Genomic DNA, 55,305 nt, shown 5'->3' with positions numbered 1-55,305 from the left:
CAAGTCGCTGTCTAATCCACGTAAATCAGTTTATCGACGATGGGCCGCCAACCTCGCGCGAGTACCGTGGTTTTGGATGAAGCGGGTCACTAGTGGCGATTATTACAACTATCATTACTGGGTTTCCCAGCAGCTATCGCTAGAACAACTGCACTGGCTGCCACCTGCTGATCCGGGTGATGAGTCCTGGCTTGGCAAACTCAAGGCATCCTCGCGCCCCAGCATTTTCATTCCATTGCAGATGTTCCCGGAATGCACGGTGGACTATTGGTGTCAGGACGTGCGAGTCATCGACTACTACGCCGTTCTGGATAAACTCCTGGACAAGCTTTCGAGCCGCTTCAATGTGGTCATCAAGGAGCATCCTTCAGTAATGGGCAGTCGCCCTACTGGCTTCTACTCGCGCTTGGCCAAAGATCCAAGAGTGACGGTAGTGCCGACCTACACGCCCTCCAACCTGGTGTTGAAAGAGGCAGATGCAGTACTGGTCTGGACAGGTTCGGTGGGGTTTGAATCGATCCTGCGGGGCAAACCGGTATTCGGCCTGGCCAAGCCGTTTTACGCCTCTGGCGAGCGCTTCATGACCATCGACATGGAACCCGACCTGGACGCGATGGCCGAGCATATCGCCCATTGCCAGGCCAACCCCATCAGCGTCGATGAGCAGAACGCCATACTAGGCCACCTGGCCAGTCAGTTGCTTCGCGGCGACTTTATCAATTTTGGTGCGTGGACGGCTGATAACCCAGAGCATCGAGCCCAGATCGAGGGCGTTGTGGCTTCCTATTTAAGCGTTCGCCCCATCAGCGCCGGCTGACCCAGGCTTTTCAATTTCTTAAGCTGCGCACGGGCCACAGGCTGCGGGTGCGGTCTAAACAAGGTACGTAGGACAGAGCATATGAAAAAGGCATTGATTACCGGGGTAACTGGCCAGGACGGCTCCTATCTCGCCGAGTTCCTGTTGGGCAAGGGCTACGAGGTACATGGCATCAAGCGCCGGGCGTCGTCCTTCAATACCCAGCGTGTGGACCACATTTACCAGGACCCGCACGTCGACAACCGCAACTTTGTCCTGCACTACGGTGACCTCAGCGATTCCTCCAACCTCACGCGTATCATCCAGGAAGTGCAGCCCGACGAGGTCTACAACCTGGGTGCGCAGTCCCACGTTGCCGTGAGCTTCGAGTCGCCGGAATACACTGCCGACGTAGACGCCATGGGTACCTTGCGTATCCTCGAGGCCATCCGCTTGCTCGGGCTGGAGAAGAAATGCCGCTTCTATCAGGCCTCCACCTCCGAGTTGTACGGGCTGGTGCAGGAAACCCCGCAAAAGGAAACCACGCCGTTCTACCCGCGCTCGCCCTACGCCGTGGCCAAGCTTTACGCCTACTGGATCACCGTCAACTACCGCGAGGCGTACGGTATGTACGCCTGCAACGGCATCCTGTTCAACCACGAGTCGCCGCGCCGTGGCGAAACCTTCGTGACCCGCAAGATCACCCGCGGTCTGGCCAACATCGCCCAAGGCCTGGAGCCTTGCCTGTTCCTCGGCAACATGGACGCCCTGCGCGACTGGGGCCACGCCAAAGACTACGTGCGCATGCAGTGGATGATGCTGCAGCAGGACACTCCGGAAGACTACGTGATTGCCACCGGTGTGCAGTATTCGGTGCGCGAGTTTGTGCGCTGGTCGGCCGAGGAGCTGGGTATCACCCTGCGTTTCGAGGGCACCGGCGTTGAGGAGCGGGGTATCGTCGAGTCGATTCGCGGCGATGCCGCCCCGGCGCTCAAGGTGGGTGACGTGATCGTGCGCGTCGACTCGCGCTACTTCCGTCCTGCCGAAGTGGAAACCCTGTTGGGCGACCCGACCAAAGCCAAGGAACAACTTGGCTGGGTCCCGGAAATCACCGTGCAGCAGATGTGTGCCGAGATGGTCCGTGAAGACCTCAAGGTTGCTCAGCGCCACGCGCTGCTCAAGCAGCACGGGCACGATATTCCCGTTTCGCTGGAGAACTGAGCCATGGCGCGTAACCTCGACCAGCGTATTTTCGTTGCCGGGCACCGGGGTATGGTCGGGTCGGCGATCGTTCGCCGCCTGGTTGCTTTGGGCTACAGCAACATCGTCAGCGCCGGCCGCGAACAGCTCGACCTGCTGGACCAGCAGGCGGTGCGGACGTTCTTTGCCGAACAAGGTATCGACCAGGTGTATCTGGCCGCAGCCAAAGTTGGCGGCATCCATGCCAACAACACGCTGCCGGCCGAGTTCATCCACGAGAACCTGCTGATTCAGGCCAATATCATCGACGCCGCCCATCGTAACGGCGTGCAACGCCTGCTGTTCCTCGGCTCGTCGTGCATCTATCCGAAGCTTGCGGCCCAGCCAATGCGCGAGGAAACCCTGCTGACCGGCACGCTGGAACCTACCAACGAGCCCTACGCGATTGCCAAGATCGCCGGCATCAAACTGTGCGAAAGCTATAATCGCCAGTACGGTCGCGACTACCGCAGTGTCATGCCCACCAACCTCTATGGCCCTGGTGACAATTATCACCCCGAGAACAGCCACGTTATTCCGGCTTTGCTGCGACGCTTCCACGAAGCGGTCCAGCAGGGTACCGAGGAAGTGGTGATCTGGGGCAGCGGCAAGCCCATGCGCGAGTTCCTGCACGTTGACGATATGGCTGCCGCCAGCGTGCACGTGATGGAGCTGGATGATCAGGTTTACCAGGCCAATACCCAGCCGATGCTTTCCCACATCAACGTCGGCACCGGCGTCGATTGCACCATTCGCGAACTGGCCGAGGCGGTGGCACGGGTCACCGGCTTCCAGGGGCGACTGAGCTTCGATGCCAGCAAGCCGGACGGCGCGCCACGCAAGCTGATGGATGTATCGCGGCTCAAAGCGCTTGGCTGGCAGGCCAGTATCGAACTGGATGCCGGGCTGGCCGATGCCTACCGCTGGTTTGTCGAGCATCGTCTGCAGGCGCGTGGCTGATGCGCCTGGGCACTCATTAAGGAATTACAGATGTTCGTACCCGTCATCATGGCGGGGGGCTCCGGCACTCGCCTCTGGCCTCTCTCCCGGCAGCTGAGCCCCAAGCAGTTCCTGCCCTTGGTCGATGCTCAGGCCACGATGTTGCAGGCTACCCTCGCGCGGCTGCGGGGCCTGGACAGCGGCGAGGCCATTGTCATCTGCAACGAAGAACATCGCTTCCTCGCCGCCGAACAATTGCGGGTCAGTGGCCACGAACAGGCGAGTATCCTGCTGGAGCCGGTAGGGCGCAACACAGCACCCGCTATCGCCCTGGCCGCGTTGCAGGCCAGAGCCGGTGGCGATGACCCGATATTACTGGTGCTCGCTGCCGACCACCTGATTCCCGACGTTGAAGCGTTCCATGCCAGCATTCGTCAGGCTCAGCGCCTTGCCGAGGCCGGCCACTTGGTCACCTTCGGCATTGTGCCGACCCACGCGGAGACCGGCTACGGCTACCTGGAGCAAGGTGAAGTGCTCGCCGCGGGTGGCTTCAAGGTGCAGCGTTTCGTTGAAAAACCGGATGCCGAGAAGGCCCAGGAGTACCTCGACAGCGGGTGCTTCCTGTGGAACAGCGGTATGTTCATGTTCCGCGCCAGCCGCTACCTGGATGAGCTGGGGCGCCACGCCCCGGCCATTGCCCAAGCCTGCCAGGCAGCTTTTGCCAGCGCCGCCCACGACATGCATTTCACCCGGGTGGACGCGCAGTTGTTCGGGCGCTGCCCGGACGACTCCATCGATTACGCGGTGATGGAGCGGACCGATGGTGCTGTGCTGGTGCCTCTGGACGCTGGCTGGAGCGACATCGGCTCCTGGGCTGCCTTGTGGGATGCGAGCAGCAAAGACACCGAAGGCAACGTACAGCGGGGCGATGTGCTGTGCAGTGGCGTGCGCGACAGCTTTGTACAGTCGTCACATCGGTTGGTGGCGGCGGTCGGCGTCGAACATTTGGTGATTGTCGAGACCAAGGACGCCGTACTGGTGGCGCACAAGGACAATGTCCAGCAGGTAAAAGGCATTGTCGAACAGCTCAAGCAAGGCCAGCGCCCGGAGTTTTCGGTGCACCGCGAAGTTTATCGGCCTTGGGGCCGCTACGACTCTATCGACAGCGGGCCGCGTTACCAGGTCAAGCGCATTACGGTCGCTCCGGGGGCCAAGCTGTCCGTGCAGATGCATCACCACCGCGCCGAACACTGGATTGTGGTCAGCGGCGCGGCCAAAGTCACCCGCGGCGACAAGACCTACCTGGTGACTGAAAACGAGTCCACCTACATTCCGATCGGCCAGGTCCACGCCTTGGAAAACCCGGGCGTCATTGACCTTGAGTTGATCGAAGTACAGTCAGGCAGCTATCTGGGCGAGGACGACATCGTTCGTTTCGAAGACCGCTATGGCCGTGCCGAGGTAAGCGCAGAGTGAAGATTTCCCTGGTTACGGTCGCCTACAACAGCGCGGCGACCATTCGCGACACCATCGAGTCGGTACTGCGCCAGACCCACGACGACATCGAGTACATCATCATCGACGGTGCCTCGAAGGATGACACCATGGCCATCGTCAACGGCTACCGCGACCGGATTGCCACAGTTGTCAGCGAGCCGGACAAGGGCTTGTACGATGCGATGAACAAAGGCATCGCGTTGGCGACCGGTGATGTCATCGGCATTCTCAACTCCGACGACTTCCTCGAAACCGACGACGCCCTGGCCGCTGTCGCCCGGGCCTTCGCGGCCAACCCGCAGGCGCAGTTGGCGTACGGTGACATCGTCTTCGTCGAGCCGGACGACCTGGCCACGGTGACCCGCTATTACGATGCGGCAAACTTTCGGCCGTGGAAGCTGCGTTTCGGCTGGATGCCGCCGCACCCAGGTACCTACGTGCGCCGTGAGGCTTACGCCCAGGTCGGCGAGTATTCCACCCAGTACCGCATCTCCGCCGACTATGAAATGTTCGTACGCCTGTTGCTGGTAAAGAAATTGCCCTGGGCTCGCATCGACCAGGTGCTTGTGCGCATGCGCGCCGGCGGTGTCAGCACCTCCGGGTTGCGCAGCAGCATTCGGCTGAATGCCGAGATCGTCCAGGCTTGCCGACGCAACGGCGTCTATACCAACCTGCTGATGGTCCTGAGCAAGCTGCCGTTCAAGCTGATCGAGTACATCCGTCGGCCACGGGGGGCGGTGCGTTGACCCGCCTGCTACTAACCGGTGCCAGCGGTTTCGTTGGCACCGGGCTGCTTCGCTACGCCCATGGTCGAGACGACTTGCAGTGGGTAGCCGCAGTGCGCCGCCCGATGCCCCTGGCGCAGTGCGAGCGGGTACACGTGGTGCCGGCTCTTGATGCCGCTGCCGACTGGCGCGAGGCGCTGGCCGGGGTTGATGTGGTGGTACATGCGGCGGCCAGGGTGCACGTCATGCACGAAACCGCAGGTGACCCCTTGGCCGAGTTTCGCAAGGCCAATGTCGACGGCACCTTGGCCCTGGCCCGCCAGGCCGCCCAGGCTGGCGTGCGGCGCTTCGTGTTCATCAGCTCGATCAAGGTCAACGGCGAGGCCAGTGCGCCAGGCCAGCCTATCACTGCTGATGACCCGGCGTGCCCGGTCGATCCGTACGGGGTCTCCAAGCAGGAAGCCGAACAGGCTCTGCGTGAGTTGGCGCAGGCCACTGGCATGGAGGTGGTGGTCGTGCGCCCGGTGCTGGTATACGGGCCTGGGGTCAAGGCCAATTTCCAGCGCATGATGCGCTGGCTGTGTGCCGGCGTCCCGCTGCCGTTCGGCGCCATCGACAATCGCCGCAGCCTGGTCGCCCTGGACAACCTTGCCGACCTGATTCTTACCTGTGTCGAACACCCCGGCGCGGCCAACCAGACTTTCCTGGCCAGCGACGGGGAAGACCTTTCCACTGCACAATTGTTGCGCCGCCTGGGCGCAGCACTAGGCCGCCCGGCACGGCTGCTATCGGTGCCGTCGGCCTGCCTGCAACTGGTTGCAAGCTGCCTCGGCCGGCGTGCCATGGCTCAGCGTTTGTGCGGCTCGCTGCAGGTGGACATTGCCAAGAATCATCGGCTGCTGAACTGGACACCGGTGGTTTCGGTCGACCAGGCCTTCCACCATACCGCCCGGCATTACCTGGACGAACGCTGAACATGAATTCTCCTTGGATTGTGCAAATTTCCCTGGTTTCCCTGGCCGTGGGCCTGCTGGCTTTGGCCTTGACCTGGGTGCTGCGTCGCTATGCACTGGCTCGCAGTATTATCGACATCCCCAATGCCCGCAGCTCGCACAGCGTGCCGACGCCCCGCGGTGGCGGCGTCGCTATCGTAGTGGCATTTCTGGCTGCCTTGATTTGGTTGCACGGCACCGGTGCCATTGGCGCTGACGCCACCTGGGGCCTGTTTGGCGCCGGCGCGCTGACCGCAGTACTGGGCTTTCTCGATGACCACGGCCACATAGCCGCCCGCTGGCGGTTGCTGGGGCACTTCGCTGCTGCGGGCTGGGCGTTGTTCTGGCTCGGCGGCCTGGCGCCGCTGAGCGTATTCGGTACAGAGCTGCACATGGGCTGGTGGGGCCACGGGCTGGCGTTGTTCTACCTGGTTTGGCTGCTGAACCTGTACAACTTCATGGATGGCATTGATGGCATTGCCAGTGTCGAAGCAATCACCACCTGCCTGGGCGCGTGCGCGCTGTATGCGCTGACCGGCGCCGGGGCGCTGATCCCTGCGCCGCTGATTCTGGCTGCGGCAGTGGCGGGTTTTCTGTTCTGGAATTTCCCGCCTGCGCGCATTTTCATGGGCGACGCGGGCAGTGGTTTCCTAGGCATTGCCTTGGGCGTGCTGTCGCTGCAGGCGGCGTGGGTCTCGTCGGACCTGTTCTGTGCCTGGCTGGTGCTGCTGGGCGTGTTCATCGTCGATGCCACGGTAACCTTGCTGCGTCGCTTGCTGCGCGGCGACAAGGTCTACGAGGCACACCGCAGCCACGCCTATCAATATGCATCGCGCCGTTATGGCCGGCACTTGCCGGTGACCCTGGCTGTGTTACTGATCAACCTTTGTTGGCTGTGGCCTGTGGCTTATCTGATCGGCACCGGCAGGTTGGACGGCGGCGTTGGTGTGCTGCTGGCTTGGGCGCCTTTGTTGCTGTTGGCGTTGCGGTATCAGGCGGGGAAGGCTGAGTGTGGCTCCTGAAACGTTCAGGATCTCCGGGTGGCGAAACTGATTCTGTGATGTAGGTCAGTGAGTTTTATTAAACACCATGAACCTGCAGCAGGGTGCTGGTTCTCAATACTATAGAGGGTGGGGCCTTGTCTCGCATCAGTCCGGAAGTGTCGTCCCAATTGGATTCGATTCGTGCGCTTTCAGCACTGATTGTTGTCGTTGGCCATGCATATCAGATATTGCTGCTGCCCACGATCAAGCAAGGTTTGACAGTGGTGGGCTTCTTTACGCAGATGGCTGTCATGGTGTTTTTTGTACTCAGCGGATTCCTGATAGGGAAGTCTATTTGTAATAATTCGGCTAGGAACGCAGGTTTCAACATCAGTCAATATGGCCGTGACAGAGCGCTACGGCTTTACCCTCCGCTCTTTGCCGCTATCGTGCTTATGGTGGTTTTGGGCGCTTTGGCGCCTCTATTCTTCGCGTCCGGCAGTCATGCTTATCTGAGCATTCCAGGGGCGACTTTTGTGCGTGATGAGTATACGGTGGCTTTTAATGAGCTACTCGGGGCTCTCGCATTTCTGAACGGATTTACAACCCTGACGCCGCTTACCAATGGCCCGCTGTGGAGCCTTTCGATCGAAGCGTGGTATTACGTTTTAGCTGCTGCCATCGTGGTATGGCCGACCCGCCGCTTACTTTCTGTTGGGCTCGTGGTGCTGACTGTTCTAGTGACCCATAAGAGCCGAATATTTTTCATGCTGGCACCCGTCTGGTTCTGCGGTTTTGCACTGGCTTTCTATCATCAGCGCCGGCCCCAAATGAGAAACGCTTTTTTTGCGTGGGGTATCATTGCTTTGAGTATTCTAACGGCACTTATCGTATGGCGATCATTGTCCGGGGATGCTTGGGCCAAAGGCGGTATTGCAGATCCATTGAACCACTTCAGGTTGGTGTCCGGCGTATGGTTCGCTTGTTTTCTGGCGTTGCTGCTCGGCAACGCAGTCAGATTTCCAGTTTGGTTCTCGGGGCATGCAAGTTACTCTTACACGCTTTATGTTGTGCATTTTCCCATTCTATTGTTTGCGTTGGGCGTGGCGCAGGAAATGATTTACGGGTCGCTATGGCGCTCCCTGTTAGTCGCTAGTGTGGCAATCGCCGTCTCTCTGCTGCTGGCAAAAGGTATCGCTGTTTATGCCGAAAATAAAAGGTTGTTAAACGCATTTTTGCCATTTTCGAGCAAGTCCCACTCAGGCTAGTCGCCCGCTGCAAAGGGTGAGTGATACAGGTTGTATCATTCACCACGCGCAGGGTGTTTGGAGTCGCCAGGCAAGGCCCTCCTGGCGCAGTCATTCAAGGTTGCAGGTACAACCTGTTGATATAGCGGTCGTGTTGCGCATGTGAGGCTGCACGTTGTTGGGGTGTGTACCGGTAGGCCGTGATTGGATGCAAGGAATACTGAACTTGAAACGCCAGTCTCGGCTTTTGCGTTGGCATTCGGCCCTTGTGCAAGCCACAGGTATTCTCTAAGAATGAACTTCCTTTGGCGCCGGTTATGTAGTGAATACTGTCGCTGCCGAAATGCTGCGTCACTTCATCGTCTGAATGCCATTTCATTTTGCTGAAGGCCGAAGAGTTCTGGCTGCCCGGTATAAATGCATGGGGCCCTGCGGACTCATCTACGTCGGTCAAGTAGGCGAACAGTTCAATGAAGCGCAGTTCGACTACGTCACGGTGGAAAACCGTGCCTGGTGCTAAAGTTCGGCAGGCACTCTATGAGTATCAGGCTTCTGATGCTGCGCTAAGCGTGGGATATCAATTTGCCTGCTAGGTTGCTTGTCGCTTCAGGAAATATCCGTTTTCAGTGAGCTATATGATAAGTTGAGCAGTGCGAGGGTGCCATCTCCAGATAAATCGGTGTCGGTGCGTAGGCTGTCTGTAGAGTTCTATTCGCACTACATAAAATACTCTTTCTTACAATGGCTTGGGATACTGCTGTCAGCTGTTCCATTTGGAAATGATTTGCCCACTTCTCGTGCTTTCACATTGAGCTAGTGCTGGCTAGTCTTCAACTCGCAGCAATACCCATGCTGCGTAATGGAATGTCATCTACAAGGAGTTTCACCATGCGTAACACCCTGATCGCCAGCTTCCTTTTTCCGCTGATCGCCAGCTTCTCGCTGTCCGCCACTGCTGCACAAGCTGCTACTGCGTTACCTGTTGCCAGCATGCAGCAGCCAGCCATAACGGCTATGGCCGCCCAAGCCGAATTGATCCCTCTCAACCAGGCCGATGCGCAAACCTTGCAGGGCGGGCTCAATGGTATTGGCCATGCCAAGGCGCAGGCTATAGTCGCTTATCGCGAGGCCAATGGTCCATTCACATCGGTAGATGAGTTGCTTGAGGTCAAAGGAATCGGTAAGGCATTGCTTGATCGCAATCGCGACAGGCTTACCGTGGAGTAAGCCCGCGGTGGCGGGAGCCGGGCTCAGGCCGGCTCCCGGCAACCAAGGTTCAGCGATCCCGCGCTTCCTTGGCGTCCATTTCGGCATTGCGCTCATGGACTTTCTTCAACTGCTCCTCGGTCAGCGGCAGTTTTTTTGCGGTATCGCGCAACATCATCAACCCGCCGACAATCGAGCCGAGGGCAACTAACAGTATCAACCAGGCATACCAAGGCATCGTCGTTCTCCTGCAAAGCGTATAGGGCAACGCTTTCATGGCATTCGAGCCATGTCCGCCTGCGATGGTTCCATTATAGGAGCCGTGTGCGGTCGGGCCAATTCTGCTGACCCGCGGGCCCCAAAGCGTGCGCCACTTCGTTTACAATGCGCGCCGTTCAAGACTTGCCAAGAGACCGCTGCCCATGTCCGTCTGCCAGACGCCCCTGATCGTCGCCCTGGATTTCCCCACCCGTGACGCTGCCCTGAAGCTGGCTGACCAGCTCGACCCCGCCCTGTGCCGGGTCAAGGTTGGCAAGGAACTGTTCACCAGCAGTGCATCGGGTATTGTCGAAACCCTCTGCAGCAAGGGCTTCGAGGTGTTTCTCGACCTGAAATTTCATGACATCCCCAACACCACGGCGATGGCGGTCAAGGCCGCTGCCGAGATGGGTGTGTGGATGGTCAATGTGCACTGCTCCGGTGGCCTGCGCATGATGTCGGCGTGCCGTGAAGAGCTGGCCAAGCGCAGCGGCCCGCAGCCGCTGCTGATCGGCGTTACGGTGCTGACCAGCATGGAGCGTGAAGACCTGGCCGGTATCGGCCTGGATATCGAGCCGCAGGAGCAGGTGCTGCGCCTGGCAGCGCTGGCGCAGAAGGCGGGTATGGATGGCCTGGTGTGCTCGGCGCTCGAAGCGCCGGCGCTCAAGGCTGCCCACCCGTCGCTGCAACTGGTGACGCCGGGCATTCGCCCTGCGGGTAGTGCCCAGGATGACCAGCGCCGTATCCTTACCCCGCGCCAGGCGCTGGATGCAGGCTCCGATTATCTGGTCATTGGCCGCCCGATCAGCCAGGCCGCAAACCCGGCCCAGGCGCTGGCTGCCGTGGTAGCCGAAATTCGCGGTTAAGCTCAAGGCCCTATCGCAGGCTGGCGCCAGCTCCCACAGAGATTGAGTCTTACATCGATATAGAGGCCTGGCGCGGTCTCTGTGGGAGCTGGCGATAGCCTGCGATGAGGCCAGTACAGGTTTGCGCAAAACCGTGGAATCTCCCACAGGGACCACGCGCTGCCGCTATAGGGTTGCAGCCCGCAACGGGGTTGCAACCTGTTTGAAGGCCTATCCCGCCCTCAGACCTTCAGCACCAGCTTGCCGAAGTTTTCCCCGCTGAACAGTTTGAGCAGCGTTTCCGGGAACGTCTCCAGCCCTTCCACCACATCTTCCTTGCTCTTGACCTTGCCGCTGGCCAGCCAGCCGGCGATTTCTTGCGCGGCCTTGCCGTATTCCTTGGCGTGGTCCATGACCACGAAGCCTTCCATGCGCGCACGGTTGACCAGCAGCGACAGGTAATTGGCCGGGCCTTTTACCGCTTCCTTGTTGTTGTACTGGCTGATGGCGCCGCAAATCACTACGCGGGCCTTGAAATTCAGGCGTGACAGCACGGCATCGAGGATGTCGCCGCCCACGTTGTCGAAGTACACGTCCACACCTTTGGGGCATTCGCGCTTGAGCCCGGCCACCACGTCTTCGGCCTTGTAGTCGATGACGCCGTCAAAGCCAAGTTCATCGACCAGGTATTGGCACTTCTGCGCGCCACCGGCAATGCCGACCACGCGGCAGCCTTTGATTTTGGCAATCTGCCCGGCAATGCTGCCCACGGCACCGGCTGCGCCGGAAATTACCACGGTGTCACCGGCTTTGGGCTGGCCAACGTCCAGCAGCGCGAAGTAGGCGGTCATGCCGGTCATGCCCAGTGCCGACAGGTAGCGCGGCAGCGGCGCAAGGCTCGGGTCGATCTTGTGCAGGCCTTGCGCGTCACCGGTGTAGTAGTCCTGCACGCCCAAGGCGCCGCCCACGTGGTCGCCTGGCTTGAAGTCGGGGTGGTTGGAGGCAACCACCTCGCCGACACCCAGCGCACGCATCACCTGGCCGAGCCCGACTGGCGGAATGTACGATTTGCCTTCGTTCATCCAGCCGCGCATGGCCGGGTCCAGCGATAGGTAAAGGTTCTTCACCAGCACCTGGCCCTCGCCCGGCTCGGTGGCGGGAACCTGCTCGTAACTGAAGTCATCGCGCCGCACGGCACCCACTGGGCGTTTGGCGAGCAGGAAGCGGCGGTTGGTATGGGGCATGACGAATTCTCCTGGACGAGGCTTTGAAAGATGCATGATCGACCCCGATGATGGGCCGCGTCACGCATGATCACCGCGAACGATAGTAGTACAACCGTGCCCCTGATGATGCTTCCTCGCTTCAAGGCTGATAAGCAGGCTGGCGCAGACTGCCAGGCAGCCCAGCAGCAAGGCGGCGCCGAACAGTTCCAATGCCATGCGCGTGCCTAGCCAGTCACTCACTAAGCCGGTGAAGATCACCGGCAGGCTGAAGCCCAGATACGCCAGCAGGAAAAAACCGGCACTGGCGCGCACTTTATCGCTGCCGGCCAGGTGGTTGACCGCAGCCAGCCCGCCCAGGTAGATGAAGCCATAACAGGCACTGCTGGCGGCAAACGAGCCCAGCAGCACCCAGGCCAGGCTGCCACGGTCTGCGCCCCAGGCCAGCAGCGCATAGCTGCACGGCAGAATCAGCAAGCCCAGCATGACCGATTTGGCGCTGGGCAGGCGCCGGGCCAAGGGCTGGAACAGCAAGCCGCAACTGATCACGCAAAAGGTCGAAAAGCCGGACCAGGCACTCAGGCCATGCTGGTGCAGAATGCCTGGAAGCAGGGCTATCACCAGCCCGCTACAGGCCCAGGCCAAGAGCATTGCCAAGCCGTAAGCCAGGCTGCCGGCGGGGTAGCTGGGCAGGCGCAGCATCGGGGTGCGGACTTTGGAGCGCAGGTCCGGCAGGTTCCAGACGAGCAAAAGGGCGAGTGTGGCGAGCACCAGTTGCAGATAAAAGCTGCCCGGTGTGAGTGTCGGCCCGTTTAGCAGGAACAGGCTGGTGAGTGCTGCCCCCAGGCCGAACCCCAGCGACGTACTGGCGGTGAACCAATTGGCGGCGCGGCTGCTGTCCTGGTCGCCCAGCAGTTCGCCCAGGTAGGCAACGCCGCTGGCTGAGGCGAGCCCGGTACCCAGCCCCAATAGCAGCCGCGCCGCCGCCAACGCTTCCAGGCCAGGCGCCAGCAGGGTCAGCAGAGTTGCCGTTATCGACAGGCCTAGGGCGGCCAGAATCAGTGGCCGGCGGCCAATGCGCTCGGGGAGCCCGCCCAAGGCCAATAGCACGGGTAGCACGCCCAGCACGTAACCGGAAAACGCCACGGCGGTGGCCGCGGCGCCGCGCCCTGACAAGTCTGCATAGGCGATGTACAGCGGGGCCTGCAGGTTAACGGCAAGGGTGATCAGGCACAGGGCAAAAGCCAGGCGCGCTGGGGCGTGGCGAATAGGCATGGGCAGTTCCGCACAGTCATTGAGGTTGCCGGCAGCATCCGGGCTGGCGGGGTTGCCAACAAGGCACACTGGCTGGCCGTTTGTGCTTTACTGTTTGGCCATAATCAGCAAACACTTTGCCCATGCAGCTCAATCTTGACCGTTCTCTCGGCACGCCCTTGGTGCAGCAACTGACCGAACAGCTGCAAGGCTGGATCGCGCGGCAGCGCCTGCGCCCCGGAGCCCGGCTGCCGTCCATTCGCAGCCTGGCCAAAGGGCAGGGGGTCAGCGCCTCGTGCGTGATCGAGGCCTACGACCGGCTGGTGGCCAGCGGCTGGCTGGTGCCACGGCACGGTGCGGGCTTCTTTGTTGCCCAGCGCAATACCGGGCTGGCCGATGATGCTGGCAGCGTCTGGAGCGTCAGTGGCGATGGCCGCTGGCGCCAGTTCGTAGAAGGTGAGCAGCAACTGCTGAGGCTCGGCTGTGGCTGGCTGCCGCTGGGCTGGCGCGCCGAGGCGGAGCTGGCCCATGCCATCCGCCAGGTCAGCCGTGGCGAGCCGCAGGCACTGTTCGACTATTGCCCGCCGCAGGGCCTGGCCAGCCTGCGCCTGCAATTACACAAGGGTTTGGCCCAGCTGCATATCGCCGCCGAGCCCGAGCGCATCCTCACCACCCAGGGCGCCAGCCATGCCCTCGACTTGCTGGTGCGCACGCTGCTGCTGCCGGGTGACACAGTGCTGGTCGAGCGCCCCGGTTACTACAACCTGTTCAACCTGTTGCGTCAGCACGGCGTGCATATGCTTGAGGTGCCGCGCACCCGTACCGGCCCTGACTTGGCCGTGCTTGAGCCGTTGCTCGCCGAGCACCGGCCCCGTTGCCTGTTCATCAACAGCCTGTACCAGAACCCGACCGGCACCAGCCTCACGCCCAAGGTTGCGCACCGGCTGCTGGAGCTGGCGCGGGCCCATGACTTGCGCATCATCGAAGACGACCTGTATGCCGACTTCCAGGACGGCCCGGCAACGCGCCTGGCAACCTTGGACAGCGAGCAGCGGGTGATTTACCTGGGCAGCTTTTCCAAGACCCTCAGCAGTTCCCTGCGGGTCGGCTACCTGGTCGCCGAGCCCGATCTGATTGGGCGCCTGGCCGAGCTGAAGATGGTCAGCGGCATCGGCACGTCGCGCTTCGCCGAGCAGGTGATCCACCAGATGCTTGTCACCGGCAGCTACCGCAAGAGCGCGCAACGCCTGCGCTTGCGCCTAGGCCAACACCGGGCCGCCGTGCTCAGGCAACTGGAGGCCTGTGGCTGGGAGGTCTTCTGTGAACCGAGCGGTGGGATGTTTGTCTGGGCGCGGGTGCCGGGGCGCAGCCATGCTGCGCTGGAACAATTAGCGTTGGCCAATAACGTGCTGTTGACCCCCGGCAGCGCCTTCGACCCGTTGGGCCGCGACTGCGACTGGCTGCGCATCAATGTCGCCTTTGGGCAGGACACCCGCGCGCAGGCGTTCTTCCAGCTTGCAGGGCGACCTTGAGCAGCCTGAAAGCGACACGCTCATAGCTAAATGACACCACTTTGCCATTCAACCCTTGTGAGAGCGGCGCAGGGGTTGTCACTCTTGCCTATCGCAGCAGCTCGACACGGCAAGGGGGATTCGGTGATGGCGACGACCAGGCACGGTGTTCTGGCAAACCTGGGCATGGCCCGCAAGCTTGGCCTGGGTTTCATGCTGGTGTTGCTGCTGACGTTGGTGGTGGCGGCCCTGGGCGTTTATTCGCTCAACCATGTCGGCCAGAGCTTTGCCGGCCTGCGCCAGCTTACCCAGTTCAATACCGACCTGCTGCGCCTGCGCCAGCACGAACAGGCGTTTGCTTTGCGCTCGGACATCAAGGAAGCCGATGCCCTGCGCAGCGGCTTGCAGGCGTTGACCGAACGCGCCAGGAGCCTGCCGGCGCTGGCGGGCGCCGAAGCCGACCTGGGCGCGTACGGCCAGGCATTCGAGCAGTTCGTCCAGGCGGTGCAAGCCAAGGAGCTGGCGTTGGACACCGCCAGTTGGTCGGTGTCCAGCGTTGCCAACAACCTCGACATGATGCAGGCGGGCCTCGCCGATGATGGCGCCTACACCCTCAAACAGTCGCAAGGCCAGCAAGGCAGCGAATTCCTCGAGCAGTCCACCCAGGTCGCCCAGGTATCGCGCTTGATGCTGCAGGCCATGGATGAGGCTCGCGTGCGCCTTGACCAGAGCCGCAAGGGCAGCGAAGACGCGGGCCAGGGGCGTATCGCCCAAACTGTCGATGCAGCAGGCCTGGTCGAGCAGCTCAAAGGCAGCCTGGTCGACCCAGGTTACCTGAGCGTGCTGGGTGAGGTGGCCGGGCACATTGCCAGCTTCTCCGACAAACTCAACGAATACACCGACTTGCTCAGCCAGGAGCAGGGAATCAAGACGCAGCTGCAAAGCCGCGCCGAACAAGCGACTGCGCGGGTCGACCAGGCCTATGCGGCCCAGCAGCAGGCCATGCAGGGCGAGCTTGCGCGCAATGTCCTGGCCATTATCGTGGCCACTGGGCTTGCCTTGCTGGCAGGTGTGCTGGCGGCCTGGCTGATCACTCGCGCGGTGGTCGCGCCGCTGCGCCGGGTCATCGAGCGCGCCCGGCGCATTGCCGCAGGCGAGTTGGGCATCGAGGCCGAGGTGCCGCGCAAGGATGAAGTCGGCCAACTGCTGCACGCCATGCAACAGATGGCCGAAGGCCTGACCGGCATCGTCAGCGGCTTGCAGCAAGGTATCGAGCAATTGGCCGGCAGCGCCCAGTCGTTGTCGGCGGTGACCGAGCAGACCAACCGCGAGGTCGGCAGCCAGAAAGAAGAGACCGAGCAAGTGGCCACTGCCATGCAGCAGATGACCGCCACCGTGCACGATGTGGCGCGCAACGCCGAGCAGGCCGCGCAAGCCGCGCAGGCGGCTGACGACAAGGTCGGCTCCGGGCAGGAAGTGGTGCGCCAGAGCATGCAGCGCATCGAGCAACTGGCCACGGCGGCTGAAGCCGCCAGCAGTGGCATCGACAGCCTCAGTGCCGAAATCCAGACCATCGGCGGGGTGCTGGAGGTGATCAAGAGCGTGTCTGAGCAGACCAACCTGCTGGCGCTCAACGCCGCCATCGAAGCCGCCCGTGCTGGCGAGCAAGGCCGTGGCTTTGCCGTGGTGGCTGATGAGGTGCGGGCGCTGGCCCGGCGCACCCGGCAGTCCACCGAGGAGATCGAGCGGCTGGTGGCCAGCCTGCGCGGCAATGCCCAGCAATCGGTGGCGCAGATCCGTGGCAGCACTGAGCTGGTGCGCCTGGCGGTGGCCGATGCGCTGCAGACCGAAAGCGCGCTGGGCAGCATTGCTGCTGCGGTGTCGTTGATTCAGCAGATGAACCAGCAGATTGCCGCCGCCGCCGAGCAGCAGAGTTCGGTGGCCGAGGAAATTACCCGCAGCGTCACGCAGATCCGCGGCAGCGCCGATCAGGCGGCGCTGGCGATGGAGGGTAATGCCCGCTCGAGCATTGAGCTTGCACGCTTGGGTGATGACTTGAAGGGCATGGTGGGCCATTTCAGGCTGTGAGTGACCGAGGCCTTGCGCCCACGGGGCACAGGGCCTCATCGCAGGCTGTCGCCAGCTCCCACAGAGTTCCGGGTCAGGCCCCGATATTGTGGTTATGCGCAGTCTTTGTGGGAGCTGGCGATAGCCTGCGATGAGGCCAGTACAAGCCTGCGCAGAACCATAGAATCTCCCTCGCTGCCCCAACCGCCTCGATTACACCATCAGCCCTTGCGCGGGCTAAGAATCAGCAAGGTAATCACCCCCGCCACAATCCCCCAGAACGCTGAACCAATCGAGAACAACGTCAGCCCCGAAGCCGTCACCATAAACGTGATCAACGCCGCCTCGCGCTCGCGGGCTTCACCCATGGCCACGCTCAGCCCATTCATGATCGAACCGAACAACGCCAGCGCCGCAATCGACAGCACCAGCTCTTTGGGCAGGGCGCCAAACAACGCAGCCAGCGTCGCCCCGAAAATACCGGCAATGCCGTAGAAAATCCCGCACCACACCGCTGCCGTGTAGCGTTTGCGCGGGTCTTCGTGGGCGTGCGGCCCGGTGCAGATCGCAGCGCTGATAGCCGCCAGGTTGATGCCGTGCGAGCCAAACGGCGCCAGCAGCAGCGAGGCCAGGCCTGTGGTCGAGATCAGCGGTGAGGCCGGCACCTGATAACCGTCGGCGCGCAGCACGGCGACGCCGGGCATGTTCTGCGAGGTCATCGCTACCACAAAAAGCGGGATACCGATGCTGATGGCCGCCGCCAGCGAGAAGCTCGGCGTGGTCCACTCCGGTGTTGCCAGTTCCAGGTGGAAGCCGCTGAAGTCGAGCAGGCCCAAAGCGCCGGACAGCGCCGTGCCCACCACCAGCGCCGCCAGCACGCAGTAACGCGGCGACAGGCGCTTGACCACCAGGTAGCTGATGAACATGGCCAGCACCAACAAGGTCTGGTGCTGCACGGCGACGAAGATTTCGCTGCAGATACGGAACAGGATACCGGCCAACAGGGCCGAGGCCAGCGATGCAGGGATGCGCCTGACCAGCCGCTCGAAGCTGCCGGTCACCCCGCACACCAGTACCAGCAGCGCGCAGATGATGTAGCCGCCAATCGCCTCACTGTAAGGCACCCCGCCCAGGCTTGTGATCAGCAACGCCGCGCCCGGCGTCGACCAGGCCACGGTGATGGGGGTGCGGTAGCGCAGTGACAGGCCGATGGTGCACACCGCCATGCCAATCGATAGCGCCCAGATCCACGAAGAAATCTGCCCCTGGGTCAAACCGGCAGCCTGGCCGGCCTGGAACATCAGCACCAGGGTGCTGGTGTAGCCGGTCAACATGGCGATAAAACCTGCCACCACGGCGGTGGGTGAACTGTCTGCCAGGGGCCGCAGCGGGGCGGTAGTGAGGTCGGTCATCAGGTCGTTCCTTGTACAGATGTAAGCAATTTTTGCAGGCTACCGCGTCATTCCCCGAGCCTTGTCATACAGCAGCCATTGCATTTGGCCGTACAGTCGCCAACTATTGGCTATTAACGCGCAACTGCGTCTGCAGGGGGAGGGCCGATGTACAAGGTGTATGGGGATTACCAGTCCGGTAACTGCTACAAGGTCAAGCTGATGCTCAGCCTGCTCGACCGCCCGTACGAGTGGCATGCGGTGGACATTCTCAAGGGCGAGACCGAGACCCCCGAGTTTCTGGCGATGAACCCCAACGGAAAGGTACCGGTGCTCAAGCTTGAGGATGGCACCTGCCTCTGGGAGTCCAACGCGATTCTGAACTTCCTTGCCGATGGCAGTGAGTTCCTGCCTACCGAGCCGCGCTTGCGTACCCAGGTGTTGCAGTGGCAGTTTTTCGAGCAGTACAGCCACGAGCCGTACATCGCCGTGGCGCGGTTCATCCAGTTTTATCTGGGGCTGCCGGATGATCGCCTGGAGGAATACCGCAAGCTGCACAAGGGCGGCTACAAGGCGCTGAGGGTGATGGAGCGGCAGTTGCAGATGACGCCGTACCTGGTCGGCGAGCAATATTCGATTGCCGACGTGGCACTGTATGCCTACACCCACGTGGCCCAACAGGGCGGTTTCGATTTGGCCGATTACCCGGCGGTGCGGGCGTGGCTGGAGCGAGTGGCCAGCCACCCGCGGCATGTGCCGATGGTGGGTTGACTAGCGCCATCGCGGGGCAAGCCCGCTCCCACAAGAGGCATGAAAGCTGCTTTTGTAGGAGCGGGCTTGCCCCGCGATGCAGGCGACAGATGTCTACCCGGTTTTACGCGAAGCGCTGGTCCAGGTAGGCAATGATCGCTTTGGATTCATACATCCAGTTCACCTTGCCATCTTCTTCGATACGCAAGCACGGCACCTTCACCCGGCCGCCGCCCTCAAGCAGCGCCTGGCGGTGTTGCGGGTCGTTCTTGGCATCGCGCAGCGCCACTGGCACATTCAGGCGGTGCAGGGTGCGGCGGGTTTTCACGCAGAACGGGCAGGCATGGAACTGGTACAGCGCAAGGCCCTTGGCCTGTTGCTCGACCGCAGCCTGAGCCGCAGCATCACGCTTCTTTTTGGCCGGGCGGCTGATCCAGTCGCCGAACACGATGATCTGGCCGAGGCCGACCCGCAGAGCTTTGACGATCATGGGCAACTCCTGAAATGAAAAAGCCGACCCCAAGGGGCCGGCTCGGAACCTGCGCCGATCACTTGATCAGGCTGAGGAACTCGCTGCGCGTGGCAGGGTTGTCGCGGAATTCGCCGAGCATCACCGAGGTGAGCATGGTGGAATTCTGCTTTTCGACACCGCGCATCATCATGCACATGTGCTTGGCCTCGATGACCACGGCAACGCCTGCGGCGCCGGTGACCTGCTGGACCGCTTCGGCGATCTGGCGGCTGAGGTTTTCCTGGATTTGCAGGCGGCGGGCGAACATGTCGACGATGCGCGCCACCTTGGACAGGCCGAGCACCTTGCCCTTGGGCAGGTAGGCGACGTGAGCCTTGCCGATGAACGGCAGCATGTGGTGTTCGCACATCGAATACAGCTCGATATCCCGGACCAGCACCATTTCGCTGTTGTCGGAGCTGAACAGCGCGTTGTTGGTGACTTCTTCGAGCGTCTGTTCATAACCGCGGCAAAGGTACTTCATGGCCTTCGCAGCCCGCTTGGGCGTGTCGAGCAGGCCCTCGCGGGAGACGTCCTCGCCCAGCTGGCTGAGGATCTCGGTGTAATTCTGTTCCAGGGACATGGATCTACCTGTGGAAATTGTTGCAAAGGCGAAGGGTACGGCGGCGGCGACTGCGCTGCAAGCGCGATATCACTCGTCGCGGCCTTCGAGCATGGTTCGTTTGAGCATCACATACACGGCACCGGTGCCGCCGTGGCGCGCCTGGCACGAGGCAAAGCCGAGCACCTGTGGGTGTTGGCGCAGCCAGGTATTGACGTGGCTCTTGATCATCGGGCGCTTGCCGTCGATGCGCGCGGCCTTGCCGTGGGTGACGCGCACGCAGCGCACTTCCAGGCGGGTGGCCTCATCGAAGAAGGCCCACAGGGTTTCGCGGGCTTTTTCGACGCTCATGCCGTGCAGGTCCAGGCTGCCTTCGAAGGCGATCTGGCCGAGCTTGAGCTTGCGGACCTGGCTTTCCTGCACACCGTCGCGGCGCCACATCAGCTCGTCTTCGGCGGCAACGTCGATGACGAACTGGTCGGACAGCCCGTCGATCACCAGCGGCTGGTCGCTGCGGATGGTCGCGGCCTGGCGCAGGCTGGCCAGCTTCTTGCGGTCGACCTTGGGTTTGCCGACCTCGGCGCGGTCGTGCTTGATCGGCTTGACGCCGCGCACCTCGGCGCTGAACAGGGAAAAGTCGTCGTCTTGCATGGAGCCTCCACATGTGCCGCGTAGTTTACGCGAGTGGGGCCGCTCTCGCCCAGAGAACTTCGGGCAGCGTGGGGGCGGGCTGGGGCGCAGCTCTGTGCTGGTTTTTCCGGCCTCATCGCAGGCTGTCGCCAGCTCCTACAGAGACCGTGCTCAACCGCAACATTGCTGGTTGGACCCAATCCTGTGGGAAATGTGTCTGGCGAGAACAGGCTTGTACAAAACCATAGAATCTCCCACAGAGTTGGGGCAATGCACTCAATAGTGCGATTGTGCGCGATCTCTGTGGGAGCTGGCGACAGCCTGCGATGAGGCCAGTACAGGCTCATGCAAAACCATGGAATCGGCCACGTGCTATGACGGCTCAGTCGTGCTTCTTCATCAGATGCGGCGACATGTTCAGGCCCTGGGCTCGGCGTACGCGGCTGCGCCGCCACAGACGCACACCGAGGTAAACGACCAGCAGCCCGACCACCGCCAAGGTAGCGGCCAGTGGCCGGTTGGCATTGAGTTCGGTGAATGCCGGGTAGTGCCCCAGCAGGCCGGCGATGCCAACAAAGACAAGCCCCGTGCCCAAGGCGCACAGCACAACGGCAAAGGTCGCCGCCAGGCGTGCACCCCAGTTGCCGGGTTCACGCGGGCGCAGGCGCCTTGCATCGAAACTGCCTTTGAGCTTCATGGTCTTACCTCGGAATCTGCTGTCGCTGAATCCGCCGTTCGACCTTCGTGCGCTCTTCGGGTTCCGCCCGTCCGCCGGGCGGTAGCAGGCTTACACCAGGCTTGCGGTAGGGGCGACGCAGGCGAAGTTGTCGGCCATGACCGCCATTTCGCATTGGTGGATCTGTGCTGCCGGGATGACCGTGTCCTTGAAGGCCAGGTCGCGGGTCGCCGAGGCGTCTTCGACCAAGGTGCAGCGGTAGCCGTAGTCCTTGGCGCGGCGCACGGTGGTGCTGACGCTGGAGTGGCTCATGAAGCCGCAGACGATCAGGTCGAGGTGGCCGAGCTGCTGCAGGGTTTCGTGCAGCGAGGTGTTTTTGAATGCGTTGGGCATGCGTTTTTCGATGACGATTTCATCACCTTGCGGCTCGAGCCCCGGAATAAACTCGCCGCCTGCGCCCTGCGGGTCGAAGCGCCCGCCGACAGTGCCGAGGTGGCGGACATGGATGATCGGCCGGCCAGCCTTGCGCGCGGCATCGAGCAACCGGGCGATGTTGGCCACGGCCTCGTCCATGCCCGACAACGTCAACGGGCCGCTCAGGTATTCCTTTTGCGCGTCGATGACGATGAGGCTGGCCTGGCTCAGCCTGGCTGGCGGATAGTCGCGGCCAGTGAGGCGGAACATCGTGGTTGGAACGGACATCTAGGGCTCCTCGGATAGGGCTTTTGTATACCTATTGTCCTCTGCCTTGGCGTCAATGGGAATGGTTGACATTGCAGGCGACATGGTGCGTGGCCTTGGGCCAGGTGTTTGGCTATAGGAATAAGCATTTGTTGGGTGTGGGCTGTTAGACTTTTGTTCTGTCTTAAAAGGAGTCTTCCGTGATCACATCCCGTCTGCGCACTTTGCGCGACCATATCCGCTGGGCGGTCAGCCGCTTCCATGAGCATGAGCTGTTTTTCGGTCACGGTGCCGACAATGCCTGGGACGAGGCACGCCTGCTGGTACTGGGTGCGGTGCACCTGCCGTGGGAAGTGGCCGACAGCTACCTGGACTGCGCGCTCGAAGACGACGAGCGGGTACGTCTGATGCACCTGCTCAAGCGCCGTATCGAAGACCGCGTGCCTACCGCCTACCTGCTGGGCGAGGCCTGGTACTGCGGCATGTCGTTCATTGTCGATGAGCGCGTGCTGGTGCCACGTTCGCCAATCGGCCAACTGATCGAAAAACGCTTCGAGCCGTGGCTGGCCGCGGAGCCTGCGCGCATTCTGGACCTGTGCACCGGCTCAGGTTGCATCGGTCTGGTTGCCGCCGACGTGTTCCAGGAGGCCGAGGTGGTGCTGGCCGATCTGTCGTTCGACGCCCTTGAGGTGGCCAACCAGAACATCGAGCGCCACGGCCTGGACCAGCGCGTCTACACCGTGCAGGGCGATGGTTTCGCCGGGCTCCCGGGCCAGCGTTTCGACCTGATCCTGTCCAATCCGCCGTATGTCGACGCCGAAGATTTTGGCGATATGCCCGCTGAGTATCACCACGAGCCGGAGCTGGGCCTTGCCTGTGGCAACGATGGCCTGGACCTGGTACGGCGCATGCTGGCCGAGGCGGCTGATCACCTGACCGAAAAGGGCCTGTTGATCGTCGAGGTGGGCAACAGCCAGGTGCATGTCGAGGCGTTGTACCCCGAGGTGGACTTCACCTGGCTTGAGTTCGAGCGCGGTGGGCATGGGGTGTTCATGCTCTCGGCCGAACAGTGCCGCAAGCACCAGGAGCTGTTCGCTTCGCGGGTTTGATCAGGGTTTGCCGCCATCACAGTCTCGTGTAGGAGCGGCCTTGTGTCGCGAATGGGCTGCGTAGCAGCCCCGGCGATTGCGCCTGAGGCCGATATCCTGGGGCTGCTACGCAGCCCTCTCGCGACACAAGGCCGCTCCTACACAGGCAGTGGCCCGCCGCGCCGGGGTGGCTTTAACGCAGCGCGATCCAGAACAGCAGCCCGGCCTGGAACACGGAAAAGGCCACCAGGCAGGCGATGGTGGAGCGCAGCCCGTTGTCTTCGCGTCGATATTTGGCCACGCGCTCATCGCGCTCGCGCAGTTGCGCCTCTTTCTCCATCAGGTTCTGCTCGGCCTGCTGCAGCATGCCGGCTGCTTCGAGGATATCGACGCGCTGGGCCTTGTCGGTATTCCAGCCGCCCTTGAGCTGGCCCACCGGGGTTTCTTTGATACGGCCCTTGAGCAACTGCCCGTCGAGGTACTCCACTTCAAGCCCGATGCTGCGCAGCACATGGTCACGGCGCAGGCGCGTGTCTTCGTTCAGCGCATCCTTGTTCGGCAGGCTCATGCCCTCGATGCGGTAATGCGAGCAACGGTGCTGCAGCCACTGCACCGCCTGCGCCAGCATGTACCTGCCAACACCACGGTTAAGCGGCTCCAGTTGCAGGCCAGCGTCATTGCCAATGCGCACCGTACGGTTCTGGTGGTCGACGCGCACATCCAGCAGGTTTTGCTCCTTGCGCACCTTTTGCCCCGGCAACTGAATCTGCATGCGCAGCAGGCTGTGCTCCTTGTCGTGGCGCTCGGCGTAGCCAAACTCCACGAAGCGCAGCGGCCGTGCACCGCTGTTGCGGTCGGTGTGCAGGGCGTTCAGGCGCAGCAGCTGGAAATGCTCCGGGGCCAGGTCCGCCCACGGCTGCGGAGCGCTCTGCGGGGCTTGTTCTTCGGGCGCCTCGGCGGCGGGGGCATCGGTCATCAGGCAATCCTCAAGTGCACGGCGGCCGGGTGATCGCAGGGCATACCCACGGTCACCGACGTGTTGGCTATTAGCCGCGTTATCGGCAGCGCGGCCCAAGACCTGAGTACGGCGCCCGGCAAAACCTCATGCCGCAGGCAGCGCCTGGATGAATGCGACGATGTGTTCGCCCAGCTCACGGGCCAGGGGCAGCTCGGGGTTGCGGTAACTGTCGCGCTGCTGGCTCATGTCGCGCGGGCTGATGCGCAGTACATGGTTCATGCCGTCGATAAGCACAAGCTCGGCATCCGGCTTGGCGGCCTTGAGCTGTTCGGCATCAGCCACCTCGACCTGTACGTCGTTGCGGCCCTGCACGATCAGCGCCGGCACCCGTAGCCGGGCGAACGCCGCGGCCGGGTCCTGGCGCAGCAGGGTGATCAGGTACGGCTGCACGCTGGGGCGAAATACCTGACGCAACATTGGCGGCACGTCCAGGCTGGTTTGCCCGGCCTGCAGCCGTGCAATCAGAGCCTCGCCGCTGGCCAACTGGGCGGGCGGCAGGCGCTGGGCCAGTTGCTCGCGCAGCACATCGCCAATTGGCCGGCCACTGCCCGCCAGGGTGATGACAGCGCTTGCGCCGGCGTCCTCGGCTGCCAGCGTTGCGATCAGCGCGCCTTCACTGTGGCCGACCAGAATCAGCGGGCCGAAGCGCGGGTCCTGGCGCAGCTTTTGCCCCCAGGCGACCACATCGGCGACATAGCGCTCGACGCTGAGGTCGCGCTCATCCGGGGTGGCCGGTTGGCTGGCGGCCACCCCGCGCTTGTCGAAGCGCACGCTGGCGATGTGTTCGCTTGCCAGCAACAGCGCCAGGCGCTTGAGGTTGTCGATGCGCCCGGAGGCGGGGTTGTTGCCATCGCGGTCAGTGGGGCCGGAGCCGGCAATGATCAGCACCACCGGTGGCGGGCTGTCCTGCTGCGGCAACAGCAGGCTGCCATGCAGCACACCTTGGCCTGTGTCCAGGTCGATGGGGCGTTGCAGCACAGTGGGGGCGGCGGCCTGGGCAAGGCTGGTGCACAGCAGCAGAAGCAGGGCAGCGAGGCGGGACTTCATGGACGGGATACTGCGTGGGGGAGGTGAAGCTAAGACCGGGCCTGCGGGGTAAAGGTTCGCGCGCCTAGTGTTTGCCGGTGCGGGCAACCCATCCCTGCGCGTTTTCCGTATACTGCCGTTTTCGTTCACTTCAGGCTGATTCGCGGAGCGTCCATGTCCGGCAATACCTACGGCAAGCTGTTCACTGTCACCACCGCAGGCGAAAGCCATGGCCCGGCATTGGTTGCCATTGTCGACGGCTGCCCGCCCGGCCTGGAAATCTCCCTGGCGGACCTGCAGCATGACCTCGACCGGCGCAAGCCCGGTACCAGCCGCCACACCACCCAGCGCCAGGAAGCCGATGAGGTCGAAATCCTCTCCGGCGTGTTCGAAGGCCGTACCACTGGGTGCTCGATTGGCCTGCTGATCCGCAACACCGACCAGAAGTCCAAGGACTACTCCTCCATCCAGGAGCTGTTCCGCCCGGCCCACGCCGACTACACCTACCACCACAAGTACGGCACCCGCGACTACCGCGGCGGTGGCCGCAGCTCCGCGCGCGAGACGGCCATGCGCGTGGCCGCGGGCGCCATCGCCAAGAAGTACCTGGCCACCCAGGGCATTCAGGTGCGCGGTTACATGAGCCAGTTGGGGCCGATCGAAATCCCGTTCAAAAGCTGGGACTCGGTCGAGCAGAATGCCTTCTTCAGCCCAGACCCGGCCAAGGTGCCGGAGCTTGAGGCCTACATGGACCAGCTGCGCCGTGACCAGGATTCGGTCGGGGCAAAAATCACCGTGGTTGCCGAAGGGGTGATGCCGGGCCTTGGCGAGCCAATCTTCGACCGCCTCGATGCCGAACTTGCCCACGCGTTGATGAGCATCAACGCGGTGAAGGGTGTCGAGATCGGTGCAGGTTTTGCCAGTGTCGCCCAGCGCGGCACCGAGCACCGCGACGAACTTACCCCGCAAGGTTTCCTCAGCAACAATGCGGGCGGCATTCTGGGTGGTATTTCCTCGGGCCAGCCAATCGTCGCCCATCTGGCGCTCAAGCCGACTTCCAGCATTACCGTGCCGGGCCGCTCGATCGATGTGCATGGCAACCCGGTGGACGTGATTACCAAGGGCCGCCATGACCCTTGCGTGGGCATCCGCGCCACGCCTATCGCCGAAGCGATGATGGCCATCGTGCTGATGGACCACCTGTTGCGCCACCGTGGCCAGAACGCCGATGTGAAGGTCAACACGCCGGTGCTCGGCCAGCGCTGAGGCGTCAGCGCAGCTCTGCTCGCGGCTGTTGTTGCCCGCGAGCAGGCCTGTACACCGGCATACGACCCAGCGGACCCCCTCCATGCCCTACTGGCGCCTGTCCAGCTTCTACCTGTTCTACTTCGCCTTGCTTGGTTCGACCGCGCCGTTTCTGGCGTTGTACTTCGACCATTTGGGCTTTCCCCCGGCGCGTATTGGCGAGCTGGTGGCGATCCCGATGCTGATGCGCTGCGTGGCGCCTAACCTGTGGGGCTGGCTGGGCGACCGCAGCGGCCGGCGGCTGCTGATCGTGAGGCTGGGGGCGCTGTCGACCCTGGCGACCTTTTCGCTGATCTTCTTTGGTAAAAGCTACGCGTGGCTGGCGTTGGTCATGGCCTTGCACGCGTTCTTCTGGCACGCCGTGCTGCCGCAGTTCGAGGTGATAACCCTGGCCCATCTGCACGGCCAGACCTCGCGCTACAGCCAGGTGCGGCTGTGGGGCTCGATTGGTTTCATCCTTGCCGTGGTCGGCCTTGGGCGTCTGTTCGAATGGCTGAGCCTGGACATTTACCCGGTGGCGCTGGTGGTGATCATGGCCGGCATCGTCGCCGCAAGCCTGTGGGTGCCCAATGCCCAGCCGGTGGAGCACGCCGAGCAGCGCGGGGCAGGGGGCTTTCTCAAGCAGGTTGCAGCGCCGGGGGTAACGGCGTTTTACCTGTGCGTGGCGTTGATGCAACTGAGCCATGGCCCGTATTACACCTTCCTCACCCTGCACCTGGAGCACTTGGGCTACAGCCGTGGCGCCATTGGCTTGCTGTGGGCGCTGGGCGTGGTGGCCGAGGTGCTGGTGTTCATGGCCATGAGCCGCATCTTTGCGCGTTTTCCGGTGCGCCTGGTGCTGCTGGCAAGTTTCCTGGTTGCGGCGCTGCGCTGGTTGCTGCTGGGTAGCCTTGCTGACATCCCCGGTGTGCTGGTGCTGGCGCAGGTGCTGCATGCCGCCACGTTCGGTTGCTTCCATGCGGCCAGTATCGCCTTCGTGCAATCAAGCTTCGGCCCCCGTCAGCAAGGCCAGGGGCAGGCGCTGTATGCGGCGTTGTCCGGCACGGGCGGGGCGCTGGGCGCTTTGTATTCAGGCTACAGCTGGAAACTGCTGGGCCCACAGTTCACCTTTGGTATGGCCAGCGTCGCTGCACTGGCGGCAGCCGTTATCATTGCCCTCCGTTTGAAACACAGCAGGAACAACCCCTGATGAGCATTCTCAGCGTATTCCACACCGCCAGCCCCGAGCTTGCGCACAAGGTGCTGACCCACCACGAAGACATCGTTGCGACGCTGGCCGAGCAGGGCGTGCATTTTGCCCGCTGGGCATCCGGCGCCCGCCTGCGCCCTGGCTGTGCGGAGCAGGAAGTGCTCGACGCCTGCCGCGTGCCACTGGACGGCTTGATGACCGAGCGTGGCAGTAGCGGCTTCAGCCTGCTGAGCCATGACGGTGTCGCCCCCGCACTGGCCGCGCTCGGTGAGGAACACAGCCTCGATACCGAAGAAGTGCTGGCGATGGTCAGCGGCCGGGCGCAGGTAAGCCTGCATATTGGCGATTACGTTTATGCGGTGCTTTGCGAGAAGGACGATGTATTGCAGATACCGGCAGGCACGCCACGTTGGCTGAGCTTTGGCGACACGCCGTTTTGCCTGGCGCTACGGCTGTATGCAGACGCTCAAAAGGCTCAGGCGAAGCTGCGCGGCGAAGGCATTGCGGGGCGTTTTGCGGGGATGGACGAACTCTGAGAGCGTCGCGGGGTCAGTGTATTCGCTGGCCCCGCGAGCAAGTGCAGCAATCAACGGTAGGTCGGCAGGGCGAAGCGCTGCTGGCTCTGTAACATCGAGATCACTGGCAATTCACTGGCTTGTTCTGCGATGTCACGGCGGATGGCGCTGATCGCCCAGGACAGCTGCTCGGCACTGTGCAATTGGCTGTAGGTCAGCACTCGGCGAGTCACTTTGCCGTCGGCTGCGCGCAGGGTAAGCAGGACACCGCCGTCTGGGCGGGGCTGGGTAGCAACCTGATAGGCACTGAAGACCGAGGCGAATTTTTCCTGGATAAGGTCCATATCAACTCCTGACTGAATATGTTGGCAAACGTGAGTTGATAGTTGCAGCGACCGTGCCAGTCTTCTGTTTCTATAAAAATCCTTTAAAAACAATTGCTTGTGATATTCGCTGGGCGTCCGGCTGTTGCATTCTGCAAGGTCGTGCATTTTGCACAGTGCAATTTGCACGGTCATAGCCTGGCTCTCTGTGGCCCATAGAATCTGAACCTTTGACCCGCTGGCGGTGCCTGACCAACACTTGGGCCCATTCATTTGCCAGGAGGTTCCCGATGACCGACACCCAGCCAGCCACCATGACCGCCGAAGAAAGCGCAGCCTTTGCCGACGAAGTCTTTGACCGTGCCCGCCGCGGCGATGCGCCAATGCTCGAACGCCTGCTGGCCAGCGGCCTGCCTGCCGACCTGCGCAACCACAAGGGCGACACCCTGCTGATGCTGGCCAGCTACCACGGCCACGCTGATGCTGTGAAAGTGCTGCTGGCCCATGGCGCCGACCCTCTGATTGCCAACGACAATGGCCAACTGCCGATTGCTGGCGCTGCGTTCAAAGGCGACCTGCCGATGATTCGCCTGCTGCTCGAGCACGGCGTACCGGTGGACGCCTCGGCAGCCGACGGGCGCACGGCGTTGATGCTGGCGGCAATGTTCAACCGCCTGGAGATCATCGATTACCTGTTGGCCCAAGGCGCCGACCCAGCGCACCGCGACGCAGCCGGCGCCAATGCCGTGGCCGCAGCCCGCACCATGGGCGCGGTGGATGCCGCAGCACGCCTGGAAGCACTCGCGCGCTAACCGTCCGGGGGCGTTTGCGGCTATCCTTTGCGCCTTTTACGCCAATGCGCAGGGCCCCTAATGAAAGACCAATTGCTCGAACTCATCCGCCTCATTGGCGCCGGTTGCATACTTGATGAGGACATCGAGCGCATCGCTGACGAGGCCGCCCAGGCCTACGCTGACCCCGCCGCCTTCCTGGCGGCGAACCCTGACATCAACTACGACGACAGCTTCCCGATTCCGCTGGGCGAATGGGTGGTGGTCGGCAGCCTGCCCGACACTGTGCTGTTCCAGGCGGACAGCTATCAGGATCTGTTCCAGCAGATCAGCGATTCGTTCGACAAGAGCGTGCCGTTCACCCTCAAGGCCAAGCAGCTGGCACGCACCGAGGCGCTGACGGCGTTGAACCGTATCCAGGTGCAGATGGGCGCGCTGAACAAAGAGGCTGGCGGCTATGTGCTGCTCAATTTCAGCCAGTTGCTCGACGATGAGCTACAGATGGTCATGGTCGGCCAGCACGACCTGGCGCGGGTGCTGGAGCTTGGTGCGGCCGTTGGCATCAAGGTCGAACCGGCGCTGGAAGCATTGAAGGTGGCGGTGCACGTTTAAGGCAGTCAGCCTGTTCTGGCCAAGCATATCTCCTTGTGGCGAGCGGGCTTGTCCCGCGTTGGGCTGCGCAGCAGCCCCTTGGGTTTTCAGGGCTGCTGCGCAGCCCAACGCGGGGCAAGCCCGCTCGCCACAACGCTCATCATTTCCCACAGCATTGGGTCCAACCAGCAATGTTGCGGTTGAGCAGTGCATTGCACCTGTTACGCCCTGCGCTTTGTCACCCCAACGCTGTATCCAGAAACATCATCACCGCAAAACCACCCATCAACCCCAGCGTGGCCGATGTCTGGTGCCCGTTGCGGTGGGTTTCCGGGATTACCTCGTGGGACACCACGAAAATCATCGCCCCCGCCGCCAGCCCCATGCTGATCGGGTAGGCCAGCGCAAAACCGGTGGAAATCCCCAGCCCGATCACCGCCCCCAGCGGCTCCATGAGCCCTGACCCCACCGCCACCAGCGCCGCCTTGAAGTTGCTCAGCCCGGTCGCGCGCAATGCCAGCGCCACCGCCAGGCCTTCGGGGATGTCCTGGATCGCGATGGCACTGGTCAGCGGCAGGCCGATGTTCATGTCGCCGTTGGCAAAGCTCACCCCAATGGCCATGCCTTCCGGCAAGTTGTGCAGGGTAATTGCCAGTACGAACAGCCACACCCGGTTGATGCGCTCGGCATCCGGGCCGCAGGGGCCGGTGCTTTCATGCTCGTGCGGGGTGAAGCGGTCCAGGCCCAGCATCAGCACCACGCCCAGAGCCATGCCCAGCACCACGGTAAACGCTGCCGCCGGGCCGTTGCCGGTTATTTCGCGGGCGGCATCCAGGCCTGGCAGAATCAGCGAAAACGAGCTGGCCGCGAGCATCATGCCGGCGGCGAAACCCAGCATCACATCCTGGCTACGCGAGCTGACATCACGCAGTACCACCGCCAGCACCGCGCCCAAGGCGGTGGCGGCAAAGCCTGCGAGGCCGCCAATCGCCGCCAGGTGCAGGTTGTCGGCGTGCTCGCCATTGACAGCGTTCCACACGCTGGCGGCCAGCAGGGCGATAATGGCAAGCAGGCTCAGGCCAAGCCCGGCGCTGAGCCATGGCGTATGCAGCACTTGGCGCCGCCAGGCACCGAACAGCGAGGCGGGGGCGGCAGTGGGAGAGTGGGCAGGGGGCATGCGGACCTCGAAGCAATGAATGACGGCAGTCTATCCAGTGACCCGCGTGGCTGGCCAAGGATTCCCTTCTATCGCGGTCATAGCCAGCTATGCTGTGCGCATCACTCACCACGCAGGAGCACCGACATGGGCTCGACCTTCAATGGCCTGGTTGGCCTGATCATCCTTGCCCTGGATATCTGGGCGATCCTCAATGTGGTCAAGAGCGGTGCCGAGGTTGGCGTCAAGGTACTGTGGATTCTGCTGATCGTGCTGCTGCCGGTGCTCGGGTTGATCATCTGGGCGATTGCCGGGCCACGGGGCAATATCAACCTCTGAGCACCATTGCCTGGCTACGTGACAAAATTTTCACACTCGATTTTCGAGAATCCGCGCCGCACAATGCTGCGTTGGTCCAAGCCCATCACAGCGGGCAGGGCCGTCCATGCACACGGCGCCCCGCCTTTAATCGCAACCCCGTCATCCTAGGACCCCTCCATTCATGGCTAACACGGATGCCCTGAAGCAACAGGGCGTGCGAGGCTCGTTCTCGCCAACCCTGAAATCCCACCTTGCCTACACGCTGCTCAGTGGCCTGGTGATCATGCTGATGCTCAGCCTGGTGCGCCTGGCGCTACTGGTCTACAACAGCGACATGATCGGCACCACGCCGTACTCGACGGTCGCCGAAGGCATGTTCAACGGCCTGCGCTTTGACCTGCGCGTAGTGGTGTACATCAGCATTCCGCTGCTGCTGGCCCTGCTCAGCCCCTGGGCGATGGCGCGGCGCGGCGTATTGCGCTGCTGGCTGACCCTCGCTTCCAGCGTGGTGATGTTCCTTGGCCTGATGGAGATGGACTTCTATCGCGAGTTCCACCAGCGCCTCAACGGCTTGGTGTTCCAGTACATCAACGAAGACCCGAAAACCGTCATGAGCATGCTCTGGTACGGTTTCCCGGTGGTGCGTTACCTGCTGGCCTGGCTGTTCGGCACCTGGTTGCTGAGCCTGCTGTTCAAGGGTATCGACCGTCTGACCCGTACTGAAGGCGTGCACCGCGTGGCACCGTGGTACAACCGCCTGGCGGTGTTCATGGTGATTCTGTTGCTGGCGGTGATTGCCGCCCGTGGCACCCTGCGCCAAGGCCCGCCGATGCGCTGGGGCGACGCTTTCACCACGGACTCGAACTTCGTCAACCAGTTGGGCCTCAATGGCACCCTGACCCTGATCGACGCTGCCAAGAGCCGCTATGGCGAAGACCGCGCCAACCTGTGGAAGCCGGTGCTTGACCAAGGCGTTGCCACCGAGACCGTGCGCCAGCAACTGCTGACCCCACACGACACCTTGGTCGATGCCGACGAAGCGGCGGTGCGTCGCGACTTCCTGCCGCCTGCCGAGCGCACGCTGCCGATCAAGAACGTCGTGGTAATCCTGATGGAAAGCTTCGCCGGCCATTCGGTCGGAGCATTGGGTAGCCCGAACAACATCACGCCGTATTTCGACAAGCTGGCCAAGGAGGGTCTGCTGTTCGACCGCTTCTTCTCCAATGGCACCCATACCCATCAGGGCATGTTCGCGACCATGGGCTGCTTCCCCAACCTGCCAGGCTTCGAATACCTGATGCAGACCCCGGAAGGTGGCCATAAACTGTCGGGCTTGCCAGCGCTGCTCAGTGCTCGCAAGTATGACGATGTGTATGTCTACAACGGTGATTTTGCCTGGGATAACCAGTCCGGGTTCTTCGGCAACCAGGGCATGACCACGTTTATCGGCCGCAACGACTTCGTCAACCCGGTGTTCTCCGACCCGACCTGGGGTGTTTCCGACCAGGACATGTTCGACCGCGGTAACGAAGAACTGGCCAAGCACGACCCAAGCAAGCCTATCTATGCCTTGCTGCAGACCCTTTCCAACCACACCCCGTATGCACTGCCGAGCAATTTGCCGGTGGAGAAGGTGACGGGCCAGGGCCGTCTGGACGAGCACCTGACTGCAATGCGTTATTCGGACTGGGCGTTGGGCCAGTTCTTCGAGAAGGCGCGCAAGGAGCCGTACTTCAAGGACACCTTGTTCGTGATCGTCGGCGACCATGGTTTTGGCAACCATCAGCAGGTCACCGAACTGGACCTGGGCCGCTTCAACGTGCCGCTGTTGCTGATAGCGCCTGGCATCCAGGACAAGTTTGGTGCTGTCAGCCACACCGTCGGCACCCAGGTCGACATCGTGCCGACCATCATGGGCCGTCTTGGCGGGCAAACCCGTCATCAGTGCTGGGGGCGTGATTTGCTCAACCTGCCTGAGGGTGACCCTGGCGTTGGCATGATCAAGCCCTCGGGCAGTGAGCAGATTGTTGGCCTGGTGCAGGGTGACCGGCTGCTGATCGAGTCCAAGGACATGACCCCGCGTCTGTATCGCTACCAACTGGGCCGCGAGTTCAAGGCACAATTGATCGAAAGCCCGGACCAGGCGCAGATGCTCAAGCAGCTTGAGGCGTACATCCAGACGGCGACCAAGAGCCTGCTGGACAACACCGCAGGCGTCGTGCACGGCATACCGAAGTAAGCCGTAGCACTGTTGCCCAGCCCGCCGCTTGCCGGCGGGCTTTTTTGTGCCTGCGAAGTAACTGCGCTGAACAACATGCCTGTCGGGCGGTCAGCTATTACGGATGTCACTCACCGTTTTGCCACCGAGGGTAGATTCGATGAAGAAGTGGGAAGTCATCTTTGCCAAACAGACGGGCGAACCCGAGTCACTGCTGCTCGATGCCGAGCATTGCCCCAGCGAGGAAGACGCGGCGCGGGCCATACGCTCGCGGTTGTTCCCGATCATGGATCAGTTGGACCTCAACGATTTTCAGGGCCGTAGCCCTTCCCCCACGGCGCGCTGGCTCAAGGAGCAGAACGGCGTGACCATCAACGATATCCACGAGGTGCCTTGAGCCTCTGGTAAAGTGCCGGCGCAAGCACTACGCTGGAGCCAGGCACGGTTCTACTCTGCGGGCCTGCATCATCTTCACTTCGCGTCTTGCATCAAGCTCGAACCGCCGGCAGCGCTAATTCGCCGGCGGGTGCGTCATGCACGGAAAGTCTATCCATTGCAATTCAGGAGGACGATTCATGAGCAGCCAGAACGACGACATCAGCAGCAGTGTTCTTCGCCAGATGAAAGCTGGCGGTTTTGATTTCACCCGCATTCACCCCATCGAGTTTTACGCAGTGTTCCCCGATGAAGCCGGCGCTCGTCACGCGGCGCGGGAGTTTCGTGGCGAGTCGACCAATGCTCAGGTGAGCGAGCGCGACGATGGCGCCTGGCACCTTGAGTTAAGCAAAGTGATGTATGCCAGTTACGGCGGTATCGGCGCGTTCGAGGAAGATTTCGAGCGGGTGATCTCACCCCATGGTGGCGAGGTAGAAGGGTGGGGCGTGCGCCAGGAGCGAGCGGTAGCCTGAGGTTGTGCCGGCGCCCGTCAGGGCCTTCTCCCTGGCTGGCGCCCTCATGCGCAAAAGCCCTTTACCAGTGAACAGCACCCGGTGGCCTCACGGCGTCTTGCGCGGGGCCATGTGCCGCAGATACGCCAGCAACGCATCCAGTTCCTTGTCATTCAACACCTGCACCGGGAAGCCCGGCATCCGTGCCTGTGGCCAGCGGCGCAGGCTCTGTGGGTCGCGGATGTACTGGCGCAGGAACGCCGGTTGGAAATACTCGGTCGGGTTGTGCGGCACATTCAGGTCCGGGCCGAACTGGGCATCCCCGGCGCCGTTCAGGCGGTGGCAGGCCAGGCAGTTCTGCTGGAACAGGGCAAAGCCTTCTCGGACCGGGTCGTCTTTTTTCAGCGCAGGGTCTGGCAGCAGCGCCGGAAAACGTTCTTCGACCGGCGCCAGGCGGCTCACCGTGCTTACTTGATAGGGCCACTGTTCCGGGCGTATGCCGCCTGCTTGCGGGTTGGTCCAGACCAGATAGAACGGCCCGGCGCTGGGTTTGCCTGGGGCAAGCCCAGCCCACGGCTGCTTGGGGTCCTCGACAGCCAGCCAAGCCTGAGCGGGGCCTGGCTGCAGCAGTGGGCCTGCCGGCATCTCAGCGGCAAAGCCGTCAAAGGATACGGCCTGCAGGTGGTCAGTCGGCCCGACACCTTCGAGCAGTACCGCCAATGGGACGGCGCGGTAATGCATGCTGCGCTTGTAGGCAACGTCCTGGTCGATGGTGATATCGCGGGCGTCAGGGTGGCTGAGCAGTTGCTCGCTTTGCCAGGTGCGCGAGTGCTCGCCGATTTTCAGGGTTAACGTGGCGCCCGTCGCAGACAGCGTCGAGAACAGGCACAGCAGTGCGATGAGAATGCGCATAGATAGCCTCCTGCCATCAAGACCGGCAGGGTACCTGCACAGTCTACGTAAACGCCACTTCCTGCATCAACCAAACAGCCGAGACAAGTTCGGCAAGATCAGCAGCAACGTGGTGGCGAAAAGGATGAGCCCCGCTTGGCGTACCTTGGATTGTCTGAACATGGCGGACCGCCTTCATTGTTGTTATTCCTGAAAACCCCTGAGCTTCCCTGCATGGCGTCGGGTCGATCGCAGCGGCGTTGTGCAGTGCCGTCCCTGCATACCTGATAACAACGGGTATACAACCAACAGTAGGGCGCCCGGCAACGATGTTTCAGAACTGTTTGTTCTAAGCCACTAAAAAATGCCATCAGGGCGTTTTAAGGCCACTGGCCATCGCGCTGGCACGCTCTGCCTAGACGAGTGCGCGGCAGTGGTTACCGAGGGTTACAGCCCTTACCGTTCGTCTGGACTTGCTACTTGCTTGTACGTGGCTTTCGCGTCACGCTCTATAGCGAACCTTTACCTACGTCGTTCAGGACTATTCCCATGTCGTTACGCGTCTGCATCCTTGAAACCGATGTCCTGCGACCTGAGCTGGTCGCTCGCTATGAGGGCTACGGAAGGATGTTCGAACAGCTGTTTTCGCGTCAGCCGATCGCCGCCGAGTTTTGCGTGTACAACGTGATGAACGGCGACTACCCACCTGAAAACGAGCGCTTCGATGCCTACCTGGTGACGGGCAGCAAGGCCGATTCATTCGGTAGCGACCCGTGGATCCACACCCTCAAGGCCTATCTGCTGAAACTGTACGGCCGTGGCGAGAAGCTGCTTGGCGTGTGTTTCGGCCACCAATTGCTGGCCCTGACCTTGGGCGGCAAAGCCGAGCGCGCTGACAAGGGCTGGGGCGTCGGCATTCACCGCTACAGGCTCGCCGCCCATGCGCCGTGGATGGACCCGGAGGTTTGCGAACTGACCCTGTTGATCAGCCATCAGGACCAGGTGACCGCGCTACCTGAAGGCGCAACGGTTATCGCATCCAGCGATTTCTGCCCGAACGCGGCCTATCACATCGGCGACCAGGTGCTGTGCTTCCAGGGCCACCCTGAGTTTGTGCACGATTACTCCCGCGCGCTGCTCGATGCCCGCCAGCAGCATTTGGGCGATGAAGTGTACGAAAAAGCCGTCGCCAGCCTTGCCACCGACCATCAGGGCGATCTGGTAGGCGAATGGATGCTGCGTTTCATTGCCCAGCCGGGCAAAACCGACAGCAGCGCCGCGTAAGGCGCGCTACAGCCACCCGGAGCGCTTGAAGCTCGCGTACAGGCCGATGCAGCCCAGCCCGATCACCCCAAGCACCGCGAAGTAGCCGTAGTGCCAGCCCAGCTCCGGCATGTTCTGGAAGTTCATGCCGTAGATCCCGGCAATTGCCGTCGGGAATGCCAGAATCGCCGCCCAGGCGGCGAACTTGCGCTGGGTAATGCTCTGGCGTGACGACTCCAGCAGCATGCCGATCTCGATGGTCTGGCTGGCGATGTCGCGGATGCCGGCAAGGTCTTCCATCTGCCGTGTGACGTGGATCTGCACATCGCGAAAATACGGGCGCATGTTCTTGTCGATGAACGGGAAGCTCAGGCGCTGCAGCTCTTCGCTGATCTCAACCATCGGTGCTACGTAGCGGCGCAGGCGCAGGATGTCGCGGCGCAGGCTGTGCAGGCGGCGGATGTCTTGTTCACGCAGCGAATTGCCCAGCACGCTCTGCTCCAGGGCCTCGATTTCGCCATGGATCGCCTCGCTGACGGGCTGATAGTTCTCGGTGACGAAATCCAGCAGGGCGTACAGCACGAAGTCCTCGCCGTGCTCCAGCAGCAAGGGCCGGGCTTCGCAGCGCTGGCGCACCAAGGCGTAGGATTTGGAGTGGCCATTGCGGCAGGTGATGATATAGCCGCTGCCGGCAAAGATGTGGGTTTCGATGAACTCAAGCCGGCCCTGGTGGCGCACCGGCGAGTAGGTGACGATGAACAGCGCGTCGCCGAAGGTTTCAAGCTTTGGGCGGCTGTGTTTTTCCAGGGCATCTTCGATGGCCAACTCGTGCAGGCCAAATTGGCACTGCAGGTTGGCCAGCGCCTCGGCGTCAGGCTCTTCCAGCCCGATCCAGACAAAATGCCCCGGTTTGCGCGCCCATTCGGCGCCTTGATCAATGCTGATGTTGGTGACCTTGCGACCGGCGCTGTACACCGCCGCTGCGACGACTCGACCCATGTTTATGCGCTTATCCGGTTGAACACCCGGACAGCTTGGGCCGTGTCGCGTCGCGGGGCAACCTTGGCCGGTGAAGATTCATTTGCCCGGCGCAGCCTCGGTGTCCATCTGGTCGATACAGCGCTGCATTTGCTCGCGGCACTGCTCCACCAGTGCCGGCAGGTCCTGCGTGGTCAGGCCGGCGGTCGCGATAGGGGCCAGCGCACGAATGGTCACTGTGCGCTGCGCCCAGCTGTTCAGGCCCATGCGCCGCCGGTAGCGGCTGACGCATACCGGAACGATCGGCGCGCCGGCAGCCAGGGCCATATGGAAGGCGCCTTTCTTGAATGCCCGCAGTTGCTCATCCTGGTTGCGCGTGCCCTCGGGGAAAATCCAGATCGAGGTGCCTTGCTGCAAGGTCTTGGTGGTGGCAAGCATTGCCCGGCGTGCCTTGTAGGCGTTGCCGCGGTCGATCAGCACGTTGCCGCCCAGCCAGAACAGCTGGCCGAACAGCGGAATCCAGCCGAGGCTTTTCTTGCCCACCGCCACCGTGCGCCGGGGTATCACCTGGCCGACGATGAACAGGTCGAAGTTGGACTGATGGTTGGCTAGGACCACGCTACCTGGCGGCAGGTCGTCCAGGACACGCATTTCAGCCTTGACCCGGATACCCAGGATCCACGCCGCAGGCACGCTGTAGAGGCGGGCGAACAGCGGGCTGTTGTCCGGGTTGAAAGGGCGGCACACGCCGATGATCAGGCCAATGATGCTGGCGAGCACGACATGCACCGACAGCAGGATAAAGCGCAGCACAGCCAGCATGGTACGACTCTCACCGCTATGAAAGAGGTTTGAGTGTACAAGTGTTCACTTGGGTGGGCAAACGGTGAGCCGTGTAGGAGCGGCCTTGTGTCGCGAACGGGCTGCGTAGCAGCCCCAGGATCTCGGCCCTATTCAAAAATGCTGGGGCCGCTACGCGACCCTTTCGCGACACAAGGCCGCTCCTACACAGCACGCGTGCTTCAGAAGGCTGTCTGATCCATCTCGATGGCCGTCGCCAAGGCCGACAGCAGGCCTTTACGCACTTTAAGCTTGGTGTTCTTGTGCGCCAGCATGTTGATCTTCTTGAGCTCGCGGGCTGCGTGCAAGGCCGCTTCCTGCAATTGCTCCACCGGTACCACCTTGTCCAGGAACCCCGCATCGACCGCCGCATGCGGGTCGAACACTTCAGCGTTGATCACCGAGCGGTGGAAGGCCGAGCGGCGCAGGCGGTCGCGGGCCAGCTCAATGCCGGCGTGGTGCATGGTCATGCCGATCTGCACCTCGTTCAGGCAGATCTTGTAGGGGCCTTCAACGCCGATGCGGTAGTCGGCCGAGAGCAGCAGGAAGGCGCCCTTGGCCACCGCATTGCCTGGGCAGGCAACGATGATCGGGAAAGGGTGCGAGAGCATGCGATGGGCCAAGGTCGAGCCTGCTGTTACCAGCGCGATGGCCTCCTTGGGCCCAGCGGTCATCACTTTGAGGTCATAGCCGCCGGACAGAATGCCCGGCTGGCCGGTGATGATTACCACCGCGCGGTCTTGCACGGCGCGGTCCAGCGCCGCATTGAAGGCGGTGATGACATCGGGCGAGATGGCGTTGACCTTGCCGTTGTTCAGGGTCAGTGTGGCGATGCCGTCTTCGGCATGGTAGGTGATCAGCTCGCTCATGGCAGTGTCCTTTAAATGGCGTGGCGATGAACTTACCCAGCGCGCGAACCCAGGTAAAGCAGCAAGGCTGACTACTCGGTCAGCGATCGCCCGCCAGCGTGCGTGGCAGCGGGGCGGCGGATGGCGCGTGGGTAAAAGCGCAGGCGAGAATGGCAGCATTGCCCTTGAGCACCTCGCACAGACACGCAAAGGCTTAAGCGCATGAAAATTCTGAAAAAACTTCTTGCCAAAGAAAGGACCTTCGACTAAATTAGCGCGCCTCGACAGGCTGAATAGCTTGAAGAGAAACGGTGAAGTGTCCGAGTGGTCGAAGGAGCACGCCTGGAAAGTGTGTATACGAGAAATCGTATCAAGGGTTCAAATCCCTTCTTCACCGCCACATTCTACGAGAAGCCCCCGAATCGAAAGGTTCGGGGGCTTTTTGTTTCTGGCGTGTTCAGCGCTGGCGAGCCTGCCGGGCTTGCGCCCCGGCAGGCCCCGCCGGTCAGAAACTTACCGAAGCCGACAACCGAGCGGTGCGCGGTGCGCCTTGGAACAGGTAATTGTCGCCCAGGTAATCGCCCGCATCGCGCCAGTAGCGCTTGTCGAAGACGTTGTCCACGGTCAGCCGCAGCACGGTGTCATAGCCGCTGATGCGGGTGCTGTAGCGGCTGCCGAGGTCGAACACGGTGTAGCCGCCAACCTCGACATTGCCGGCCTGGCTTGCGTATTTGCTGGCGCTGTAGCGTGCGCCGCCAAGCAGCGCCAGGCCTGGGACGGGCAGGGCGTAATCGGCTTGCAACGCAGCGCGCAGGCGCGGCACGTTGATTGCCTGATGGCCCTCATAGGCTTCGGTACCGCTGTTTTCGACCCGGGCGCGGATGGCGGCGGCGCTGGCATGGACCTGCAGGTTCGAGGTGACATGGCCGCTGGCGCCGAGCTCAAGACCGGTGTTCTTCTGCTGGCCTTGCTGCACATAGGTGAAGCCGGTGCCCTCGGGGCGGGCGTATTCGTAAGCCTGGCGGATCTGGAACAGCGCAGCGCTGAAACTCATGCCTTGCCAGTCGCGCTTGATGCCCAGTTCCAGTTGGTGCGAGACAGTGGGCGCAAGGATCTCCGACGCATTGTTTGCGTACCACGGCGCGGTGCCGCCGGCAGACAACCCTTTGGCGTAGCTTGCGTACAGCGTGGTGTCTGGCTGTGGTTTGTAGATCAGCGCGGCGTTGGGCAGCAGTTCGTATTGCTGGGTGTGACGGCCGGCTTCACCGCGTTCATTCCAGGTTTTTTCGTCCAGGCGCACCAGGCGTGCGCCCGTCACGGTCTGCCAGTTGTCATTGAAGGTGATGCGGTCGCTGACGAACACGCCGTACTGGCGGCTGTCCAGGCGGCGCTCGCTGGCGCCGATGGGTTTGCTCGAAGGGGCGAACCCAGGGGCGTCCCCGTCAATATTGCCGCTGCCAACCGGCTCGTTGTAGTAAGGCCGCTGGTCCACGGTGCGCCGCTGCGCGCTGCTGCCAAGCGTCAGTTGATGGTCCACGCCCAGTGCCTTGAAGCGGCCTTCAAGCGCCGCTTGCAGTTCGTCGGTACGCCGGGTGTCGTCGGGGCTGCGGAAATCGTAGATGTCGTAGTCGCCGGAGGGGCTGAAGTGCGAGGCGTTGCCGTCATCGCTGCCCCACGCAAACGCGCTGTAATCGTCAATTACCACCTGGCTGCGTGAAGCGCTCAGGGTGCCGTTCCAGTCGTCACTGAACTGGTATTTGAAGCGCCCGCCCAGGTTCAACGCGTCATTCTGCACAGGCTTGGCCCAGCGCTGCCAGGCCAGGTGGTCGGTAGGGTCGACGCCATGGGGCAGGGCGCTGCCGCCGAGCAACTGGTAACCCGGCACCGAATACTGCTCGCGGTGCTGATAGTCGGCGTCCAGTTCAAGCACCGCGTCGGGGCTGAGCTGCCAGTCGAAGGCCAGCGATGCGAAGTCACGCTTGCCGTCGGCGTGGTCGACATAGGAGCGGATATCTTCATGGGCCAGGTTGACCCGCACGCCGAACTGGCGCTCGGCACCGAACCAGCCGCCCAGGTCGGTGGCGATATAGCGCTCGCCCTGGGCATTGGTCGAGACGCTGACGCTGCGCACGTCTTCGGCGCGTTTGGTCACGTAGTTGACCAGCCCGCCGGGCTCGAAAACCCCGCTCTGCAAGCCTGAAAGGCCCTTGAGCAACTCGACCTGCTGCTTGTTCTCCAGCGCCACATTCTGCTCGCCGGCGAGGGTCTGGCCGTTGATCTTGTAGCTGCTGGCGGCATTGAGCTCGAAGCCGCGCACGTTGAAGTTTTCGTAATAGCCGACCGGCGCATAGCTTTCGCCAACCGAGGCATCGCTTTGCAGCACCTCGCGCAGCGTGCGCACCTGGCGATCATCGAGCAACTGGCGGCTGAACACGCTCACCGCTGCCGGGGTATCGAGCAGTGGTGCGCTATGCAGCCCGGCGACCTGGGCTTCGCGCGCCTGGTAGCCGGCGTTGCCATACACCTCGGTAACGCGCAGTGGCGCCAGGGTTACGCTGTCATCGGCAAGGCCATGGCCGCTGTGCAGGGCCAGGCCCAGGCTGAGCAGGCCAAGCGGTAGGCGAGGGCGAAGCGGGGTCATGCAGGGCTCCTTGAGCGGGGTGCGCCTGTAACGGTCGATGGCCACCGGCATTGCGCCAGTCAGGCGGGCAAAAAGGGGCGCCATAGTAGCAGGCGCGCGCAGGGCGATGCCCGCTAAAAACGCGGGCACTCAAGCACAGGACGGATAGGCGGCGGGTAACTTCAGGCGGCGATCGGGCGTTGGCGGCGGCGCCAGCTGTCGTCGATTTTCGACCAGGTCTTGCCATCGGTGATGGCCATGAGTTTGCGGCCGTCCTTGAACGTCGCCAGGAAGGTAACTTCCTGTTCTTTGCCGCCCAGCAGCAGCCCCGCCAGCAAGCCAACTGGCCCGGCCACCAGCGCCCCGGCCATGCCCCAGCCGATGGCGCTGCCCAGGCTGCGGGTGGATTCGAGGTTGGCAAGCTTCAGGTCGCTGATGCGCGCCAGTGAAATACGCTCCCCAGGCGAGGGGCTGCGTGGGGTCTTGAGTGTGAGCGCTCCATTGCGATACTCGCCTTCACCTTGCAAGAAATCGCCGGATTGCACCGTGAGCCTTGTCATTGTGTCGTCCTGTCAGAAAGGGCTATGCGATCAGCGCTTACTGAGCGCTCCGGGCGTTATCAAGTCAACGCCCGTGCGACGGAGGGTCATGTGGCGGGTTGTCGCGCGCTCAGGCAGGCTGGCTGTGCAGCTTCAGCCGCTTGCGCTCGGCCAGCATCCACACCAGCAGGGCCAGTGCGCCGATGGCAAGGCCGGCTACCACAATCCCGTTCCAGCCATATCCCTCGAACAATTGGGTACCCAGCAGCGAGCCCAAGGCGCCGCCAATGAAGTAGCAGGTGATGTAGCCGGCGTTGAGCCGTGTACGCGCCTCGGGCCTGAGCACGATGACTGCGTTCTGGTTGCTCACGTGCACCAGTTGCACGGCAAGGTCGAGCAGCAGCACGCCCAGCAGCAATGCGGCCAGCGAACTCTGGGCAAAGGCCAGCGGTACCCACGACAGCATCAATGCCGCCAGTCCCACGGTGGTGCCCAACGCGCCGCGGCCACGGTCGGCCAGGCGCCCGGCCCAGTTGGCGGCCAGTGCGCCGGCAGCACCGGCCAGGCCGAACAGGCCGATCACCGCGTCCGAATAGTGGTAAGGCTCGCTGCTGAGCAGAAACGCCAGCGGGGTCCAGAACAGCGCGAACAGGCTGAACGACAGCAGCCCCAGCAGCGAACGCAGGCGCAGCACCGGTTCTTCGACGAACAGGCGGAACACCGAGCCGATCAGCGCCGGGTATTTCAGCCCGGCATGGCTGTGGTGCTGGGGCAGTGCGCGGTACAGCGCCAGCGCGGTGATCGCCATCAGCACTGCCGCCAGCACATAGATGCTGCGCCAGCCGCCAAGCTCTGCCATCAGCCCCGCAGCGGTGCGGGCCAGCAGAATGCCCAATAGCAGCCCACTCATCAGCGTACCCACCGCGCGGCCGCGTTGCTCGGGCGCGCTGAGGGCCGCAGCCATCGGCACCAGAATCTGCGCCACCACCGAAAACAGGCCGGTCAGTGCCGTGCCGAAAATCAGCCATGGCAGGTTTGGCGCGCAGGCGCTGATGACCAGCCCGGCGGTGGCGATCAGCACCATGGTCACGATCAGTCGGCGTTGCTCGAACAGGTCGCCGAGCGGTGCCAGCAACAGCAGGCCGGCACCGTAGCTCAGTTGGGCGGCGATCACGATGGTGCCGGCAGCGGTGGTGCTCAGGCCGAAGTTTTCGGCGATGCTGTGCAGCAATGGCTGGGCGTAATAGTTGCTGGCCACAGCCAGGCCGGTGGCGGTTGCCATCAGCAGGATCAGGGCGCGACCGAGAGTGGGGGAATTCATGGCAGATCTCGTGGCAGGCAAGGGGCTGGCCACAAGTATCAGGAAGTGTCATGCATGACGCCAATGTATAGTTTTCACTCTAATCATCTTGAAAACAGATAGATCGATGAATCTCAAACAATTGGAGTACGCACTGGCGGTGGCGGACACCGGCAGTTTTACCCGTGCCGCCGAGCGCTGCCATGTGGTGCAGTCGGCCCTCAGCCACCAGGTGGCAAGGCTTGAAGCGCAGTTGGGGGTGAGCCTGTTCGAGCGCACGTCGCGGCGCGTGCGCCTGACCAGTGCCGGCGAGGCCTTCGTGCTAAGCGCGCGGCCTGCGGTGGAGGCGGCGCGGCGCATTGCCGATGATGTGGCGGCAGCCTGCGGGCAGGTGCGCGGGCGCTTGGCGATTGGCGAGATCAGTTCGCTGACCGCGCTGGACCTGGTCGATGTGCTGCAAGTGTTCCACAGCCGCTATCCGCATGTGGATGTGCGCTGGCTGACTGCCAAAAGCGAAATGTTGATGGCCGATGTTACCGAGCGGCGCTTGGATGTGGGCTTTGTCGGCCTGTGGCAAGGCGAGGTGCTAAAGGGTGTGCAGCATCGGCTGCTGGCCCGTGAGGAGCTGGTGGCGGTGCTGCCACCCAGCCATGCGCTGGCCGGCAGTACGCAACTGGCGCTGGGGGACCTTGCCGGTGAGGTGCTGGTGGACTTCCCTGAAGGAACTGGCGCACGGCGGCAGACTGATGAGGCCTTTCAGGCTGCCGGGTTTGCGCGCAAGGTGCAGTTTGAGATCGGGCATATCGGGCTGGTGGAAAAATTCGTCCAGCGTGGCATGGCTGTTGGCCTGGTGCCCGAACGGGTTGCCCGCGAATTTACCGGGGTGAGCCGGGTGCCCTTGCTCGATGCGCCGGTGCGGCACCTGTATGCGGTGTGGTCGCCCAGCCCAACCCCTGCGGCGCGGGCGTTTCTGGAGGTGATGGAGCAATGGCTGGCGAGCGCGTGAAGGCCATCGCCCCACCGTCCGGGCGGGCTGTGCACAGTCCCTGTAGGAGCGGCCTTGTGTCGCGAAAGGGCTGCGCAGCGGCCCCTGCGATGTTGCATGAGGCGTAGATCTTGGGGCCGCTACGCAGCCCTTTCGCGACACAAGGCCGCTCCTACAAGAGACCGCGTTGCTTGTGGTTTATGTCTCAGCTCGCAGCAATGATGAACTGCACCTGCACCACCCCATTGACCACCAGGCTGACCTCATCATCCACCCGCTTGCCCAGCAACTGCTGGCCCAGCGGCGCGCGCGGGGTGATGACGGTGACCCGGTCATCGTCATCACCGATCTTCAGCCCCGCACCCTCAGGCCCCAGAAACACCTGCCGCTGCTGCCCGTCCTCATCTTCCAGCCTGACCAGGCAGCCGACCTGCACCCCGCGCGCCGGGTCGTAATCGCGCAGTGCGAGCTGTTGATAGGTCAGCAGCGCCTGGCGAATCTCCGTCGTGCGTCGGGCTTGCCCGGTCGCCAGGTAGGATGCCTCCAGCCCCAGCGTGTCGTACTTGTTCTCGGCGATGTTTTCTTCGGCGGTGGCGGTTTCGTAGGCAGTCTGGGCGGCGCGGCGCAGCACCTCGGCGTCATGTTCGAGGGTGGTGATGATGCGTTGCAACAGGGTGGCTTTGTCCATGATCAGTAACAGAACTCCAGCACGTTGGCCTGGCTCTTGTCGGTCGGCGCGGTGCGGTTCTGCTGCAGCCAGAACTGGCACTTGGGGTTGTTCAGGTTGCGCGGGCTGCCTTGGGCGGCGTCGGCAGCCTGGTTCAACTCCTGTTTGTGCAGGATGTCCTTGTAGCGTTCGAACATCTGCGCCTGGGCGTCCCCAGCGGGGGCCGCAGGCTGGGCTGGCTGCACGCTGGCTGGTGCGACCGCCTGGGCCAGTGGTTGCACCTGTTCGGGCCATAATTGCAGGGCCAGCCACAGGCTCAGGGCGATGGCTACGGCACCCAGCCATAGGCCCAAAGCGATGCACAGGGTCAGTTGCACAGGCTTGAGGGAAATTTTCAGTTCGCGGCGGCGGGGCATGGCAGCCTCCTGGCAGGGCGGTAGGATGGCGGTATTGTCGCATGGCGTGGCAAGGTTTTTCAGTGGGGTGCTTTTTTTGCGCAGCATTTGTGCGCAGAATTCGCGCTCTTTGCTTGCAGGTACACCGATGAAAGCCACCTGGGACATCTTCTGCACGGTCGTCGACAACTACGGCGACATCGGCGTGACCTGGCGCCTGGCCCGTCAGTTGGCCGCCGAGCACAACCTCGCGGTGCGTCTGTGGGTGGATGATCTGGGGGCCTTCGTACGCTTGTGCCCAAGCGCCGCAGCCGCGGCCCCCGTGCAGTGGCAGCAGGGCGTCGAAGTTCGCCAATGGCCTGCGCAATGGCCGGCCGAGGCGGTGGGGCAGGTAGTAATCGGTGCATTCGCCTGCCAGTTGCCCCATGGGCTTGAGCAAGCCATGGCCGCGCAGCCCGCGCCGCCACTGTGGCTCAACCTTGACTACCTCAGCGCTGAACCTTGGGTCGAAGGCTGCCACGGCCTGCCATCGCCCCAAGCCAACGGGCTGCGCAAGATGTTCTTCTTTCCAGGCTTTACCGAGCGCACCGGCGGGCTGTTGCGCGAAGCGTCGTTGCTGGCCCGCCGTGAAGCCTTTGATGCCGAGGCACGCAGCGGGTTTCTGCTGGCACTGGGCGTTGAGGTTGAGGCAGGTGCCAGGCTGATCTCGCTGTTCGCCTACGAAAACCCGCAGTTGGGCAGTTGGCTGGATGCCTTGGCGGTAGACCCGTGCCCCACGCAGCTGCTGGTGCCGCACGGGCGCATTCTTGGCGACCTCGGTCACTGGCTGGGTGAGGCGCAGCTTGCCGTGGGGGCAGTACACCGGCGTGGCGCGTTGACGGTGCAGGTGCTGCCCTTCGTCAGCCAGGATGACTACGACCGCCTGTTGTGGTGCTGCGATTTCAACGCCGTGCGCGGCGAAGACTCATTCGTGCGCGCCCAGTGGGCAGGGGCGCCGTTGCTGTGGCATATCTATATCCAGGAAGAAAACGCCCACTGGGAAAAACTGGAAGCTTTTCTGGCGCTTTATCGACAGGGTTTGTCGGAAGCTGCCGGCCATGCACTGACTGGGCTGTGGCGGGCGTGGAACATGGACCGGCCGATGGCTGAGGCCTGGCAGGCCCTGCAACCGCACTGGCAAGAAATCAGCGCGCATGCCCGCCACTGGTGCGCGGCACAGGCCGCTCAGCCGGACCTTGCGACGAAGCTGGTACAGTTTTATCGAAATTCGCTATGATATGCGGCCTCGATTTTTATAAATCCATCCAGATTCGGATACTTCGTAATGAAAACTGGTAAAGAGCTGAAACCCGGTACTGTACTGCGTATCGACAACGACCCGTGGCTGGTACAGAAAGCTGAGTTCACCAAGTCGGGCCGTAACAGCGCGATCATGAAGACCAAGCTGAAGAACCTGCTGACCGGCTACAAGACCGAAACCGTCTACGGTGCGGACGACAAGCTGGACGACGTGATCCTCGATCGCAAAGAAGCGACCCTGTCGTTCATCAGCGGTGACACCTACACCTTCATGGACACCACCGACTACACCATGTACGAGCTGAACGCCGAGGATATCGAAGCCGTTCTGCCGTTCATCGAAGAAGGCATGGAAGACATCTGCGAAGCCGTGTTCTTCGAAGACCGTCTGGTGTCGGTAGAGCTGCCGACCACCATCGTGCGTAAAGTTGCCTACACCGAAGGTTCGGCACGTGGCGACACTTCGGGCAAGGTCATGAAACCTGCCAAGCTGGCCAACGGTACCGAGCTGAGCGTTGCTGACTTCATCGAAATCGACGACCTGATCGAAATCGATACCCGCGACGGCGGTTCGTACAAAGGTCGCGCCAAGAAGTAATTCTGCTTCTGACGCACCTCAAAAACCCGGCCTAGGCCGGGTTTTTTCGTTTATGGGCCAACTGCGCCGGCTTCAGGCAGAGCCTAGACCGTTACGTGCAGGCGCACGTCTACGTTGCCGCGGGTGGCGTTGGAGTAAGGGCAGACCAGGTGGGCTTTTTCGACCAATGCTTCAGCATCGGCCTGGGCCAGGCCTGGCAGGTTGATGTTCAGGTCGATGTCCAGGCCGAAGCCGCCGGGGATCTGGCCGATACCTACCTTGGCGGTAATCGAGGCGTCGGCGGGTAGGGCTTTTTTCTCCTGGCCGGCAACGAATTTCAGCGCGCCGATGAAGCAGGCCGAGTAGCCGGCGGCGAACATCTGCTCGGGGTTGGTGCCTTCACCGCCTGCGCCGCCGAGTTCTTTCGGGGTGCTCAACTTAACTTCCAGCTTGCCGTCACTGGAGCGGGACTTGCCGTCGCGACCGCCGGTAGAGGTGGCTTCTGCGATGTACAGCGGAGTGACCTTTTGCATCTTGATGCCTCGCGTTTGTGCTGAGCGCGCTGGGCGCTGGGTGGGTACGGGCTTAACTTAGCGTGCAATTATTTAGCGCGCAAGATAAATGTTTGACCATTGGTCGAAACGGCCACATCACAGCATAGACGTCAGAGGCTTTCTTGCAGATGTGTGCGCAGTTGCAGCAGGTCTGCTTGCAGTTTGCGCAACTGCTCGGCGCTGTGCCCGCTCGCTTGCAGGATGCAAGGCGGTACGCGCTGGGCCTGTGCTTGCAGTTCACGGCCTTTGTCGGTCAGTTGCACCAGCACCACGCGCTCGTCTTCGCGGCTGCGGCTGCGGCTTAATAGCCCCTCGCTCTCCAGGCGCTTGAGCAGCGGGGTGAGTGAACCTGGGTCGGTCAGCAGCCGCTGGCTGATTTCGCCGACGGTCAGGCCGTCCTGCTCCCACAGCACCAACATGGCCAGGTACTGCGGGTAGGTCAGGCCCAAGGCTTGCAACAGGGGCTTGTAGACCTTGGTCATCAGCAGTGACGTGGAGTGCAGGGCAAAGCAGACCTGGTTATCCAGCAGCAGTGCATCGCAGGGGGCTTTAGTGTCGGCGTTCATGCAAGTCCTTGAATTCGATCAAGTGGGAAATCTAGCACGCTAATTAATTGTGTGCTCATTGCCAGCGCAGCTCGCTGCGCAGCGCCAAGTCCCAAGGCGGCACCGGGCAAAAGCGGCTCTTGAGGAATTCGAGCAGCAAACGGCTGCGAGAGTTCGTTTCATGTTCAAGGCGCAGGGCATAGATGCCGCTGGTCTCGGCCGCAGGCAGTCCGGCATCGCAGAAAAGCGGCACCAGTTCGCCGCGCAGCAGGTACTCGCTGATCAGCCAGGTCGGCAGGTGGGCGATACCAAGCCCCGCCAGCGCACCGCATAGCAGGGTTTCGGCGTTGTTGGCGCTCATGCGCATGCGCGCCGGGCGATACAGGCGCGACTGGCCTTGCACTTCAAAGCGCCAGGCGAAGGGCGGGGCCAGGCCGTCCCAGTCGAGGCCGGCGTGTGCCGGCAGCTCGCTGGGGCAGCTTGGCATGCCGTGCTCTGCAAGGTAGGTGGGGCTGGCGCAGGCGATGCGCACCATGTTGGCCAATGAGGTGGCTACCAGGCGGGTGTCGGCCAACGGCCCTGCGCGCAGCACCAGGTCGACTTCGCCCAGGTGGCTGCCGTGCATGTCGACAAAGCTGTCGATCAGGCGCAGTTGCACGTCGAGCCCGGGGTATACCACAAGAAAGTCGGCAATCGCCGGCGCCAGGTGCCGGCGGCCGAAAGCGGCGGGGGCGTCGATGCGGATCAGCCCCTCCGGCGCGTTGCTCAAGGACACTGCCTCGGCGCGGGCCAGGCGCAGCTCTTCGATGATGCGCCGCGCGCGTTCGGCGAAGGCGAAGCCCGCCGGGGTGGCGCGGACAGCGTGGGTACTGCGCGAGAACAGGCGGCTGCCCACGGCGGCCTCCAGGCTGTCGATGCGCCGGGCCACTGCGGAGGGCGTGAGCGGGTGGCGGCGTGCGGCGGCAGAAAAACTGCCGGTGTCGAGCACGTCGAGAAACAGGCTCAGTTGTTCGGTAAGAAGGTCGGGGCTCATGCTCGGGCTCTGCTTGTGCGTAATGCGCATAGCCATTGTGCGCTGCTGTGCGTTTCCCCGCCAGCCACGACTGGGTAGCATGGGCGCATTGTTCGAACTGGCAGACGAGACGGTAATGATTGAGTGGTTGATGTATATCGCGCTGGGCGCAGCGCTGGGCACCCTGGGCGGGCTGTTCGGCATTGGTGGGGGGCTGATCGCCATCCCTGCGCTGGGTATTCTGTTTGGCCTTGACCAGCAGATGGCGCAGGGCACCGCCCTGGTAATGGTGGTGCCGAACGTGCTGCTGGCGCTGTGGCGCTATCACCAGCGCAACCGCATCGAGTTGCGTCATGCGCTGCCGTTGTCGCTGTGCAGCCTGCTGTTTGCCTGGCTGGGGTCGATGTGGGCGGTGGGCATCGATGCCCATTCGATGCGCCTGGGGTTCGTCGGTTTTCTGGTGGCGCTGGCTGTCTGGAACGTGGCGCGGATGTTCATGCGCCTGGCGCCGCCGAGCAATGAGCTGCGTTATTCGTGGCCTTGGCTTGGGGTGCTGGGGTCGTTCTCCGGCACCATGGGCGGTTTGTTCGGGGTGGGTGGCGCGGTGGTGGCCACGCCGATTCTGACCAGCGTGTTCGGCACCACTCAGGTGGTTGCCCAGGGCTTGTCACTGTCGCTGGCTGCGCCCAGTACTGCGGTGACGCTGTTGACCTATGGCTTGCACCACAGCGTTGACTGGTCCATCGGCATTGCGCTGGCGGTGGGCGGGTTGCTCAGCATCAGTTGGGGGGTCAAGCTCGCCCATGCGCTGCCGGAAAAGGTGCTGCGCGGCATGTTCTGCGTGTTTCTGGTGGTGTGCGCGGTGATGTTGGGGTTCGAGCTGTAGGCGAGATGCAATGGCGCGTGGACTCTGTGGGGCTGCTTTGCAGCCCTTTCGCGGCACAAGGCCGCGCCTACAGAGGTGCGCATTGCAATGTTGCATGCTGCCTCGCCCGCCAAGGCCTGCTAACCCCGAGCGTGCTTGAGGGTTTCGGCAATCATGAACGCCAGCTCCAGCGACTGGTCAGCGTTCATCCGCGGATCACAGTGCGTGTGGTAGCGGTCGGACAACGCGTCCTCGGTAATCGGCCGCGCCCCGCCAATGCACTCGGTCACGTTCTGCCCGGTCATCTCGATGTGAATGCCCCCCGCATGGCTGCCTTCGGCCTGGTGCACCTGGAAGAACTGCTTCACTTCATCGAGAATCTGCGCAAAATCCCGCGTCTTGTAGCCGCTGCTGGCCTTGATGGTGTTGCCATGCATCGGGTCGGAACTCCACAGCACCTTGCGCCCCTCGCGCTCGACACTGCGGATTAGCGTCGGCAGATGGTCGCCGACCTTGCCGGCGCCCATGCGCACGATCAGGTTGAGCCTGCCTGGGTCGTTGGCCGGGTTGAGTACATCGATCAGCCGGATCAGCTCCTCGGGGTCCATGCTAGGCCCCACCTTGACCCCGATCGGGTTGTGCACACCACGTAAAAACTCCACGTGAGCGCCGTCGAGCTGGCGGGTGCGGTCGCCAATCCACAACATATGCGCCGAGCAGTCGTAGTAGTCGCCGGTCAGGCTGTCACTGCGCACAAAGGCTTCTTCATAGTTGAGCAACAGCGCCTCGTGGGCGGTGAAGAAACTGGTTTCGCGTAGCTGCGGCGCGCTGTCCAGGCCGCAGGCGCGCATGAATGCCAAGGTTTCATCGATGCGGTTGGCCAGTTGGTGGTACTTGTCGGCCAGCGCTGAGTTGGCGATGAAGTCCAGGTTCCACTTGTGCACCTGATGCAGGTCGGCGAAGCCGCCTTGGGCGAAGGCGCGTAGCAGGTTGAGGCTGGCAGTTGACTGATGGTAAGCCTGCAGCAGGCGCTCGGGGTCGGGGATGCGGCTGGCGCTATCGAAACCGATGCCGTTGACGATGTCGCCGCGGTAGGCCGGCAGCGTCACGGTGCCTATGGTTTCGTCGTTGGCTGAGCGGGGCTTGGCGAACTGGCCGGCCATGCGGCCCACCTTGACCACCGGGCAGCCGGCAGCAAAGGTCATGACAATGGCCATCTGCAGCAGCACCTTGAAGGTGTCGCGGATCTTCGCTGCGGAAAACTCGGCAAAGCTTTCGGCGCAATCGCCGCCCTGCAAAAGAAATGCTCGGCCCTCGGTGACCTCGGCAAACTGGCGGCGCAGCTCGCGGGCTTCGCCGGCGAACACCAGAGGTGGGTAGCTGGCCAGGGTCTGCTCGACTTTGAGCAGGTGCGCGGCGTCGGGGTAGGCGGGTTGCTGCTGGATGGGCAGCGCGCGCCAGCTATCAGGGCTCCAGGGTCGGGTCATCACAGGCTCTATTATCGGTTGTCGTTCAGGCGTGCAGCCATGGTACAGCCGCCGGGGCGCTTGTTGCACCACTGGCATTGGCGGACAATGCGCGTTTTTGCGCAGGGTGGAGCAGATGGCAACGGAGCGGGGCGAGCGGCTGCTGGCGCGGGTCGAGGATGCATTCGGGGTAATCAGCGTGTATGAGGTCGAGGACTACCGCTTTCTCGAGTTCGGCGATGCCATCGAGCAGAGCTGCACCTTCACTGCCGACCCCAGCTGGCTCGAATACGACTACACCCGTGCCATGCTGGTCGGCGCGCTGTGCCATTCTGCGCCGGAAACCGCTCTGTTTCTGGGCCTTGGAGCCGGTACCCTGACCCAGGCGTGCCTGAAGTACCTGCCGCTGGATGACGTCGAGGCCATCGAGCTGCGTGCCGATGTGCCGCGCCTGGCCATGCAGTACATGGGCCTGGATGACGACCCGCGTTTGTATGTGCGCATTGGCGATGCCCTCGAGTTGCTGCCCACTGCCGAACAGGCCGACCTGGTGTTCGTCGACCTCTATACCGACCATGGCCCCGGTGTCGGGCACCTGGCCTGGACATTCCTCGGCGATTGCCAGAAGAAGCTCAACCCCGGCGGCTGGCTGGTGATCAACCAGTGGGCTGGCGATGATGGCCGGCCGCTGGGGGCCGCGCTGTTGCGCGGGTTGTACCATCGCCATTACTGGGAACTGCCGGTCAAAGAGGGCAACGTGATCCTGCTGGTGCCGTCCGATCTGGATCAGCCCCTCGACATTGAGGGGCTGCGGGCACGGGCCGAGGCGCTTGCCTCGCGGCTGGGGTATTCGCTGGAATATTTGATCAAGGACGTCAGGCCGGCCAGTTGAGACGCAGAGGGAGCAGCCTGTTCTGGCCCCATCGCAGGCTATCGCCAGCTCCTGCAAGGGCTGCGTCAGCTGCGATAGTGGGGGCTGGCTCAATTCGTGTGGGAGCTGGCGATAGCCTGCGATGAGGCCTTTGAAGGAAACGTTTCAGCCTATGTGGGCGGATGGCAACATACTGCCCCTTCTCGCTGAAATATTTCTCACGGTAATCAGCAAATTCGTATATAGTACGCGCCGGTCTTTTAGCGGGCCGCAAATCAGGTGGTGCAAATCCTCCGAATCCAGCTTCGGCTGCATGTCCGCTAGGCGGACCCTCTCACACGTTCATTATTTCAATCGTTTTCGCAAATCCCCGCCGCCAAAACTGCCTGGGTGACCTTCTGGTCTTTCAAGGCATGTGCAGTTTTGGAGCATGGGTCTTTGCGGATGCACTCTAGAGGCAGACCCATGACCCAGGAAACCGGCGGATTCGCCGCTCTCGATCTTAATCCGAATATCGTTGCTGCTGTGCTGGCCACAGGCTACGAAGAACCTTCGGCCATTCAGCATCAATCGATCCCGATCATCCTCGCCGGTCACGACATGATCGGCCAGGCGCAGACTGGCACCGGCAAGACCGCTGCCTTCGCCCTGCCGATCCTCAACAAGATCGATGTGAGCAAGCGCGAACCGCAAGCCCTGATCCTTGCGCCAACCCGTGAGTTGGCGCTGCAAGTTGCTACCGCTTTCGAAACCTACGCCAAGCAGATGCCGGGCGTTAACGTGGTGGCTGTCTACGGTGGTGCCCCGATGGGCCCACAACTGCGCGCCATTCGTAACGGCGCACAAATCGTCGTGGCCACTCCGGGTCGCCTGTGCGACCACCTGCGCCGCGACGAAAAAGTCCTGTCTACCGTGCAGTACCTGGTACTGGACGAAGCGGACGAGATGCTCAAGCTCGGCTTCATGGACGACCTCGAAGTCATCTTCGACGCCATCCCGGCCACCCGTCAGACCGTGCTGTTCTCCGCAACCCTGCCGTCGTCGATCCGTTCGATCGCCGAGCGTCACCTGCGTGAACCGAAGCACGTCAAGATCCAGACCAAGACCCAGACCGTTACCGCGATCGAGCAGGCCCACCTGATGGTCCACGCCGACCAGAAGATCCCGGCTGTGCTGCGTCTGCTGGAAGTCGAAGAGTTCGACGCGCTGATCGCCTTCGTGCGTACCAAGCAAGCCACCCTGGACCTGGCCGCCGCGCTGGAAGCCAAGGGCTACAAAGCGGCTGCGCTGAACGGTGACATCGCCCAGAACCAGCGTGAGCGCGTGATCGAATCGCTCAAGGATGGCCGCCTGGACATCGTCGTCGCCACCGACGTCGCTGCCCGTGGTCTGGACGTGCCGCGTATCACCCACGTGTTCAACGTCGACATGCCGTACGACCCAGAGTCCTACGTGCACCGTATCGGCCGTACCGGCCGTGCCGGTCGCGAAGGCCGCGCACTGCTGCTGGTTACCCCGCGTGAGCGCCGCATGCTGCAGGTCATCGAGCGTGTTACCGGCCAGAAAGTTGCCGAAGCCCGCCTGCCTGGCCCACAAGCCGTGCTGGACGCGCGCATCAAGAAGCTGACCAAGAGCCTGGCACCGCTGGTTGCCGAGTCCGAAGCCAGCCACGGCGAGCTGTTCGACCGTCTGACCGCCGACCTGGGCTGCAGTGCCCGCGCCCTGGCTTCGGCCCTGCTGCGCAAGGCCACCAACGGCCAGGCTCTGGACTTGGCTTCGGTCGAGCGTGAGCAGCCGCTGGTGCCAACCACCGGTCCGCGTGAGCGTACTGGCGAGCGCACCGAGCGTAGCGACCGTGGTGAGCGTACCGAGCGTAGCGGTGACCGTGAGCGTCGCGCGCCAATGCCACTGGCCGAAGGCCGTGTGCGTTGCCGTACTGCCCTGGGTGCCCGTGATGGCATCGCTGCCAAGAACCTGTTGGGTGCAATCCTCAACGAAGGTGGCCTGGCGCGTGATGCTATCGGCCGGATCCAGGTCCGTGACAGCTTCAGCCTGGTCGAGCTGCCAGAAGATGGCCTCGAGCGTCTGCTGACCAAGCTCAAGGACACCCGCGTAGCCGGCAAGCAGCTGAAGCTGCGTCGCTACCGCGAGGATTGATCCTGGCGCGGCAATAAAAAAACCCAGACTTCGGTCTGGGTTTTTTTTTGCGCGGCGAGCCTCATTGCAGGCTGTCGCCAGCCCCCACGCAGGCCGTGCTCAACCGCAACATTGCTGGTTGGACCCAATCCTGTGGGAAATGATAGAGAGTCGTGGCGAGCGGGCTTGTCCCGCGTTGGGCTGCGCAGCAGCCCTGAAAACCCCAGGGGCTGCTGCGCAGCC

Annotated in this window: 56 protein-coding genes, 1 tRNA gene and 1 pseudogene (1 of these 58 only partly in view); 31 read left to right on the top strand and 27 right to left on the bottom strand. The window is 62.6% G+C overall.

Annotation, left to right across the window (positions count from 1 at the left end):
• The 9 genes from HU720_RS05985 to HU720_RS05945 all read left to right on the top strand — a co-directional run.
• On the top strand, positions 1–817 hold the 3' portion of the coding sequence (locus HU720_RS05985) for a hypothetical protein (protein ID WP_186518122.1). Its footprint begins 554 nt before the window's first position; the window shows 817 of its 1,371 coding nt (coding positions 555–1,371); its start codon lies off the left edge, out of view; its stop codon occupies positions 815–817.
• Between the two features lie 81 nt (positions 818–898).
• Complete coding sequence (gmd, locus tag HU720_RS05980) at positions 899–2,017, top strand: GDP-mannose 4,6-dehydratase (RefSeq protein ID WP_186518120.1); 1,119 nt, start codon at positions 899–901, stop codon at positions 2,015–2,017.
• A gap of 3 nt (positions 2,018–2,020) precedes the next feature.
• Entirely contained in the window at positions 2,021–2,995 is a 975-nt protein-coding gene (locus HU720_RS05975) for a GDP-L-fucose synthase (RefSeq protein ID WP_186518119.1), read from the top strand.
• 30 nt (positions 2,996–3,025) lie between these two features.
• Positions 3,026–4,450, top strand: a complete 1,425-nt coding sequence (locus HU720_RS05970; RefSeq protein WP_186518116.1) for a mannose-1-phosphate guanylyltransferase/mannose-6-phosphate isomerase — start codon at positions 3,026–3,028, stop codon at positions 4,448–4,450.
• Complete coding sequence (locus HU720_RS05965) at positions 4,447–5,217, top strand: glycosyltransferase (protein WP_186518114.1); 771 nt, start codon at positions 4,447–4,449, stop codon at positions 5,215–5,217. Before HU720_RS05970 ends, HU720_RS05965 begins: the two co-directional genes overlap by 4 nt.
• On the top strand, positions 5,214–6,170 hold the full coding sequence (locus HU720_RS05960; RefSeq protein ID WP_186518112.1) for an SDR family oxidoreductase: 957 nt from the start codon (positions 5,214–5,216) through the stop codon (positions 6,168–6,170). Before HU720_RS05965 ends, HU720_RS05960 begins: the two co-directional genes overlap by 4 nt.
• 2 nt (positions 6,171–6,172) lie before the next feature.
• Complete coding sequence (locus HU720_RS05955; protein ID WP_186518110.1) at positions 6,173–7,210, top strand: glycosyltransferase family 4 protein; 1,038 nt, start codon at positions 6,173–6,175, stop codon at positions 7,208–7,210.
• A gap of 116 nt (positions 7,211–7,326) precedes the next feature.
• Entirely contained in the window at positions 7,327–8,439 is a 1,113-nt protein-coding gene (locus tag HU720_RS05950) for an acyltransferase (RefSeq protein ID WP_186518108.1), read from the top strand.
• Between the two features lie 867 nt (positions 8,440–9,306).
• Positions 9,307–9,645: a ComEA family DNA-binding protein gene (locus tag HU720_RS05945; protein WP_186518106.1), complete on the top strand. Its 339-nt coding sequence runs from the start codon at positions 9,307–9,309 to the stop codon at positions 9,643–9,645.
• Between the two features lie 49 nt (positions 9,646–9,694).
• Here the strand turns inward: HU720_RS05945 and HU720_RS05940 are convergent, their stop codons facing one another.
• Entirely contained in the window at positions 9,695–9,862 is a 168-nt protein-coding gene (locus HU720_RS05940) for a DUF2897 family protein (protein WP_186518104.1), read from the bottom strand.
• A 184-nt stretch (positions 9,863–10,046) separates the two neighbouring features.
• Here HU720_RS05940 and pyrF point away from each other — a divergent pair, with 184 nt between their 5' ends.
• Positions 10,047–10,748, top strand: coding sequence for an orotidine-5'-phosphate decarboxylase (pyrF, locus tag HU720_RS05935; protein ID WP_186518102.1), 702 nt, complete (start codon positions 10,047–10,049; stop codon positions 10,746–10,748).
• 221 nt (positions 10,749–10,969) lie between these two features.
• On the opposite strand, the gene HU720_RS05930 is transcribed toward pyrF, so the two are convergent.
• Both HU720_RS05930 and HU720_RS05925 read right to left on the bottom strand, forming a co-directional pair.
• Complete coding sequence (locus HU720_RS05930; protein ID WP_186518100.1) at positions 10,970–11,971, bottom strand: NADP-dependent oxidoreductase; 1,002 nt, start codon at positions 11,969–11,971, stop codon at positions 10,970–10,972.
• 60 nt (positions 11,972–12,031) lie between these two features.
• Positions 12,032–13,225 (bottom strand): MFS transporter, encoded by a 1,194-nt coding sequence (locus tag HU720_RS05925; protein WP_186518098.1) that lies wholly within the window; start codon positions 13,223–13,225, stop codon positions 12,032–12,034.
• 122 nt (positions 13,226–13,347) lie between these two features.
• Here HU720_RS05925 and HU720_RS05920 point away from each other — a divergent pair, with 122 nt between their 5' ends.
• On the top strand, positions 13,348–14,736 hold the full coding sequence (locus HU720_RS05920; RefSeq protein WP_186518096.1) for a PLP-dependent aminotransferase family protein: 1,389 nt from the start codon (positions 13,348–13,350) through the stop codon (positions 14,734–14,736).
• 126 nt (positions 14,737–14,862) lie between these two features.
• Positions 14,863–16,803 (top strand): methyl-accepting chemotaxis protein, encoded by a 1,941-nt coding sequence (locus HU720_RS05915; protein WP_186518094.1) that lies wholly within the window; start codon positions 14,863–14,865, stop codon positions 16,801–16,803.
• A gap of 200 nt (positions 16,804–17,003) precedes the next feature.
• Here the strand turns inward: HU720_RS05915 and HU720_RS05910 are convergent, their stop codons facing one another.
• A complete protein-coding gene (locus tag HU720_RS05910; protein WP_186518092.1) occupies positions 17,004–18,194 on the bottom strand; it encodes a benzoate/H(+) symporter BenE family transporter in 1,191 nt (396 codons plus the stop codon).
• A gap of 147 nt (positions 18,195–18,341) precedes the next feature.
• Here HU720_RS05910 and HU720_RS05905 point away from each other — a divergent pair, with 147 nt between their 5' ends.
• The gene (locus HU720_RS05905) at positions 18,342–18,944 is read left to right on the top strand and encodes a glutathione S-transferase family protein (protein ID WP_186518090.1); all 603 of its coding nucleotides are present in this window, start codon (positions 18,342–18,344) and stop codon (positions 18,942–18,944) included.
• Between the two features lie 103 nt (positions 18,945–19,047).
• On the opposite strand, the gene HU720_RS05900 is transcribed toward HU720_RS05905, so the two are convergent.
• The 5 genes from HU720_RS05900 to HU720_RS05880 form a co-directional block, all read right to left on the bottom strand.
• Positions 19,048–19,413: a glutaredoxin gene (locus HU720_RS05900; protein ID WP_186518088.1), complete on the bottom strand. Its 366-nt coding sequence runs from the start codon at positions 19,411–19,413 to the stop codon at positions 19,048–19,050.
• Between the two features lie 58 nt (positions 19,414–19,471).
• Positions 19,472–20,017, bottom strand: coding sequence for a GTP cyclohydrolase I FolE (gene folE / locus HU720_RS05895; RefSeq protein WP_186518086.1), 546 nt, complete (start codon positions 20,015–20,017; stop codon positions 19,472–19,474).
• A 69-nt stretch (positions 20,018–20,086) separates the two neighbouring features.
• Positions 20,087–20,647, bottom strand: a complete 561-nt coding sequence (locus tag HU720_RS05890) for a Smr/MutS family protein (protein ID WP_186518084.1) — start codon at positions 20,645–20,647, stop codon at positions 20,087–20,089.
• Positions 20,648–21,008: 361 nt separating this feature from the next.
• On the bottom strand, positions 21,009–21,323 hold the full coding sequence (locus HU720_RS05885) for a hypothetical protein (protein ID WP_186518082.1): 315 nt from the start codon (positions 21,321–21,323) through the stop codon (positions 21,009–21,011).
• Between the two features lie 90 nt (positions 21,324–21,413).
• Positions 21,414–22,004, bottom strand: coding sequence for a cysteine hydrolase family protein (locus tag HU720_RS05880; protein ID WP_186518080.1), 591 nt, complete (start codon positions 22,002–22,004; stop codon positions 21,414–21,416).
• 179 nt (positions 22,005–22,183) lie between these two features.
• On the opposite strand from HU720_RS05880, the gene prmB reads away from it, so the two are divergent.
• Positions 22,184–23,092 carry a 50S ribosomal protein L3 N(5)-glutamine methyltransferase gene (gene prmB, locus HU720_RS05875; protein ID WP_186518078.1) on the top strand — a complete coding sequence of 303 codons (909 nt, stop codon included), beginning with the start codon at positions 22,184–22,186 and terminating at the stop codon, positions 23,090–23,092.
• A gap of 172 nt (positions 23,093–23,264) precedes the next feature.
• On the opposite strand, the gene HU720_RS05870 is transcribed toward prmB, so the two are convergent.
• Positions 23,265–24,047, bottom strand: coding sequence for a hypothetical protein (locus HU720_RS05870; RefSeq protein WP_186518074.1), 783 nt, complete (start codon positions 24,045–24,047; stop codon positions 23,265–23,267).
• Positions 24,048–24,173: 126 nt separating this feature from the next.
• Complete coding sequence (locus tag HU720_RS05865; protein ID WP_186518071.1) at positions 24,174–25,136, bottom strand: alpha/beta hydrolase; 963 nt, start codon at positions 25,134–25,136, stop codon at positions 24,174–24,176.
• Positions 25,137–25,289: 153 nt separating this feature from the next.
• Here HU720_RS05865 and aroC point away from each other — a divergent pair, with 153 nt between their 5' ends.
• From aroC to HU720_RS05850, 3 genes are all read left to right on the top strand, one after another.
• Positions 25,290–26,381: a chorismate synthase gene (gene aroC / locus HU720_RS05860; RefSeq protein ID WP_186518069.1), complete on the top strand. Its 1,092-nt coding sequence runs from the start codon at positions 25,290–25,292 to the stop codon at positions 26,379–26,381.
• An 82-nt stretch (positions 26,382–26,463) separates the two neighbouring features.
• Positions 26,464–27,609 carry an MFS transporter gene (locus tag HU720_RS05855; RefSeq protein ID WP_186518067.1) on the top strand — a complete coding sequence of 382 codons (1,146 nt, stop codon included), beginning with the start codon at positions 26,464–26,466 and terminating at the stop codon, positions 27,607–27,609.
• On the top strand, positions 27,609–28,145 hold the full coding sequence (locus HU720_RS05850) for an oxidase (RefSeq protein WP_186518065.1): 537 nt from the start codon (positions 27,609–27,611) through the stop codon (positions 28,143–28,145). Before HU720_RS05855 ends, HU720_RS05850 begins: the two co-directional genes overlap by 1 nt.
• A 50-nt stretch (positions 28,146–28,195) precedes the next feature.
• Here the strand turns inward: HU720_RS05850 and HU720_RS05845 are convergent, their stop codons facing one another.
• Positions 28,196–28,468 carry a DUF3509 domain-containing protein gene (locus HU720_RS05845; RefSeq protein WP_186518160.1) on the bottom strand — a complete coding sequence of 91 codons (273 nt, stop codon included), beginning with the start codon at positions 28,466–28,468 and terminating at the stop codon, positions 28,196–28,198.
• Between the two features lie 269 nt (positions 28,469–28,737).
• Here HU720_RS05845 and HU720_RS05840 point away from each other — a divergent pair, with 269 nt between their 5' ends.
• A complete protein-coding gene (locus tag HU720_RS05840) occupies positions 28,738–29,259 on the top strand; it encodes an ankyrin repeat domain-containing protein (RefSeq protein ID WP_186518063.1) in 522 nt (173 codons plus the stop codon).
• A gap of 60 nt (positions 29,260–29,319) precedes the next feature.
• Positions 29,320–29,850 (top strand): hypothetical protein, encoded by a 531-nt coding sequence (locus tag HU720_RS05835; RefSeq protein WP_186518061.1) that lies wholly within the window; start codon positions 29,320–29,322, stop codon positions 29,848–29,850.
• A gap of 217 nt (positions 29,851–30,067) precedes the next feature.
• Here the strand turns inward: HU720_RS05835 and HU720_RS05830 are convergent, their stop codons facing one another.
• Positions 30,068–31,006, bottom strand: coding sequence for a ZIP family metal transporter (locus HU720_RS05830; protein WP_186518059.1), 939 nt, complete (start codon positions 31,004–31,006; stop codon positions 30,068–30,070).
• Positions 31,007–31,132: 126 nt separating this feature from the next.
• Between HU720_RS05830 and HU720_RS05825 the strand changes: the two genes are divergently transcribed.
• The 4 genes from HU720_RS05825 to HU720_RS05810 all read left to right on the top strand — a co-directional run bounded on the left by HU720_RS05825 (position 31,133) and on the right by HU720_RS05810 (position 34,432).
• Positions 31,133–31,324, top strand: coding sequence for a PLDc N-terminal domain-containing protein (locus HU720_RS05825; RefSeq protein WP_186518057.1), 192 nt, complete (start codon positions 31,133–31,135; stop codon positions 31,322–31,324).
• A gap of 163 nt (positions 31,325–31,487) precedes the next feature.
• A complete protein-coding gene (locus HU720_RS05820) occupies positions 31,488–33,545 on the top strand; it encodes an LTA synthase family protein (RefSeq protein WP_186518055.1) in 2,058 nt (685 codons plus the stop codon).
• A 139-nt stretch (positions 33,546–33,684) separates the two neighbouring features.
• On the top strand, positions 33,685–33,921 hold the full coding sequence (locus HU720_RS05815; RefSeq protein ID WP_186518053.1) for a hypothetical protein: 237 nt from the start codon (positions 33,685–33,687) through the stop codon (positions 33,919–33,921).
• A 178-nt stretch (positions 33,922–34,099) separates the two neighbouring features.
• Positions 34,100–34,432 carry a ribonuclease E inhibitor RraB gene (locus HU720_RS05810; protein WP_186518050.1) on the top strand — a complete coding sequence of 111 codons (333 nt, stop codon included), beginning with the start codon at positions 34,100–34,102 and terminating at the stop codon, positions 34,430–34,432.
• Positions 34,433–34,519: 87 nt separating this feature from the next.
• On the opposite strand, the gene HU720_RS05805 is transcribed toward HU720_RS05810, so the two are convergent.
• Positions 34,520–35,323 (bottom strand): cytochrome c, encoded by an 804-nt coding sequence (locus tag HU720_RS05805; RefSeq protein ID WP_186518047.1) that lies wholly within the window; start codon positions 35,321–35,323, stop codon positions 34,520–34,522.
• Between the two features lie 528 nt (positions 35,324–35,851).
• Between HU720_RS05805 and HU720_RS05800 the strand changes: the two genes are divergently transcribed.
• Positions 35,852–36,586, top strand: a complete 735-nt coding sequence (locus HU720_RS05800) for an amidotransferase (protein ID WP_186518045.1) — start codon at positions 35,852–35,854, stop codon at positions 36,584–36,586.
• Between the two features lie 6 nt (positions 36,587–36,592).
• On the opposite strand, the gene HU720_RS05795 is transcribed toward HU720_RS05800, so the two are convergent.
• The 3 genes from HU720_RS05795 to HU720_RS05785 all read right to left on the bottom strand — a co-directional run bounded on the left by HU720_RS05795 (position 36,593) and on the right by HU720_RS05785 (position 39,252).
• On the bottom strand, positions 36,593–37,564 hold the full coding sequence (locus tag HU720_RS05795; protein ID WP_186518043.1) for a magnesium and cobalt transport protein CorA: 972 nt from the start codon (positions 37,562–37,564) through the stop codon (positions 36,593–36,595).
• A gap of 78 nt (positions 37,565–37,642) precedes the next feature.
• Positions 37,643–38,365, bottom strand: a complete 723-nt coding sequence (locus tag HU720_RS05790; RefSeq protein ID WP_186518041.1) for a 1-acylglycerol-3-phosphate O-acyltransferase — start codon at positions 38,363–38,365, stop codon at positions 37,643–37,645.
• A 200-nt stretch (positions 38,366–38,565) separates the two neighbouring features.
• Positions 38,566–39,252 (bottom strand): crotonase/enoyl-CoA hydratase family protein, encoded by a 687-nt coding sequence (locus tag HU720_RS05785; RefSeq protein WP_186518040.1) that lies wholly within the window; start codon positions 39,250–39,252, stop codon positions 38,566–38,568.
• Between the two features lie 289 nt (positions 39,253–39,541).
• On the opposite strand from HU720_RS05785, the gene HU720_RS05780 reads away from it, so the two are divergent.
• Positions 39,542–39,631: transfer RNA gene (locus tag HU720_RS05780), tRNA-Ser, on the top strand.
• A 105-nt stretch (positions 39,632–39,736) separates the two neighbouring features.
• Here HU720_RS05780 and HU720_RS05775 read toward each other — a convergent pair.
• The 3 genes from HU720_RS05775 to HU720_RS05765 all read right to left on the bottom strand — a co-directional run bounded on the left by HU720_RS05775 (position 39,737) and on the right by HU720_RS05765 (position 43,711).
• Positions 39,737–41,872, bottom strand: a complete 2,136-nt coding sequence (locus HU720_RS05775) for a TonB-dependent siderophore receptor (RefSeq protein WP_186518039.1) — start codon at positions 41,870–41,872, stop codon at positions 39,737–39,739.
• Between the two features lie 161 nt (positions 41,873–42,033).
• Positions 42,034–42,411 carry a hypothetical protein gene (locus HU720_RS05770; protein WP_186518038.1) on the bottom strand — a complete coding sequence of 126 codons (378 nt, stop codon included), beginning with the start codon at positions 42,409–42,411 and terminating at the stop codon, positions 42,034–42,036.
• 109 nt (positions 42,412–42,520) lie between these two features.
• Positions 42,521–43,711: an MFS transporter gene (locus HU720_RS05765; protein ID WP_186518037.1), complete on the bottom strand. Its 1,191-nt coding sequence runs from the start codon at positions 43,709–43,711 to the stop codon at positions 42,521–42,523.
• A 106-nt stretch (positions 43,712–43,817) separates the two neighbouring features.
• On the opposite strand from HU720_RS05765, the gene HU720_RS05760 reads away from it, so the two are divergent.
• Positions 43,818–44,696 (top strand): LysR family transcriptional regulator, encoded by an 879-nt coding sequence (locus tag HU720_RS05760; protein WP_186518036.1) that lies wholly within the window; start codon positions 43,818–43,820, stop codon positions 44,694–44,696.
• Between the two features lie 184 nt (positions 44,697–44,880).
• On the opposite strand, the gene HU720_RS05755 is transcribed toward HU720_RS05760, so the two are convergent.
• Together HU720_RS05755 and HU720_RS05750 are read right to left on the bottom strand one after the other, a co-directional pair.
• Positions 44,881–45,363, bottom strand: coding sequence for a GreA/GreB family elongation factor (locus HU720_RS05755; RefSeq protein ID WP_186518035.1), 483 nt, complete (start codon positions 45,361–45,363; stop codon positions 44,881–44,883).
• Positions 45,364–45,365: 2 nt separating this feature from the next.
• Complete coding sequence (locus HU720_RS05750; protein ID WP_186518033.1) at positions 45,366–45,758, bottom strand: hypothetical protein; 393 nt, start codon at positions 45,756–45,758, stop codon at positions 45,366–45,368.
• A gap of 127 nt (positions 45,759–45,885) precedes the next feature.
• Between HU720_RS05750 and earP the strand changes: the two genes are divergently transcribed.
• Positions 45,886–47,013: an elongation factor P maturation arginine rhamnosyltransferase EarP gene (gene earP, locus HU720_RS05745; RefSeq protein WP_186518031.1), complete on the top strand. Its 1,128-nt coding sequence runs from the start codon at positions 45,886–45,888 to the stop codon at positions 47,011–47,013.
• Positions 47,014–47,061: 48 nt separating this feature from the next.
• On the top strand, positions 47,062–47,634 hold the full coding sequence (locus HU720_RS05740) for an elongation factor P (RefSeq protein ID WP_186518029.1): 573 nt from the start codon (positions 47,062–47,064) through the stop codon (positions 47,632–47,634).
• Between the two features lie 83 nt (positions 47,635–47,717).
• Here HU720_RS05740 and HU720_RS05735 read toward each other — a convergent pair whose 3' ends face one another.
• The 3 genes from HU720_RS05735 to HU720_RS05725 form a co-directional block, all read right to left on the bottom strand.
• A complete protein-coding gene (locus HU720_RS05735; RefSeq protein WP_186518027.1) occupies positions 47,718–48,146 on the bottom strand; it encodes an organic hydroperoxide resistance protein in 429 nt (142 codons plus the stop codon).
• Positions 48,147–48,277: 131 nt separating this feature from the next.
• Positions 48,278–48,733 (bottom strand): MarR family transcriptional regulator, encoded by a 456-nt coding sequence (locus HU720_RS05730; protein ID WP_186518025.1) that lies wholly within the window; start codon positions 48,731–48,733, stop codon positions 48,278–48,280.
• Between the two features lie 55 nt (positions 48,734–48,788).
• Entirely contained in the window at positions 48,789–49,745 is a 957-nt protein-coding gene (locus tag HU720_RS05725) for a LysR family transcriptional regulator (RefSeq protein WP_186518023.1), read from the bottom strand.
• Positions 49,746–49,860: 115 nt separating this feature from the next.
• Between HU720_RS05725 and HU720_RS05720 the strand changes: the two genes are divergently transcribed.
• Positions 49,861–50,610: a sulfite exporter TauE/SafE family protein gene (locus tag HU720_RS05720; RefSeq protein ID WP_186518159.1), complete on the top strand. Its 750-nt coding sequence runs from the start codon at positions 49,861–49,863 to the stop codon at positions 50,608–50,610.
• A 119-nt stretch (positions 50,611–50,729) separates the two neighbouring features.
• Here HU720_RS05720 and HU720_RS05715 read toward each other — a convergent pair whose 3' ends face one another.
• Entirely contained in the window at positions 50,730–52,076 is a 1,347-nt protein-coding gene (locus HU720_RS05715; RefSeq protein ID WP_186518020.1) for a 3-deoxy-7-phosphoheptulonate synthase class II, read from the bottom strand.
• A gap of 115 nt (positions 52,077–52,191) precedes the next feature.
• Between HU720_RS05715 and HU720_RS05710 the strand changes: the two genes are divergently transcribed.
• Positions 52,192–52,947, top strand: coding sequence for a spermidine synthase (locus HU720_RS05710; protein ID WP_186518018.1), 756 nt, complete (start codon positions 52,192–52,194; stop codon positions 52,945–52,947).
• A 409-nt stretch (positions 52,948–53,356) separates the two neighbouring features.
• Positions 53,357–55,083, top strand: a pseudogene (locus tag HU720_RS05705) (DEAD/DEAH box helicase).
• Here HU720_RS05705 and HU720_RS24250 read toward each other — a convergent pair.
• The coding region (locus HU720_RS24250; protein ID WP_238337644.1) for a hypothetical protein at positions 55,068–55,305 on the bottom strand (238 nt) is incomplete at its 5' end. The pseudogene HU720_RS05705 and the gene HU720_RS24250 sit on opposite strands and share 16 nt — an antisense overlap.

This window comes from Pseudomonas sp. SWRI51 (genome assembly GCF_014268825.1).
Classification (GTDB): Bacteria; Pseudomonadota; Gammaproteobacteria; order Pseudomonadales; family Pseudomonadaceae; genus Aquipseudomonas; species Aquipseudomonas farsensis.
Note: the sequence above shows the minus strand (reverse complement) of the source record. Positions and strands in the feature narration are given on the sequence as shown.

Coding starts and splice junctions, on each gene's coding strand:
- gmd (WP_186518120.1), top strand. CDS start 899: ATGAAAAAGGCATTGATTACCGGGGTAACTGGCCAGGACGGCTCCTAT.
- HU720_RS05975 (WP_186518119.1), top strand. CDS start 2,021: ATGGCGCGTAACCTCGACCAGCGTATTTTCGTTGCCGGGCACCGGGGT.
- HU720_RS05970 (WP_186518116.1), top strand. CDS start 3,026: ATGTTCGTACCCGTCATCATGGCGGGGGGCTCCGGCACTCGCCTCTGG.
- HU720_RS05955 (WP_186518110.1), top strand. CDS start 6,173: ATGAATTCTCCTTGGATTGTGCAAATTTCCCTGGTTTCCCTGGCCGTG.
- HU720_RS05945 (WP_186518106.1), top strand. CDS start 9,307: ATGCGTAACACCCTGATCGCCAGCTTCCTTTTTCCGCTGATCGCCAGC.
- HU720_RS05940 (WP_186518104.1), bottom strand. CDS start 9,862: ATGCCTTGGTATGCCTGGTTGATACTGTTAGTTGCCCTCGGCTCGATT.
- pyrF (WP_186518102.1), top strand. CDS start 10,047: ATGTCCGTCTGCCAGACGCCCCTGATCGTCGCCCTGGATTTCCCCACC.
- HU720_RS05930 (WP_186518100.1), bottom strand. CDS start 11,971: ATGCCCCATACCAACCGCCGCTTCCTGCTCGCCAAACGCCCAGTGGGT.
- HU720_RS05925 (WP_186518098.1), bottom strand. CDS start 13,225: ATGCCTATTCGCCACGCCCCAGCGCGCCTGGCTTTTGCCCTGTGCCTG.
- HU720_RS05920 (WP_186518096.1), top strand. CDS start 13,348: ATGCAGCTCAATCTTGACCGTTCTCTCGGCACGCCCTTGGTGCAGCAA.
- HU720_RS05915 (WP_186518094.1), top strand. CDS start 14,863: ATGGCGACGACCAGGCACGGTGTTCTGGCAAACCTGGGCATGGCCCGC.
- HU720_RS05910 (WP_186518092.1), bottom strand. CDS start 18,194: ATGACCGACCTCACTACCGCCCCGCTGCGGCCCCTGGCAGACAGTTCA.
- HU720_RS05905 (WP_186518090.1), top strand. CDS start 18,342: ATGTACAAGGTGTATGGGGATTACCAGTCCGGTAACTGCTACAAGGTC.
- HU720_RS05900 (WP_186518088.1), bottom strand. CDS start 19,413: ATGATCGTCAAAGCTCTGCGGGTCGGCCTCGGCCAGATCATCGTGTTC.
- folE (WP_186518086.1), bottom strand. CDS start 20,017: ATGTCCCTGGAACAGAATTACACCGAGATCCTCAGCCAGCTGGGCGAG.
- HU720_RS05890 (WP_186518084.1), bottom strand. CDS start 20,647: ATGCAAGACGACGACTTTTCCCTGTTCAGCGCCGAGGTGCGCGGCGTC.
- HU720_RS05885 (WP_186518082.1), bottom strand. CDS start 21,323: ATGAAGCTCAAAGGCAGTTTCGATGCAAGGCGCCTGCGCCCGCGTGAA.
- HU720_RS05880 (WP_186518080.1), bottom strand. CDS start 22,004: ATGTCCGTTCCAACCACGATGTTCCGCCTCACTGGCCGCGACTATCCG.
- HU720_RS05870 (WP_186518074.1), bottom strand. CDS start 24,047: ATGACCGATGCCCCCGCCGCCGAGGCGCCCGAAGAACAAGCCCCGCAG.
- HU720_RS05865 (WP_186518071.1), bottom strand. CDS start 25,136: ATGAAGTCCCGCCTCGCTGCCCTGCTTCTGCTGCTGTGCACCAGCCTT.
- aroC (WP_186518069.1), top strand. CDS start 25,290: ATGTCCGGCAATACCTACGGCAAGCTGTTCACTGTCACCACCGCAGGC.
- HU720_RS05855 (WP_186518067.1), top strand. CDS start 26,464: ATGCCCTACTGGCGCCTGTCCAGCTTCTACCTGTTCTACTTCGCCTTG.
- HU720_RS05850 (WP_186518065.1), top strand. CDS start 27,609: ATGAGCATTCTCAGCGTATTCCACACCGCCAGCCCCGAGCTTGCGCAC.
- HU720_RS05845 (WP_186518160.1), bottom strand. CDS start 28,468: ATGGACCTTATCCAGGAAAAATTCGCCTCGGTCTTCAGTGCCTATCAG.
- HU720_RS05840 (WP_186518063.1), top strand. CDS start 28,738: ATGACCGACACCCAGCCAGCCACCATGACCGCCGAAGAAAGCGCAGCC.
- HU720_RS05835 (WP_186518061.1), top strand. CDS start 29,320: ATGAAAGACCAATTGCTCGAACTCATCCGCCTCATTGGCGCCGGTTGC.
- HU720_RS05830 (WP_186518059.1), bottom strand. CDS start 31,006: ATGCCCCCTGCCCACTCTCCCACTGCCGCCCCCGCCTCGCTGTTCGGT.
- HU720_RS05825 (WP_186518057.1), top strand. CDS start 31,133: ATGGGCTCGACCTTCAATGGCCTGGTTGGCCTGATCATCCTTGCCCTG.
- HU720_RS05820 (WP_186518055.1), top strand. CDS start 31,488: ATGGCTAACACGGATGCCCTGAAGCAACAGGGCGTGCGAGGCTCGTTC.
- HU720_RS05815 (WP_186518053.1), top strand. CDS start 33,685: ATGAAGAAGTGGGAAGTCATCTTTGCCAAACAGACGGGCGAACCCGAG.
- HU720_RS05810 (WP_186518050.1), top strand. CDS start 34,100: ATGAGCAGCCAGAACGACGACATCAGCAGCAGTGTTCTTCGCCAGATG.
- HU720_RS05805 (WP_186518047.1), bottom strand. CDS start 35,323: ATGCGCATTCTCATCGCACTGCTGTGCCTGTTCTCGACGCTGTCTGCG.
- HU720_RS05800 (WP_186518045.1), top strand. CDS start 35,852: ATGTCGTTACGCGTCTGCATCCTTGAAACCGATGTCCTGCGACCTGAG.
- HU720_RS05795 (WP_186518043.1), bottom strand. CDS start 37,564: ATGGGTCGAGTCGTCGCAGCGGCGGTGTACAGCGCCGGTCGCAAGGTC.
- HU720_RS05790 (WP_186518041.1), bottom strand. CDS start 38,365: ATGCTGGCTGTGCTGCGCTTTATCCTGCTGTCGGTGCATGTCGTGCTC.
- HU720_RS05785 (WP_186518040.1), bottom strand. CDS start 39,252: ATGAGCGAGCTGATCACCTACCATGCCGAAGACGGCATCGCCACACTG.
- HU720_RS05775 (WP_186518039.1), bottom strand. CDS start 41,872: ATGACCCCGCTTCGCCCTCGCCTACCGCTTGGCCTGCTCAGCCTGGGC.
- HU720_RS05770 (WP_186518038.1), bottom strand. CDS start 42,411: ATGACAAGGCTCACGGTGCAATCCGGCGATTTCTTGCAAGGTGAAGGC.
- HU720_RS05765 (WP_186518037.1), bottom strand. CDS start 43,711: ATGAATTCCCCCACTCTCGGTCGCGCCCTGATCCTGCTGATGGCAACC.
- HU720_RS05760 (WP_186518036.1), top strand. CDS start 43,818: ATGAATCTCAAACAATTGGAGTACGCACTGGCGGTGGCGGACACCGGC.
- HU720_RS05755 (WP_186518035.1), bottom strand. CDS start 45,363: ATGGACAAAGCCACCCTGTTGCAACGCATCATCACCACCCTCGAACAT.
- HU720_RS05750 (WP_186518033.1), bottom strand. CDS start 45,758: ATGCCCCGCCGCCGCGAACTGAAAATTTCCCTCAAGCCTGTGCAACTG.
- earP (WP_186518031.1), top strand. CDS start 45,886: ATGAAAGCCACCTGGGACATCTTCTGCACGGTCGTCGACAACTACGGC.
- HU720_RS05740 (WP_186518029.1), top strand. CDS start 47,062: ATGAAAACTGGTAAAGAGCTGAAACCCGGTACTGTACTGCGTATCGAC.
- HU720_RS05735 (WP_186518027.1), bottom strand. CDS start 48,146: ATGCAAAAGGTCACTCCGCTGTACATCGCAGAAGCCACCTCTACCGGC.
- HU720_RS05730 (WP_186518025.1), bottom strand. CDS start 48,733: ATGAACGCCGACACTAAAGCCCCCTGCGATGCACTGCTGCTGGATAAC.
- HU720_RS05725 (WP_186518023.1), bottom strand. CDS start 49,745: ATGAGCCCCGACCTTCTTACCGAACAACTGAGCCTGTTTCTCGACGTG.
- HU720_RS05720 (WP_186518159.1), top strand. CDS start 49,861: ATGATTGAGTGGTTGATGTATATCGCGCTGGGCGCAGCGCTGGGCACC.
- HU720_RS05715 (WP_186518020.1), bottom strand. CDS start 52,076: ATGACCCGACCCTGGAGCCCTGATAGCTGGCGCGCGCTGCCCATCCAG.
- HU720_RS05710 (WP_186518018.1), top strand. CDS start 52,192: ATGGCAACGGAGCGGGGCGAGCGGCTGCTGGCGCGGGTCGAGGATGCA.